The following is a 57,671-nucleotide window of genomic DNA, read 5'->3' on the forward strand; positions in this document are numbered from 1 at the left end:
GACAACGTTTTTAATTGGAGGGCCACGGTAATGAAGAACATACTGACCATTGCGATGCCCAAGGGGCGAATTTTTGAAGAAGCTTTGAAATTACTCAAAAAAGCAGGCTACCGTTTACCGCCAGAATTTGATGATTCACGAAAACTAATACTGGATGTTCCAGAAGAAGGGTTAAGGTTTATTTTAGCCAAACCAATGGATGTGGCAACCTATGTGGAGCATGGCGTGGCTGATGTCGGGATTGCCGGGAAGGATGTCCTGTTGGAGGAAGAGCGCGATGTATATGAGCTGCTTGATCTGAAAATCAGTTATTGCTATTTAGCAGTTGCTGGTCTGCCCAATACCAAAATGAATGATGTGGCACCACGTATCGCAACGAAATATCCAAACGTGGCGGAAGCTTATTTTCGCGAACAGGGTGAACAAGTGGAAATTATTAAATTAAATGGCTCTATCGAGTTGGCTCCGTTAATCGGTCTGTCTGATCGAATCGTCGATATCGTCTCAACTGGAAGAACTCTGAAAGAAAACGGACTTGTTGAATATGAACAGATCGCTGATGTGACGTCGCGGCTGATTGTCAATCCAGTCAGCTACCGGATGAAGGATACATTGATCGATGAACTGGTGGCCCGGCTCCATGAAGTGGTTTTTAGCGGAGGTGTGTAATATGAAGATACAAAAAGTGACCAATCTAGTTTCACTTAAACGCTCCATTGAAGCGGGGACTGCCGAGCAGGAGTTGATTGTAAAAAACATTATCACAGAGGTTCGCAAACGTGGCGATGAGGCCGTCAGATTGTTTACGGAAAAATTTGACCGTGTTCGGCTTGAGTCTTTTTCCGTCACAGAAAATGAGCTTGCAGAGGCCTATGAGCAAGTAGATGATGAATTTCTGACCGTTGTTCGTGAAGCGGCTCAAAACATTCGCGTATATCATGAAAAACAACTTCGGCCATCATGGATGATCACTGAAGAAAACGGGACGATTCTTGGGCAGAAAATCACCCCATTGGACTCAGTTGGAGTTTACGTTCCCGGCGGAACTGCAGCCTATCCTTCCTCCGTGCTAATGAATGTCGTTCCTGCAAAAGTGGCTGGCGTGAACCGGATCGTTATGGTGTCGCCGCCTGATGAGGACGGAAAATTACCTCCGGCCGTCCTCGTAGCTGCGAAGGAAGCGGGGGTAGAGGAAATCTATAAGGTCGGTGGTGCCCAAGCAATTGCAGCACTTGCCTATGGAACGGAGTCCATCACTGCTGTAGATAAGATCACCGGGCCGGGAAATATTTTTGTGGCACTTGCCAAACGTGAGGTATTCGGTGATGTGGATATCGACATGATCGCCGGCCCTAGCGAGATTGCTGTTTTAGCGGATGACACAGCACGTGCGGAGGAAATCGCCGCTGACCTGTTATCACAGGCCGAACACGATCCAAGAGCATGCAGTGTTCTCGTTACACCGTCGGAGAAATTGGCTGAAGAGGTTGCAGCAGAAGTGGAAAAGCAATTGGCATTACTACCTCGAAAGAAAATTGCCAGTCAGTCGATTCGAGATTATGGTGCAATTTACATTACAGCTGATATGGAAGAAGCAGTAGAGGTCGTGAATCAGTTAGCTCCAGAGCATCTTGAGGTAGTGACAGAAAACCCAATGGAGTTGCTTGGAAAGATTCGTCACGCAGGTGCAATTTTCCTGGGCCGTTATAGTTCTGAGCCTGTTGGCGATTATTTTGCCGGTCCAAACCATGTTCTGCCAACAAATGGGACGGCTCGGTTCTCAAGTCCGCTAAATGTGGATGATTTTCAGAAGAAATCCAGCGTGATTATATACAGTAAACAGGCGTTACATGAAAATGGAGCAAAGATCGCCGCCTTTGCCCGTATGGAAGGGCTTGAAGCCCATGCCCGTGCGGTTGAAATTAGATTAGAAAACGATAAAAAATAGGGTACTTGCGAAAAACGGCATTTACTTGCGTTATAAATTAGTTTACTTGCGAAACTTAGCCTGTTACTTGCAAACCGAACCAAATTCAATATGCAAAAATCAAGGAGGATACCCTCATGGAACGAGTTGCTCGAATACAAAGAAATACAAATGAAACCAAAATTCAGCTGGCATTTGATGTTGATGGAGAGGGGCGCTCCGAACTCGACACAGGCGTACCCTTTCTCACTCATATGCTCGATTTGTTCACGAAGCATGGCCAATTTAATTTATCTGTTGATGCTAAAGGGGACATTGAGGTGGATGACCACCATACTACTGAGGACATCGGGATTTGTTTAGGTCAGGCCATAAGAGAAGCACTCGGTGACAAAAGAGGGATCAAACGCTATGGAAATGCTTTTGTTCCGATGGATGAGGCCTTAGCTCAGGTGGTTGTTGACCTCAGTAATCGACCGCACCTCGAAATGCGTGCTGAATTTCCTGCGCAAAAAGTTGGTACCTTTGATACTGAACTGGTACACGAATTTCTTTGGAAATTGGCGCTCGAAGCCCGAATGAACTTGCACGTGATTGTTCATTACGGAAAAAATACCCACCACATCATTGAAGCGATTTTTAAAGCATTAGCCCGTGCACTTGACGAAGCAACTACGATTGATCCTCGGATCAAAGGTGTCCCGTCCACAAAGGGGATGTTGTAATGGCGACAAGCACCAAGATTGGGATCGTTGATTATGGCATGGGGAATTTATTTAGTGTAAGCAAGGCGCTCGAACGTTTGGGTGCGAACTATTTTATCTCGGCTGACCAGAAGGAGCTGCTTGCAGCAGATGCCCTGATTCTTCCGGGGGTTGGAGCCTTTCGTGACGCGATGGAACGGCTGCCTGTGGACATGGTAAAAGAATTTGCCTCTTCAGGGAAACCGTTGCTGGGAATTTGCTTGGGCATGCAGCTGCTGTTTGAAAGCAGTGATGAGAACGGATTGACAAAGGGATTGGGCCTTCTCCCAGGTCATGTTCGCCGTTTTTCTGGAAAAACCGAAGCAGGCGAGCTTTACAAAGTTCCGCATATGGGCTGGAATAAGCTTGAATTTGTGAAGTCCTCTCCACTTCTAGAAGATCTTGAAGAAGATTATGTGTATTTTGTTCATTCGTATTTTGTAGATGCGGCTGAATCTGATGTTCTTCTTGCTAGAGCCGATTATCATGAACAAGTGTCAGCGGTTGTCGGGAAAGACAATGTTTACGGCATGCAATTTCATCCGGAAAAAAGTAGCCGGCTTGGGATGGCACTATTACACCATTTTTTAAAAATTGTAGAAAAGGAGGCGGTAAAATGAGTTTCACTTTATATCCGGCGATTGATATGCGCGGTGGAAAATGTGTCCGCCTTCTCCAAGGAGATTATGGGAAGGAAACGGTTTACGGGGATTCGCCCTATGATATGGCAAAAAACTTCGCGACAGCAGGAGCAGCTTGGATTCATATGGTTGATCTTGACGGGGCAAAGGATGGAAAGCGAGTCAATGATCGATTCGTTATTGAAGCTGCGTCCAAATTGACCAATGTGAAAGTACAAATTGGCGGTGGCATTCGCACAGAGGAGGATATCCTTCATTATTTGGAAAATGGGGTAGACCGGGTTATCATTGGCAGCATCGCGGTGTCACAACCGGAGTTTGCGATTGAGATGATAAAAAAATACGGCGAAAAAATTGCCGTTGGGATTGATGCAAAGGACGGCTATGTAGCTACACACGGTTGGCTGGATACCAGCAAAGTCAAAGCAGTGGATCTTGGTAAACGTTTCGCTGATGCCGGAGCGGAGACATTTATTTTTACCGATATTGCAACAGACGGCATGCTGTCGGGGCCAAATATTGCCGCGGTAAGTGAATTGGCAATAGTAACAGGGAAAAATGTGATTGCATCTGGTGGGGTTAGTAGTTTAGAGGATCTCAAGAATCTGTCTGCAGAAAAGGGAATTAGCGGTGCTATTGTTGGCAAGGCCCTATACGAACAGCGTTTTACTTTAAAAGAAGCATTAACACTGGTTGGCAATCAGACAGAGGTGAGATAAATGACATTAACGAAACGAATTATCCCCTGCCTTGATGTAAAAGAAGGGCGAGTAGTCAAGGGGATTCAATTTGTTCAGCTTCGCGATGCTGGGGATCCGGTGGAGCTGGCGCGGTTTTACGACGAGCAAGGGGCTGATGAGCTGGTGTTCTTGGACATCTCGGCATCAGTAGAGGGCAGAAAGACGATGGTTGAGGTCGTTAAATCTGTTGCCTCGGAGCTGGCGATTCCCTTTACGGTCGGGGGCGGCATCAATTCTCTTGAGGATATGAAAAAGATCCTCCGTGCTGGGGCGGACAAGGTCTCTCTTAATACAGCGGCTGTGTTGAATCCGGAGGTAATCCGAGAAGGTGCGGGTTATTTTGGCTCGCAATGTATCGTGGTAGCAATTGATGCCAAATATGATGAGACAGTCGGCACGTGGCGTGTTTATACCCATGGCGGACGCACACCGACAGATAAACTAGTGATTGAGTGGGCACGTGAAGCTGCTGAACTCGGAGCCGGTGAAATTTTACTAACCAGTATGGATAGTGACGGGGAGAAAAACGGCTTTGATTTATCTCTGACTCGTTCTGTCAGTGAGGCAGTTTCGATTCCAGTCATTGCTTCAGGCGGGGCAGGAAATGCGGAACATTTTGCGGAAGCATTTTTAGAAGGAAAAGCAGACGCCGCTCTTGCTGCCTCCATTTTTCATTATAAAGAAACCTCGGTATATGAAGTGAAAAGCTTTTTGCGGGAAAGAGGAGTGATGGTACGATGAATCTAGAAGAAGTAAAATTTGATGAGAAGGGCCTTGTCCCGGCAATCATTCAGGATGCTGAGACATTGGAAGTTTTGACCCTGGCCTATATGAACAAGGAATCACTGGGAAAATCACTAGAAACCGGTGAAACTTGGTTTTACAGCCGTTCCCGCCAGAAGCTGTGGCACAAAGGCGCGACAAGCGGCAATACACAAGCAGTGGTTAGCATCAAATATGATTGTGATCAGGATGCGCTTTTGGTGTTAGTTAGTCCTAAAGGACCGGCTTGCCACACAGGTGCCGTCAGCTGTTTCTCTGAAGGAGTGTCAGGACGGATTGAGTCCTTAGCAGACTATCGAATTTTACAGACACTTGAAAAAGTGATCCTGCAACGCGAGCAGGAACGTCCTGAGGGTGCCTATACTACCTATCTTTTTGAAAAAGGCGTCGACAAGATCTTGAAAAAAGTTGGCGAGGAAGCTGCAGAGGTAATCATCGCTGCTAAAAATCGCAATGAGGAAGAACTGAAGTGGGAGGCAGCCGATCTGCTTTACCACCTACAAGTGCTGTTGGTTGAACAAGGTCTTCCGTTTAAAGAGGTATTGCAAACATTAGAAGAAAGACATAAAGACCGGTCCTAAGAGGATCGGTTTTTTCTATAGTTGAAAAAGATTTGTAGAAATATAGGGCATTTATTCTCTTTTATTGTTGAATTGCGCTATCTTATTCGTAGAAATCCCTCCGTTTCACAACGAATCCCTCACCGATAAATTTTGCCATCGGCTAAAGAGCCCAAATTCCTTCTCGTACAAGTCCCTGATGTGTTATACTACATTAGTTATTAATGTGTGATGGAGGACTTCATGGGTAGAAATGCAAAAGCAAGAATGCAAAAAGGAAAATTACTTTCATTCGTTCCGACGGGGGAATATTATTTCAAGAAGGGGATTAAGGCATACCATCGACGTGATTTTTTGAAAGCAAAAAAATATCTTGGGCGGGCGCTGCAGCTTGAGCCGGGCGAGCCGATGATTGCATGCCAGTTGGCCATTGTGTCAACAGAACTGGGCGAATTTGAAGATTCCAACCGACTCTTGCACCTCATCCTTGAAGATCTTGATGCTGAAATGGCAGAATGCCACTACTTCTTAGCAAATAATTATGCCCATTTGGGATTTTTTAAAGATGCTTACCACCATGCCAAGCTTTACATGAAGCTGGATCCGGATGGTGATTTTACAGAAGATGCTGAAGAGTTGCTTGAGCTCTTGACGTTTGAGTCTGATGACTTAGAAGAAGAACTTTATCAACAAGATGATCTGATTGTGAAGCAGGAGCAGGCACGTGAGTTGTTAGAGTCAGGTTATTTTCCGAAGGCGATTGAATTGTTGAACGAGGTCGTCGAAGAGTATCCTGAATATTGGTCGGCCTATAATAACTTGGCGCTTGCCTATTTTTATTTAGGGAAAAGTGAAAAGGCAGAGGACATCTTAAACGAAGTGTTAGAACGAAATCCGGGAAATCTTCATGCCTTATGCAACAAGCTGGTATTTGCGCAATATCAAGGTCGCTATAAATATGTTTCCGAGCTGGTTGATTCGCTGAAAAAGATTAAGCCGATTCTTAGTGAGCATCAGTATAAGCTGGGAACCTCTTTCGCGTTAGTCGGTGAATACGAGCATGCTTATTTTTGGCTGAAAAAATTATATAAAAATGGCTTTGACGGGGATGGGCCTTTTTACTATTGGCTGTCCTATGCGGCACACCACATCGGTCTGGAGAATTTTGCAAGAGCCGTTTGGAAGAAACTGCTGGAGATTAATCCCGATAAGGAAGGCAACGAGCCATGGAATCTTGATGAAACAAGAGAGAACGGTTTTGAAGACCAAATTGGATCCATTTTTCAAAAGCTAGACAGTGATTATGTAGAGGAGAGATTATTTGCCATCTTTTTAGCAACTGTCTCTAATAAAAAGGAAGAAATTATGAATTCTAAGCGGTTGTTCCAGAACCAGAGGTTTACCGCTGTGGAGAAGGAATATATTTCACTGATTCGTTCAGGAAAACCATCACTGACTGCCGATGCTCAGGAAGTAGCTGAGATATTTTACGAAAGTTATCAACCTATTGGAGCCATCGAATCTGGACTCTATTTAATGTGGTTCTCGGTGTTTGTCGAATTATTTAAAGCAAATATCAGTTTGAAAAATAAACAGGCGTGGGCTGGTGCAGTGGAATATGTATGGCACCGACTTCGCAGTGAAAAGGTGTCTCAGCAGGAAATGGCCAGCCGCTATGGCGTGTCTTCGGCGACCATTGGCAAATATGTCAAGATCGTTAATGAACTGTTGGATTAATCCGACACATTTTTGTCAAAATAGGTGCATGATTTGAGCAGATTTTTGGACTATAAATAGATTGTTTAATACGATTAAGTAGTAGGGAAGACTATACTTAATCGTTTTTTTTATAAGGAGTGAAATATACGATGACTGAGGAAAAAATGTACGATGTCATTATTGCTGGCGCAGGTCCTGCAGGAATGACAGCTGCAGTATATACATCGCGTGCAAATCTTGCGACGCTCATGATTGAAAGAGGAATTCCGGGCGGGCAAATGGCTAATACCGAGGATGTGGAAAACTACCCTGGTTTTGAAAGTATACTAGGACCGGATTTATCGACAAAAATGTTTGAGCATGCCAAGAAGTTTGGCGCTGAATATGCTTATGGTGATATTAAAGAAATTGTCGATCACGGTGACTATAAAACAGTGGTAGCTGGTGCTAAGGAGTATAAGGCCCGTGCAGTGATCATCTCTACCGGTGCTGAATATAAGAAAATTGGTGTTCCTGGTGAAAAGGACCTGGGTGGCCGCGGTGTTTCCTATTGTGCCGTGTGTGACGGAGCCTTTTTTAAGGGTAAAGAGTTGTTTGTCATTGGAGGAGGAGACTCTGCCGTAGAAGAGGGTGTGTATCTAACCCGCTTTGCTTCTAAAGTCACGATTGTGCACCGCCGTGATCAGCTTCGTGCGCAAAAGATTCTTCAGGACAGAGCGTTTGCGAATGAGAAAGTGGACTTCATTTGGAATCACACCGTTAAATCCATCAATGACAAGGATGGCAAGGTTGGAAGTATTACGCTTGTGTCCACCGTTGATGGAACAGAGCAGGAACTTCCGGCAGATGGCGTGTTCATTTATATCGGAATGGTGCCGCTGTCTAAACCATTTGAAAGCTTGGGCATTACCAATGAAAATGGCTATATCGAAACAAATGATCAAATGGAAACCAAAATTCCAGGAATCTTCGCCGCAGGAGATATCCGCGAAAAAACATTACGTCAAATCGTTACAGCAACTGGTGACGGCAGCATTGCCGCTCAAGCCGTACAGCACTTTGTGGAAGAACTAGCAGAAGAAATGAAACTAAAAAAATAAAACCGGTGTAGTCAGCTCTTGTCTTGCAATCAGCCTGTGACCAATTGAAATAAATGTAACTTTTTACACCAAAAAAGTAACCCATTTATCACCCAACTGTAACAGCTCTGAAACAAAAATAAGGTATGATAAGAGAAATTGACCCCCTTTAAAATATACACCTTTTCCCGCACAGGACCAGCAGCCTGTGCTGTTTTTTTGTCTGTTAAAAATACCTAAAATGTCCATCTGGGGCGGACAAAATACCCTATTTGTCCACGGATGGTGCCTGTCACCCTACTGTTCACCCCCCACTGTCACCGCCACTTTACCGCCGTCCCCAATTCCTCTTACATTATTCAAATGAAACAATTTTGTATTCATTGTGGGGGATTTGTAAAAATAGTATAATGAAAAGAATGAATTAGTTGTTCAGTGATGCTTTCGATGTTTGCCTTGGATTGTGAGTGTTGTCACGTGTTCGAGGATTTAAGTAATGTTTATGTTAATGGTGGAGAAGGTGAGGACATGCAGCGGGTTACGAATTGTGTGCTGATTAGGGATGAAAAGGTGTTGTTGCTGCAGAAGCCGCGACGCGGGTGGTGGGTTGCTCCCGGCGGGAAGATGGAGCCCGGCGAATCGGTTCGGGATTCTTGTATTAGAGAGTTCCGGGAAGAAACGGGTGTATATTTGAAGAATCCACAATTAAAAGGGATTTTTACCATGATTATAAAGGAAGGAGATCAACTTCTTTCTGAATGGATGATGTTCACCTTTTTAGCAACTGATTCGGATGGATCAGGACTTGACGAGTCAGAAGAAGGCAAGCTGGAATGGCAGCCGTTACATAAAATTAAGGATTTGCCGATGGCCGCTGGTGATCACCATATCATTGACTACATGATCCACGGCAAAGGAATTATCTACGGTACCTTTACTTATACAAAAGATTTTAAACTTATTAGTTATCGATTAGATCCAAGCTAAGAAGGAAAAGGGGGAATGGAAATGAGTACCGGTTCGACAAGTGATATCCAAATGGTCATCATTACAGGAATGTCCGGAGCAGGAAAAACAGTCGCAATCCAAAGTTTTGAGGATTTGGGGTTCTTCTGTGTCGATAATTTGCCTCCTACATTACTACCGAAATTTCTAGAACTAATGAAGGATTCCGGGAATAAAATGAATAAAGTTGCCCTTGTTATGGATTTGCGAGGCAGGGAATTTTTTGATCACTTATTTAAAGCACTAGATGAGTTAGCAGAAACCTCCTGGGTGACTCCACAGATTTTATATTTAGATGCGGATGATGCAACATTAGTACGCCGATACAAAGAAACAAGACGCTCTCATCCACTGGCTAAATCAGGGTCACCTCTCGAAGGAATTACTCTAGAACGTGAGCTTTTGGAAGAACTAAAGGGGCGTGCCCAGCTAATTTACAACACTTCCCAGATGAAACCACGTGAATTACGTGAGAAAATATTAACGGAATTTACCGCGAATAATCAATTAATCTTCACCGTCAATGTCATGTCATTTGGATTTAAACATGGAATTCCCATTGATGCTGATCTTGTTTTTGATGTGCGTTTTTTACCAAATCCACATTATATTGAATCAATGCGGCCGAAAACAGGGTTGGATGATGAAGTCTCAGGCTATGTTTTAAAATGGAATGAAACGCAGAAATTTTTGGAAAAAGTAACCGATTTATTAGGGTTTATGCTTCCTCATTATAAAAGGGAAGGTAAAGCCCAACTTGTTATTGCCATTGGCTGTACCGGCGGTCAGCACCGGTCTGTTGCCTTAGCGGAATATATCGGTCATTATTTCCAAAATGATTATAAAACGAAGATCTCACACCGTGACATTGAGAGGAGAAAGGATAAAACAACATGAGAGAATTTGGCCAGCCCAGAATTGTCGTCATAGGTGGCGGCACCGGGTTACCTGTACTATTGAGGGGTCTGAAACAATATCCGGTTGATATTACGGCCATTGTGACGGTTGCGGATGACGGCGGCAGTTCGGGCAGAATCCGCGAGGACCTGCATATTCCTCCTCCAGGTGATGTTCGAAACGTTTTGGCAGCATTATCAGATGTTGAGCCTCTCGTAGAGGAAATGTTTCAACATCGCTTTAAAACGTCAAATGAACTTTCCGGGCACTCCCTAGGTAATTTGATTTTAGCTGCCATGACTTCCATCACAGGAAATTTCGTTCATGCCATCCAGGAAATGAGTAAAGTTCTGAATGTAAGGGGAAAAGTACTGCCTGCTGCCAACCAAAGTGTTGTCCTGCATGCAGAAATGGAAGATGGTTCAACCGTATCGGGTGAATCGAAAATACCATATTCGGGAAAAAAAATAAAAAAGGTGTTCCTCACGCCAAAAAATATTCGTCCGCTGCCTGAAACGATTCAAGCCATTCGGCAGGCAGATCTAATCATAATTGGTCCGGGAAGTCTATATACTAGTATTCTTCCGAATCTACTCGTTCCACGATTAGGGGATGAAGTTTGTCGCTCCCAAGCTAAAAAGGTGTATATCTGCAATTTAATGACCCAAGCAGGTGAAACCCACGGCTATGCAGCCAGTGATCATGTAAAATCCATCTATAATCATATGAGCTGTGCCTTCATTAATACCATTTTGGTTAATAACGAGGAAATTCCCCAGGATGTTCAGCTGCGATATAATGAAGAATTGGCCCACCCTGTTCAATATGATGTGAATGAATTGTCTGAACTGGGCCTTGAAGTGGTACACGCAGATATCGCCAACTTGGAAAACGGTGCACTACGGCATGATCCGAAGAAAGTAGCCCAAATTTTATATAATATCCTCATTACTGAAACCAAAAAGCGATATGAAGCGTAAATAAGTTGTGCCTGTTTTTTACCGTAAAAATTTACAAAAAATTCATTTGAATTTTCCGAAAAAATAACCTATTGTTTTTAAAAAAGGGGGTGAAGGGATGTCTTTCGCTTCGGAAACGAAAAAAGAATTAACGAACTTAGAAGTGAAGCCCTGTTGTATTCGTTCTGAACTGTCAGCTTTAATCCGAATGAATGGTTCCCTTTCCTTCTCCAATCGTAAATTAGTCGTTGATATTCAAACCGAAAATGCCGCGATTGCACGAAGAATTTATACATTATTAAAAAAGAGCTACGATATCCAAGTAGAACTGCTTGTTCGTAAAAAAATGCGCTTAAAGAAGAATAATGTGTATATTGTCCGCTTAATGGAGCAGGCAAAGGATATTCTTGAAGACTTGAAAATCCTGGGTGAAGGATTTACCTTCGTCCATGATATTTCAGCTGAACTAATCAAAAAGAAGTGTTGTAAGCGTTCTTATCTGCGAGGAGCCTTTTTAGCAGGTGGCTCCGTCAATAATCCAGAAACATCATCATATCACTTAGAAATTGCTTCACTTTATAAGGAACATAATGATTCCTTATGTGAATTAATGAATACATTTGGCTTAAACAGTAAAACGTTAGAGCGGAAAAAAGGATATATCACATACTTAAAAGAGGCTGAAAAAATTACCGAATTCCTAAATATCATCGGTGCCCACAATGCTCTGCTTCGCTTTGAGGATGTCAGAATCGTCCGCGACATGCGAAATTCCGTCAATCGTTTAGTAAATTGCGAAACGGCAAATCTAAACAAAACGATTGGTGCTTCGATCAGGCAGGTAGAAAACATCCGTTACATTGATCAATCTGTCGGACTGCAAATTTTACCAGTAAAGCTTAGGGAAATTGCCGAGCTTCGCGTAAATTATCCCGATGTCACCTTAAAAGAGCTTGGGGAAATGGTAACCGGCGGCACGATAAGCAAGTCTGGAATAAACCACCGCTTGAGAAAAATTGATGAGATAGCCGAAAAGCTTCGTGCAGGGGAAACACCAGTAATTTAATAAAATAATGGAAAAGTAGAGAGAATTTGAGGAGGAATTATATTATGTTGGTAAAACAAGTCGAAGTGAAATTAAAAACTGGTTTGCAAGCGCGGCCAGCTGCACTATTTGTTCAGGAGGCCAATCGGTTTTCAGCAGATATCTTCTTAGAAAAAGACGGCAAAAAAGTAAATGCCAAAAGTATCATGGGCTTGATGAGCTTAGCTGTAGGATCTGGAGTCGTCATTAATATCATAGCTGATGGTAACGACGAAGAAACGGCAATCCACGCTTTAGCTGATTTTATTGAAAAAGATCATTAAAAAATGGAACTGCCGGGCTGATTTGCCCGGTTTTCATTTTTTAATAAGATTCTTGTAATCTTGCCTGTTGATTCCCGCTTCAATCAACGGTATGCAATAAAAAACAACCGACCCCTTAAGGCCGGTTGCTTTTGCTTCATTACATATCTTTTTTAGTTTCAAGTACATTTCGAGTAATGATGTTGTCGATTAACCCGTATTCTTTTGCTCTTTCAGCTGTCATAAAGTTATCGCGGTCTGTATCTCTGCCAATAACCTCGATTGGTTGGCCAGTACGCTCAGCAAGAATGCCGTTTAATTTTTCACGAAGGAACAGAATGCGTTTAGCAGCAATTTCAATTTCAGTAGCTTGACCTTGAGCCCCACCAAGTGGTTGATGGATCATGACTTCTGCATTTGGTAACGCATAGCGCTTGCCTTTTTCACCAGCAGCCAAAAGGAACGCACCCATGGATGCAGCCATACCAATACAAACTGTAGATACTGCCGGCTTGATATATTGCATGGTATCATAAATGGCCATACCAGCTGTTATACTTCCGCCTGGGCTGTTAATATATAGGGTGATATCTTTTTCTGGGTTTTCAGCTTCTAAAAAGAGTAACTGTGCTACAATACTGTTAGAAACATTATCATCGATTGCGCTGCCAAGCATGATAATCCGATCTTTTAAAAGACGGGAATAAATGTCATATGCTCGCTCGCCGCGATTCGTCTGTTCAATAACTGTAGGAATCAAATTCATTTTTCTTCCTCCTTTAAATAGAAAAGGTAAAATCTTATGTACTGTTATCATACACTGATGGTCAATTAAGGTCAAACAATTCGCTCGTAAATTGTTCGACAATATTCACTTTACAAGGATAACCAGCCTCCACATTTTTAAACCCCAGTGCCACTTGCAAATCGATGATAAATATCATATAATAGTAAAGTCGCTTCATACATTTGCCCTCGTAGTGCAACGGATAGCACGCAAGATTCCGGTTCTTGAAATTCGGGTTCGAGTCCTGACGAGGGCGTCACTAAGCCACCTGTTTTATTTAAAAAACAGGTGGCTTTTTTATATAGTATTAAAAAATCATGCACATTTCTGGGCGCTCTTCATATATTAACTTCTGTGTGATATTGAAGAAAGAAGGATGATGAAATGAACAAAAATCAAGTAACAATTATTAGAAAAGACATAGACAGTGGAAATGAAATTAAAATCATTGAATGGAATGTAACGGATCCGGCGGAAAGCGTGTTTGCCGTTGTATCACCTGTAAAATTAAAATAATAAGAAGCTACTTATAACCATCTTATATGTAAAACTACATAATCAAAGATGGTTTAACGATCGGGTGGTGCCTGGCACCATTCGATTTATTTATATATTGACAAAATATGGATATAAAAATAGGCAATTTTTAAAGAAACAAATGAGAAAAGGGGTGGACACTTGGATCACATAATTTTTGTGAAGATTTTTAAAAGAGAATGATGTCATAAGGAGAAGTTTCAATCAATTAGCCATGGAAACATTCGGTATCGAGTTTGAGGACTGGTATGTAAAAGGGTACTGACTAAAAAGTATATCCCTTACTCGTTGGTTAAAGATAACCAAATCATTGCTACTGTATCTGTCAATATCCTAACCATTCTAATAAATGGCGATGAGGTACCTGCCATCCAAATTGGAACGGTTATGAGGGATGAAGGTTACCAAAATAAAGGTTACTCACGTTTATTAATGGAAAAAGTGTTAGAAGATTATTCTCATATACCTTTTATGTACTTATTTGCTAATGATACCGTTCTTGACTTTTATCCGAAATTTGGGTTTCGTCACATGGAGGAAACAATCTTTAGCTGTAACTATATGGTAGCGAATGGATGTCCTGCTAGTTTTGGTAAGCTAGATGGAACAAAACAGGAAGATTTAGAGTTTATTTATAAAAAAGCATTAACTAGGAAGCCGAATTCAGCATTATTTAGCACAACAGGAACGGAAGAACTGGTTATGTTCTATGCTATAAAGATCTTTCCCCAGAACTGCTATTGGATTGATGAGGAACAAGCGATTGTCATGTGTCAGCACCAAGGAAGCACATTACATATATACGACATCATCAGTAAAAGGGAAGTTAATATTACTACTATCCTAGAAACAATGACCACAGAAGAAACAAGGAAAATCACCTTTCACTTTACACCAACCTTTGAAAATCTAACCTATACAAAGAAAGAGTTTAGTGATCATTCAACCTTTTTTATAAGAATTACGCAAGAGTTAAACATGCCTCTCCACTTTAAGCATCCCAATACCTCCCAAGCCTAAATGATAAATTTTCCGATGGTGAGCAAAATAACAGGATAAAAACAGGAGTGGAGATGAATAACTTGACTGATTTTTGCCCTGCTTTGTGGACTGAGGAGCGGACACCGGATTCCTATTTGAACTGTAAAGAATGCGGATTATATAAACATGGATCACGAATCGTTTGGGGGGAAGGAAACCCTCACGCCCCTATTATGATTATTCTTGACAATCCGGGACTGCGGGAGGACCGAGAGGGTAACTCATTTGTTTGCGGAACAAGGCAGACTTTGCAAGAAGCTGCTAAGGAGTCTGGATTTTCCAATGCGGATTTATATGTAACGTATATTTTAAAAAGAAGACCGATGCGAGCGTATGAGAAGGAACGTACGAGGGAGATTTGTATGAATCACCTAAAGGAACAGTTGGATATAAAGCAGCCTTCCTTCGTGTTTTGTCTTGGAAACGTAGCGGTTCAATCTTTTTTTCAACAAACGGAAGCAGATGTAAAAGGTATGCGAGGAAAGTTGCATCAGGTCCAAGGGTTTCGGACAGCTGTGGCTTACCATCCGTTGGCTGTAAGGCGCCGTCCTAATCTTTGGAATCTATTTTTAGATGATTGGAAATTTCTTGCGGGACTGTATTTGAATAATAAGTCAGACTAATTTTCATTTTCTGATACACGAAAACCCTACTTTCATGTAAAATACATGGTAGGGGGGATTAGGATGAATTTAAAAGCGGGTTTATGGCAACAACAAACATTAAAATTGACGATGACCCAGGAGCTGTCTCAGGCTATTGCGTTATTGCAATATTCGGCGCTAGAGCTGACGGCCTTTTTGGAAAATAAAGCACTGGAAAATCCCCTGATGCAAATTGAGAATGCGAACGAGCAGCCAATGAATCCACTGATTGACCGGCATCGCCGGAAGCATCAAAAGGTGGAAAAGGATTGGATTGAACAAATTGCCGATAAACCAGTATCAATCGAGGATCAATTACTTTCGCAATTAAATTTAAAGAAGGTAACGGCTGAAGAGCTAAAGGTTCTTCGCTATCTTATCCAACATCTTGATGAAAACGGTTACTTCACTGACGATTTAGGGGAAATTGCGAAAAAGCTAAAGGTATCGGATGAGCTTGCTGAGGATTGCCTAGTAGTGATTCAAACCCTTGATCCAGCTGGTTTGGGGGCTAGAAATCTGCAGGAATGTCTCTTATTGCAGTTAGAACAGGTAAATCCCAACAATGAATTGGCCAAAAAGATTATTTCTGATTATTTTATCCCTTTTGCTGAAAAAAAGTGGAAGCAAATCGCAAAAGAGTTGCAGGTTAGTTTAAAGGAAATTCAAGATGTGTTTGATGAAATTCAATTATTAAATCCCAAACCAGGTGCTATTTTAGGAAAAGAATCTGCCAGCTATATTATTCCGGATGTTATTGTAGAACAAACACCAGCAGGCTTAACAGTCCGTATGTTTGACGATCCCATTCCGAAGATTAGCTTTAATGACCAATATTATAAAAAATTTAAAGATCAGGACCAGCAGGTAAATCGTTTTTTACAAGACAAGGTGCAGGATTATCAGTGGATATTAAAAAGTATTGAACAGCGAAAAGAGACACTTTCGAAGGTGGTCACAGCAATTGTTGAAAGGCAGCCGGCTTTTTTCCAAAAGGGGCCGCAATACTTGGTGCCGATGACGATGAAGGAAATTGCGACAGAGCTCGAAATTCATGAATCAACCGTAAGCCGTGCTGTCCGTGAAAAATACGTGCAGACCCCGGTCGGAACCTTCACCTTAAAATCATTTTTCACCAGCACAATCCAAACCGTGTCTGATGACGAAAACACCTCATCTACACAGGTGAAAAATGCGATCAGTAAACTCATTCAACAAGAAAATAAACAAAAACCACTATCCGACCAAGAAATCGTCGAACAACTAAAAACAACCGAAGGCATCATCGTATCAAGACGAACCATCGCAAAATATCGCGACCAACTTGGAATCCCCTCCTCCTCCAAACGGAAGAGATTTGACTAGGTGCCTGGCACCTTTTTTTGTTTTTTTAAAAGACTGGTGTGTCATTTGGGAATAAAGTCCAAATTGTCCACCTCACAAGGACAAAATATCCCATTTTGTCCACGAGCGGTGCCTGTCACCATTAACTAGTGAAAGGAATTAATAATTATGTCCAAAAAAACAATACTTACTTTATACACAAGAAATGGCTGCCATTTGTGTGAGGATGCGATGGATGTCCTGAGGGAATTGGAGCAGGAGTTTGCCTCATTAGTTGATCTGCAGGAAATTGATATTTCGACGAGTGATGAGTTGACGGAGCGGTATGGATTGATGATTCCGGTGGTGCTGATGGATGGGGAGGAGGTTGCTTATGGGCATGTTAACAAGTTTGACATAAGTAACCGTTTACAAGTCAAAAAAGGTGATAATAGGTGATTATATTTGTTGAAATAACATTTCACTCCTGATACAATTAAAAACGTAGTCAGGGTGATTTTTTTTGGATGAGGTGGGACATAATATGTCTATGGTGGACATTTTTAGACCAGCGGCATATTATAAAAGGAGAATGTAAGAAATGCAATCATTCATCGATATCGCAAAAAGATTATTACCTGATTTCCTTCAAGTCCTGCAGAAGAGATATTCAATCCTCAGATACATAGCAATGATGCAGCCGGTAGGAAGAAGGAGTCTAGCTACAAGCTTAGGTTTAACCGAAAGAGTCCTCCGTAGTGAAGTAGACTTCCTCAAAGTGCAAGATCTTATTACCAGCAATAATGTTGGTATGAGTTTGACCTTTGAAGGAAAAAATTTACTTGAGGATTTAGAAGGCTTAATGCGCGAGTTAATAGGGATTGATGTCATGGAGCTGGAGTTAAAACACCGTCTGGGCATCAAAAAGGTTGTCATCGTCCCTGGAGACAGCGATCAACAGCCTCTGGTAAAAGGCGAACTTGGAAAAGCATGTGCCATTAGTATGAAAAAGCTTTTTACTGGGAAAAATATCATCGCTGTGACTGGCGGATCAACTATGGCAGCTGTCGCAGAAAGGCTTTCGCCTGAATCAAGCGATAAAGATTTACTGTTTGTGCCTGCACGCGGAGGAGTGGGAGAAGATGTCCATAATCAAGCAAATGTGATTTGCTCGAATATGGCAAAAAACACTCATTCCAAACATCGGGTCCTTTATGTTCCAGACCAGGTGAGCATGGAAATTTATGAATCACTAGTAAAAGAGCCTGAAATCAATGAAGTTTTAAAATTAATTCGCTCGGCTAACATGGTTCTCCATGGAATTGGGGAAGCTATTACTATGGCCGAACGGAGAAAAAGTAGTTCTGAGATTTTGCAAAAGCTCGAAGACAGCAAAGCTGTTGGGGAATCGTTTGGTTATTATTTCAATGAGGCTGGCGAGATTGTCTATAAAGTGTCCACGATTGGACTTCAGCTCGAAGATCTCAATGATATTCCAAATGTCATTGCGGTTGCTGGAGGCTCATCGAAGGCAAAGGCCATTAAAGCCTATATGAAGCAAGCACCGGCATCCACAATCTTGATTACAGATGAAGGTGCAGCAAGTAAGTTATTAAAAGGGTAAAACCTTTTTAAAAAAATAAAATCCCTACCCAATTTAAAGGAGGAACTTTATCATGGCAGTAAAAGTTGGTATTAATGGATTTGGACGTATTGGTCGTAACGTATTCCGTGCGGCTCTAAGAAATAGCGAAGTGGAAATCGTAGCAATTAATGACTTAACAGATGCAAAAATGCTTGCTCATCTTTTAAAATATGATTCCGTACACGGAACACTTGCAGAAGACGTAACAGTTGATGGCGAATATTTAGTAGTTGGCGGCCATAAAGTAAAAGTTATCGCTGAGCGCGATCCTGCTCAACTTGGCTGGGGCGACCTTGGAGTAGATGTAGTTGTTGAATCTACTGGACGTTTCACAAAGCGTGAAGACGCAGCGAAACACCTTGAAGCTGGCGCGAAAAAAGTAATCATCTCTGCTCCTGCTTCTAACGAAGACATCACTATCGTTATGGGTGTTAACGAAGATAAATACGATGCAGCTAACCACCACGTATTATCAAATGCATCTTGTACAACTAACTGCTTGGCTCCATTTGCAAAAGTATTAAACGACAAATTCGGCATCAAGCGTGGTATGATGACAACTGTTCACTCTTACACAAATGACCAACAAATTCTTGACTTGCCACACAAAGATTATCGTCGTGCTCGTGCAGCTGCAGAAAACATGATCCCTACATCTACTGGTGCTGCAAAAGCAGTTGCATTAGTTTTACCAGAACTTAAAGGTAAATTAAACGGTATGGCTATGCGTGTACCAACTCCAAACGTTTCTGTAGTAGACTTAGTTGCTGAGTTGGAAAAAGATGTTACAGCTGAAGAAGTAAATGCAGCATTAAAAGAAGCTGCTGAAGGTCCATTAAAAGGAATCTTAGTATACAGTGATCTTCCATTAGTTTCTCGTGACTATAACGGAAGCCCAGCATCTTCATCTGTTGATGGATTATCTACAATGGTTCTTGAAGGAAACATGGTTAAAGTATTATCTTGGTATGACAACGAAGTAGGTTACTCTAACCGCGTTGTAGACCTTGTTGATTATATTGCTAAAAAAGGACTATAATTTTTTGGCTGGGATTGGAAATTATCCCAACAACTAGTTATAATGAAAAATGGTATGTCCAACGGGGAGTGGGGTGGATTCCCTCTCCCTTTTTCTGTGCAGATTTGCCCGAAGTTAAAGATTGCTCATACATAAGGAGGTCCCTTAATGAACAAGAAATCAGTTAAAGATGTAGATTTAAAAGGTAAACGCGTATTTTGCCGGGTAGACTTTAATGTCCCGATGCAAGAAGGAAAAATTACCGATGAAACGCGGATTCGTGCCGCATTGCCGACCATTCAGTATTTAATCGAACAAGGTGCTAAAGTGATTTTAGCGAGCCACCTTGGCCGTCCTAAGGGAAAAGTAGTAGAAGAAATGCGCTTAACTCCAGTTGCAGGAAGACTTTCCGAACTGCTTGGCAAAGAGGTTAAAAAAGCTGATGAAGCTTATGGTGAGTCTGTAAAAGCTCTAATTGACACCATGAATGAAGGCGATGTACTTCTTCTTGAAAACGTACGTTTCTATGCAGGCGAAGAAAAGAACGATCCAGAGCTTGCCAAAGCATTTGCTGAACTTGCAGATCTATATGTAAATGACGCGTTTGGTGCTGCTCACCGTGCACATGCTTCTACTGAAGGAATTGCACATCATCTTCCAGCTGTTTCCGGTTTCTTAATGGAAAAAGAGCTTGATGTATTGGGTAAGGCTCTTTCTAATCCAGAGCGTCCATTCACAGCAATCATCGGCGGTGCAAAAGTAAAGGACAAGATCGGTGTTATTGAAAATCTACTTGAATTAGTGGACAACCTCATCATTGGTGGAGGATTAGCTTATACATTCGTAAAAGCACAAGGTCATGAAATCGGCAAATCCTTGCTTGAAGAAGACAAAATTGATTTAGCGAAATCCTTTATCGAAAAAGCCAAGCAAAAAGGTGTAAATTTCTATATGCCAGTTGATGCGGTAGTGGCAGATGAATTCTCTGCTGATGCCAATACAAAAGAAGTAGGCATTGAAGAAATTCCAGCTGATTGGCAAGCTCTTGATATCGGACCAAAAACAGCTGAGATTTACCGTGAAGTGATTCAAAAATCTAAGCTAGTTATTTGGAACGGACCAATGGGTGTGTTCGAAATGGATAAATTCGCCAATGGCACGAAGGCAGTTGCCGAAGCTCTTGCTGAAGCAACGGATACTTATTCCGTAATTGGCGGCGGTGACTCAGCGGCAGCGGCTGAAAAGTTTGGCCTTGCAGACAAAATGAGCCACATTTCAACTGGCGGCGGTGCTTCACTTGAATTTATTGAAGGTAAAGCATTACCTGGCGTTGTTGCCCTAAACGATAAATAACTTTTAAATATATGTGAATAGTTCTACAAAAATCACCCTTGAAAGGATGTGCCACCATGCGTAAACCAATCATTGCAGGTAACTGGAAAATGAACAAGACCCTTTCGGAAGCAAAAAGCTTTGCGGAGGAAGTAAAAGGGCTTGTACCTGCTTCGGAACAAATGGAATCAGTTATTTGTGCACCAGCCTTATTTTTACAAAGCCTCGTGGAAACTACTAAAGGCACAAATGTAAAAATCGGCGCTCAAAACATGCATTTTGAAGAAAGCGGAGCATTTACTGGCGAAATCAGCCCTAAAGCTCTTGCAGACCTTGGCGTACAATATGTTATCATCGGACACTCTGAGCGTCGTGAAATGTTCAATGAAACAGATGAAACAGTAAACAAAAAAGCACTTGCTGCTTTTAAATACAACCTCACTCCAATCGTTTGCTGTGGTGAAACACTTGAGCAGCGCGAAAACGGAGAGACAATGAACCTAGTGGGCTCACAAATTGAGAAGGCATTAGCGGGTATGACAGACGATCAAGTTAAACAAACGGTTATTGCCTATGAACCAATTTGGGCAATTGGCACTGGTAAATCTTCTACTTCTGCGGATGCTAATGAAGTTTGTGCTCATATCCGTCAAGTGATTGCTAAGCAATTTTCACAGGATATTGCCAACGAAGTAAGAGTTCAATACGGTGGCAGCGTGAAGCCTGAAAATATTAAAGAATATATGGCACAATCTGATATCGATGGTGCTTTAGTAGGCGGCGCAAGCCTTGAGCCTCAATCATTCTTACAATTATTGGAGGGCGGCAAAAATGAGTAAAGCTCCAGTAGCCCTCATTATTTTAGATGGCTTCGGCTGTAGAGACGAAGTAAAGGGAAATGCAGTTGCACAGGCGAAAAAGCCAAACTTTGATCGCCTTTGGAAAACCTTCCCGCACTCCCATTTAATTGCTAGCGGTGAGGCTGTTGGCCTTCCAGAAGGACAAATGGGGAACTCTGAAGTCGGCCATATGAATATCGGCGCCGGACGCGTCGTATATCAAAGTTTAACACGTGTAAACATTGCAATTCGTGAAGGTGAATTTGAAAAAAATGAAACCTTCGTTGGTGCGATGGAGCATGTGAAGAAAAACGGTACAGCCCTTCATTTATTTGGCTTACTATCAGACGGTGGCGTTCACAGCCATATCAACCATATGTTTGCCCTTTTGAAACTAGCTAAAGAGGAAGGCGTCGAAAAGGTCTATATTCATGGATTCCTTGATGGCCGTGATGTTGGACCTCAAACAGCCAAAACATATATTCAAGAAACATTGGACAAAATGAAGGAGTATGGTGTTGGGGAATTTGCATCCATCTCTGGTCGCTATTATTCCATGGACCGTGACAAGCGCTGGGAGCGTGTAGAAAAGTCTTACCGTGCAATGGTATACGGTGATGGCCCTACTTACACCGATCCAATTGAACTTGTTGACGATTCCTATTCTCATGGAATCTTTGATGAATTCGTTCTGCCTTCTGTTATAGTCAAAGAAGACGGACAGCCGGTTGCAACGATTCAAGAGAACGATGCTGTGATTTTTTACAATTTCCGTCCTGACCGGGCCATTCAAATTTCTAACACATTCACAAACGAAGATTTCCGTTCATTTGACCGTGGGCCAAAGCATCCAAAGAACCTTTACTTTGTCTGCTTAACTCACTTCAGTGAAACAGTTGATGGCTATGTTGCCTTCAAACCAACGAATTTGGATAACACTTTAGGTGAAGTTTTATCCCAAAATAACCTTAAGCAGCTTAGAATTGCCGAAACTGAAAAGTATCCGCATGTTACCTTCTTTATGAGTGGTGGCCGTGAAGCGAAGTTTCCTGGTGAAGAGCGAATCTTGATCAATTCGCCAAAAGTGCCAACCTATGATCTTAAGCCTGAAATGAGCGCTTATGAGGTAACGGATGCCTTGTTAAATGAAATAAAGGCTGATAAATTTGACGCCATTATTTTAAACTTTGCTAACCCAGACATGGTAGGCCATTCCGGTATGCTTGAACCAACAATTAAAGCAGTGGAAACGGTTGATGAATGCCTTGGAAAAGTGGTAGACTTAATCCTTGAAAAAGGTGGATATGCTATCATTACGGCAGACCATGGTAATGCTGATGAAGTCATTACCCTTGAAGGCAATCCAATGACTGCACATACAACTAACCCAGTTCCGGTTATTGTAACAAAGCAAGATATTGAGCTTCGTGATGGCGTATTGGGCGATTTAGCACCAACCATGCTGCAATTGTTAAACGTTGAACAGCCAAAAGAAATGACTGGAAAATCTATTATTAAATAATTTTTTAAAAATAAAGGAGAGACTATCATGCCTTATATTATTGATGTTTATGCACGTGAAGTATTAGATTCCCGCGGTAACCCAACTGTTGAAGTGGAAGTATTCACTGAATCCGGCGCATTCGGCCGTGCTTTAGTGCCAAGCGGCGCTTCTACTGGTGAATACGAAGCAGTAGAACTTCGTGATGGCGACAAAGATCGTTACCTAGGAAAAGGCGTATTAAACGCAGTTAAAAACGTAAATGAAATTATCGCTCCATTCTTAATCAGCGAAGGCTACAGCGTTCTTGACCAAGTCTCTATCGACAAAGCGATGATCGAGCTTGACGGAACAGATAACAAAGGAAAATTAGGTGCAAACGCAATCCTTGGTGTTTCCATGGCTGTTGCACGTGCAGCTGCAGAATATTTAGATGTTCCATTATACCAATACCTTGGCGGTTTCAATGCGAAACAACTTCCAGTGCCAATGATGAACATCGTGAACGGCGGCGAGCATGCTGACAATAACGTTGACATCCAAGAATTCATGATTATGCCAGTGGGTGCTCCAAGCTTTAAAGAAGCACTTCGTATGGGTGCTGAAATCTTCCATACATTAAAATCAGTTCTTAAGTCTAAAGGACTTAACACTTCAGTTGGTGACGAAGGCGGATTTGCTCCAAACCTTGGTTCTAACGAAGAAGCTCTTCAAACAATTGTTGAAGCAATTGAAAAAGCTGGTTACAAGCCAGGAGAAGAAGTTATGCTTGCTATGGATGCAGCATCATCTGAGTTCTATAACAAAGAAGACGGTAAGTATCATCTTTCTGGGGAAGGCGTTGTGAAGACTTCTGCAGAAATGGTTGATTGGTACGAAGAGCTTGCTTCTAAATATCCAATCATCTCAATCGAAGACGGATTAGATGAAAACGACTGGGAAGGTCACAAATTATTAACTGAGCGCATCGGTCATAAAGTTCAGTTAGTAGGTGACGACTTGTTCGTAACCAACACTAAGAAACTTGCTGAAGGTATTGAAAAAGGCATCGCAAATTCAATCCTAATCAAAGTTAACCAAATCGGTACATTAACTGAAACATTCGATGCAATCGAAATGGCAAAACGCGCTGGCTACACTGCAGTTATCTCTCACCGCTCTGGTGAAACAGAAGACAGCACAATCGCTGACATCGCTGTTGCGACTAATGCTGGACAGATCAAAACTGGTGCTCCATCTCGTACAGACCGTGTTGCGAAATACAACCAATTGCTTCGTATCGAAGACCAATTGAGCGAAACTTCTCAATACAACGGCATCAAATCTTTCTATAACTTGAAAAAATAATCATGATATGATGAGGCATCCACGTAAAAGTGGGTGCCTTTTTAGTTGAAAAATGTAAAAATGCGCAGTCCAATTATGTAAGAAAAGCGTGATTAAAAGTGGTATTAATTCCCTTGTAAACCTACTAAGATAAGTCTTGTGGATATGTTACATATCTCTTTTTCAAAAACATGTTTAGGGGGGAAATAAATGGAAAAGAAGAGAAGATTTATTGGGCTGATTGCAGGGTTAGGATTATTACTATCAACGACAACTGTGTTTGCTGAACCGGAGGACTCAATTATTCAAATTGAGGAACAATCAACGCAGCAGCAGCTTTCTAAAGCCCCCTTATTTAAAAGTTCCCCGACTAATCTTAGAAAGATAACTCTAGTTGACCTCAATCGCGGTCGTAAAGAAGGGCAAGTCATTGTAAAATTTAAGCAAGGTAAATCGCTCGATGTGATCGGGGAACAGGCAAAGGCTAGAGGTATGAAAGTAGGAAAGGTCCTGGATCCCGAATTAGGTTTACAACTTTTGGAGTTTGATGCGAATGTTGACTCTGTAGAAAATGTCATTCAATTTTTAGATGATTCAAGAATAGTGGAATATGCAGAACCAAACTATATTTTACAACCCGATGCAGTAACGGACCCTTACTATGGATTACAATGGGGGTTGAAGAATACGGGACAGCCAATTATGGGAGTTGCAGGAAAAGCGGGGATCGATATTAAAGCAGAAACTGCATGGCTGAAAACAAAGGGAAACACCTCTACAGTAATTGCCGTTATTGATACGGGAACAGATATAGCCCATCCCGACTTAAAGGATAATATTTGGAAAAATCCAGGTGAGATTCCAAATGATAAAATCGATAACGATAAAAACGGTTATATTGATGATGTAAATGGCTGGAATTTCTATGATAATAATAATAATGTATTTTATTCACCAGACGAAGATGATCATGGTACCCATGTTTCAGGCACTATTGCCGCAAAGGCAAACAATATTGGAGTCATCGGAGTGGCTCCCAATGTAAAAATTATGCCATTAAAGTACCTTGGTCCGGGAGGCGGCTATACTTCAGATGCCATACTAGCCATTAATTACGCAAAAGCTAAAGGAGTTAAGATCACGAATAACTCTTGGGGCGGGGATGCCTACAGTCAGGCTTTATACGACACCATTAAAAGCTCAAACTCTTTATTTATTGCAGCGGCAGGCAATGACGGGGTCAATAATGATGCCAAACCACACTACCCATCTTCCTTTAATCTTTCCAACATTCTCTCAGTAGCCGCCATCACCAATACCGGCAGTCTTGCTTCATTTTCTAACTATGGCGCCACAAGTGTTGACGTTGCAGCACCTGGGCAGGCTATCGCAAGTACATTCCCTTCTAATCAGTATTATTATTTAAGCGGTACTTCTATGGCTACCCCACATGTTACCGGAGTTGCAGCTCTTGTTATGGCTGTTAAACCGGCATTAACTCCACTACAAATAAAAGATACGATTATGAAGTCAGTAACAAAATTATCCTCTTTAACCGGAAAGATCGTAACAGGCGGGCTCATCAATGCAGGCACTGCAGTAGCTGCAGGAGCAGCGGATGATGATATTCCGGGAGTTCCTTTTACTGGCACAAGTAAAAGTGGAACCTTAAATGTCTCCGGTGATCAAGACGACGTATATTCCATTAGACTTTATAAGGGGGAAAAAGTAACGGTCTCCTTAACGGGCGCAGTCGGAACCGATTTTAACCTTTTCCTTTATAAGCAGACCACTAAAACAGTTAAAACAAGAACAGGGTTTGTAGCAAATTCACAAAAAGCAGACACCTCAACTGAGACTTTTTCGTATATTGCACCTACTGATGGCACCTATTATATAGATGCATATGCTTTGAAAGGTTCCGGGAGCTATACCCTTACAGTTAAGAATCGGATCTTGGCTGGAGCAGGTGTCTACCAAGATAGTAATGCCTATTTAATTTTTGGTGGCACCTGGTCAAAAGTGTCGAGCACAAGTGCTTCCGGTGGATCGTATAAATGGGCAAATGGAGCTGGTGCGAATGCTCAACTCGTATTCAATGGCACTTCGGTATCGATCAATGCTCTCAGAAATAGCTCGCAAGGAATCGCCAAGGTAACTCTGGACGGAGTCGCCTATAATGTAAATTTATACTCGGCAACGACAAAATATAATCAGACCGTATTCACTAAAACAGGACTCACTGCAGGACGTCACGTGCTAAAAATCGAATGGACCGGAAAAACAGCTGCAGGAGCACCGACAGGATCAACAAGGATTAACGTGGACGCAATCACAGTTAAATAGATAAGTTTACGCCGTTTAGGCCCTGCAGATAAATATACTAGCAGGGCCTATTTGCATACATAGAAATAAGTCGAATAATCCCAAAAGGTGTCACATAACTACTATTGTTAAAAAGGGTAGAATATGGTACATTAAAACTACTGTGAAATGCTCGTCTACAGGAGGTGGCCTTTTATGCATACATTAGTCGTAGTATTATTAATAATCGTCAGCATCGCACTTATTGCTGTTGTCTTACTTCAATCAGGTAAAAGCGCTGGTTTATCCGGTGCCATTTCCGGTGGTGCAGAATCACTGTTCGGAAAGCAAAAAGCACGAGGAATCGACTTAGTCCTCCACCGTATCACAATCGTTCTGTCAGTCCTATTCTTCCTACTCGCACTGGCAGTAACCTACTTCAAAATCTAAATAATACCCCAAACCCGGCTAATCAGCCGGGTTTTTTAGTCGACAAAAAAGGCTGCTAACCTCAAGTGTCCACCCTAGATGGACAAATTGCACTTTTGTCCACGAGCGGTGCCTGTCACCATCACTGTCACCATCACGACCCCCACCAAGTCGTTTTAATGGAATGTTAGGCCTAGCATTGCTTAAACTAAGGGATAGTGAGATATTTGTAGTTAGGGGAGTTATATTGTATGAGGATTGCATTGCCGAAACCATTTACTTTTGAGGGAGGGAAGCGGGCGGTTCTTCTGTTGCATGGGTTTACGGGAAATTCGTCGGATGTGCGGATGCTTGGGCGTTATTTGGAGAAGTACGGTTATACGTGCCATGCGCCTCATTATAAGGGGCATGGAGTTCCTCCTGAGGAATTGGTACATACAGGTCCTAAAGATTGGTGGCAGGATGTCTTAAATGGTTATCAATGGCTAAAAGATCGGGGACATGAGGAAATTGCGGTGGCGGGTCTTTCCCTTGGAGGGGTATTTTCCCTGAAATTAGGTTACACTGTACCTATAAAAGGAATTGTGCCGATGTGTGCTCCGATGCATATAAAAAGTGAAGAAGTTATGTATGAAGGTGTTCTAGAATATGCCCGCGAATTTAAAAATCGGGAAGGAAAATCAGCCGAACAAATAGAAATGGAAATGGATGAGTTTAAAAAAACACCGATGAATACACTCAAAGCATTGCAGCAATTAATTGCAGATGTTCGAGAACATATAGATATGATATATGCCCCAACCTTCGTGGTACAGGCACGTCATGATCATATGATCAACACCGAGAGCGCCGATATTATCTACAATGAAATTGAATCACCAAAAAAACAAATTAAATGGTACGAAGAATCAGGCCATGTCATTACTCTTGATAAAGAAAAAGAGCAGCTACATCAAGATGTTCATGCATTTTTAGAAAGTCTTGACTGGCACGATTAAATAAACCCTTAAAGGAGGGGTAATATGGAAAACATTCAAAAGCACATCGACAAGCTTTTGCAATATATGAAGGATGAGGCCTACAAGCCACTTACCGTTCAAGAGCTAGAAGCCGCATTCGGCATCGAAGACTCAGGAGATTTTAAAGAGTTTGTTAAAGCACTCGTTCAAATGGAGGAAAAGGGATTAGTGGTCCGCACCAGAGCGAACCGCTACGGTCTTCCGGAAAAAATGAACCTTATCCGCGGTAAGTTGACCGGTCATGCGAAAGGCTTTGCCTTTGTCATACCTGACGAGCCGGGAATGGACGATATTTTTATTCCGCCGAACGAAACCAATCACGCCATGCATGGAGACATCGTGTTAGTTCGTGTGTCTTCAGAGAGCTCTGGACAGCGCCGTGAAGGTACGGTTATTCGAATTGTGGAAAGAGGCATCCAGCAAATCGTCGGAACTTATGTTGAAAGTAAGAATTTTGGCTTTGTTATACCGGATGATAAAAAGTTTGCCAGTGATATTTTCATTCCAAAAGCAGCTTCCAAAGGGGCTGTCGAGGGTCATAAAGTAGTTGTAAAACTTACTTCATATCCAGAAGGCCGCAAAAGCGCAGAGGGCGAGGTAACAACGATCCTTGGCCATAAAAATGACCCGGGTGTCGATATTCTATCCATCATACATAAGCTTGGCCTTCCAATGGCCTTCCCTGATGAAGTGCTGCAGCAGGCCAACGAGGTTCCGGACACCATTGATGAGAGTGAACTGGCGAACCGCCGTGACCTGCGTAATGAGGTCATCGTTACAATTGACGGCGCTGATGCCAAAGACCTTGATGATGCCGTAACAGTATCAAAACTGGAGAATGGAAATTTTAAGCTGGGCGTCCATATCGCTGACGTTAGCTATTATGTTAAAGAAGGCTCCCCAATTGACCGGGAAGCAGCAGATCGAGCCACCAGTGTTTATTTAGTAGATCGAGTCATTCCTATGATTCCACATCGACTTTCAAATGGAATTTGCTCATTGAATCCAAAAGTGGATAGACTGACCCTTTCATGTGAGATGGAGATTAACGACGAAGGTCAGGTCGTTTCCCATGAAATTTTCCAAAGTGTCATTAAAACAACTGAGAGAATGACCTATTCCGATGTTAACCGGATTCTCGTCGATCAGGATGAAGAAACACGGAACCGCTATGATTCACTCGTTCCAATGTTCGAATTAATGGAGGAGCTAGCGGCCATACTCCGCAACAAACGGATGACCCGTGGAGCGATCGATTTTGATTTTAAAGAATCAAAGGTTCTCGTGGATGAAGACAGTAAGCCCAAAGATGTTGTGCTCCGGGAGCGTTCCGTGGCGGAGCGGTTGATTGAAGAGTTCATGCTGGCTGCCAATGAAACCGTTGCAGAACATTTCCACTGGATGGAGGTTCCGTTTATTTACCGGATTCACGAGGATCCGAAGGAAGATAAACTCCGTAAGTTTTTCGAGTTTATCACCAACTTCGGCTATATCGTAAAAGGAACAGCCAATAATGTTCACCCTCGGGCTCTGCAGGAAATCATTGAGGAAGTACAGGGCAAACCGGAAGAAATGGTGATTTCAACAGTCATGTTGCGCTCCATGCAGCAGGCGAAATACTATCCGGAAAGCTTGGGGCACTTCGGGTTATCCACGGAATTCTATACGCATTTCACATCACCTATCCGGCGTTATCCGGATACGATTGTTCATCGCTTGATCCGTACCTATCTGGTGGAAGGCAAGCTAGATGAGGCAACAAGGGAAAAATGGAATGCCGAATTACCGGACATAGCAGAGCATTCTTCCAAAATGGAGCGCCGTGCCGTGGAGGCAGAGCGGGAAACCGATGAATTGAAGAAAGCAGAATATATGGAGGATAAAATCGGTGAAGAGTTTGACGGCATTATCAGCTCCGTCACAAACTTTGGGATGTTTGTTGAGCTGCCGAATACCATTGAAGGTCTTGTCCATGTCAGCTATTTGACCGATGATTATTATCGCTATGATGAGCGTCACTACGCCATGATCGGTGAAAGGACGGGCAATGTCTTCCGGATTGGCGATCAAATCACCGTTCGCGTCGTAAACGTAAATAAAGATGAACGGTCCATTGATTTTGAAGTCGTCGGCATGAAGGGTACTCGCCGTAGAGAACGTTCTGATACACCAAAGGTCTTTAAAACGGGCAGTGATTCCCATAAACCGCGCCGCAATAAACAAGGTGACCGTAATGCTAAAAGCGAAGCAGGCGGGGGTCAAGGAGAGAAAAAGAAAAAGAAGCGGAAGTTCTATGAAAATGTTCCGGTTTCCAAAAGCATCAAAAAGAAGCATAAGAAACGAAAATAAACGAGGAGAGCCAGTATAAAGGCTCTTCTTTACTTTTCTATAAATGGTTATTCTGTTAAAATAAAAGCCAGAGATCGAGGTGAAAATAATGCCAAAAGGTGAAGGAAAAGTAGTTGCCCAGAATAAAAAGGCTACCCATGATTATTTTATCGAAGAAACATATGAAGCCGGGATTGTGCTTCAAGGGACCGAAATAAAGTCGATCCGTGCCGGACGTGTGAATTTAAAAGACTCTTATGTCCGTATTCAAAATGGCGAAGCTGTCTTGTTTGGAATGCATGTCAGCCCATATGAACAAGGCAATCGCTATAACCACGACCCATTGCGGACGAGAACACTGCTGCTTCACAAAAAGGAAATTAATAAGCTATTTGGTGAGGTAAAAGAAGCCGGATATGCGTTAATTCCATTGAAGCTATATTTGAAAAATGGTTTTTGTAAGGTGTTAATCGGTCTGGCAAAAGGTAAAAAGAACTATGATAAACGCGAAGACTTGAAGAAAAAAGAAGCCAAGCGTGAAATCGAACGTGCCTTCCGTGAACGTCAGAAAATGTAGCTTACAAAAAATTACAATTGAAAATTCCTTTGAGTGTGTTATAATAAGTTTGTCGCTAAGATGCGACACAAACTGAAGGCTCAACAACTTGCCAGTTTCCAAAACGTCTTGCTGAAGTTTCAGCACATTTTATAATGGGGACGCTACGGATTCGACAGGGGTAGTTCGAGCTTAGGTTGCGAGTCGAGGGGATCGGCCTCGTTAAAACGTCAAAGCCATTAACTGGCAAAACTAACAACAACTTAGCTTTCGCAGCTTAATACTGCATAGCTGTTCGCCCCTCCATCGCCTATGTGGTAGGGTAGCGGACTCACTCTTAGTAGGCTACGCCGGATTCCACCGCCTGAGGATGAAGGAAGAGAACAACCAGGCTAGCTGACCGGACGCCGGTCGATAGGCAAATGGCTCAGCGAAACCCTAATATATCGACTACACTCGTAGAAGCTTAAGTGCCGATATCTTTGGACGTGGGTTCGACTCCCACCGTCTCCACCAAATACATACTTTGGTGGATTTTTTATTTTTGTGACGTAAAGCATAAAATTTCCGTTTGGAAACTTTATGCTTTATTTTTTTTCAGAAAACGCTAAAAGAACAAGAAAGTCCTTCAACTCTTGAAAGAAAAAACTATACAAAGACATATGAATATCCCTCATCCATCCATACAAGCCTTGAATCAGAAACTAGCCGATTTAATGATCATCTCTGAATCGGATTCAATTACCGAATTCGAATCACTTATTTTAGACCGCAGTGCAACAGCGCTGGCACAAAACATTTTACGTGCATTATATGTTGAGGAGCGAAGAAAAACTGAAGAAGAACAAATATACAGACACCTCCCGGATTTGGAATCAGCTCTTAAATCAAATGGATGTGTCGTTTTACTCTCTAAAACCGATCAATTAGATGAGAAGGATTCAGATATTACCCATTTGAAAATCTTTTTTTGTTCTATTTTCCAATCCCAGGGCTTCTTTCTTTTATCGACTATCAGGAAAAACCAACTCATTTCTATCTTATTGAATAAACGAAAAAGCGAGGATTGGAAATCCAGAATCGAAGCAGGAATCCATCAAGCAATAGAATTTGCTGTTACTGCTTATGATTATTTTAATTACTTCTAAAACATGATAGAGTATGCTGAAACCCTCCATCATGTTATTTTTATATTACAATAGGTCAATATTTATAATGGAAATTGTTAAAATGTTGTGAAATTTGTGTAAATAAGTTTACATACTGTCTATCGGATACGCATTCTTTTCCGGATATAATTAACTCATAGGACAGCTACCTCAAAATAGGAGGTTTCACTAGGGTAGTAACCAAAAATGTACTAACGTTGAAAAACTATATTGGTGGACAATAGATAGAATCCATATATAAATACTTAGACATGGACAAAGACTTCGTGTCTAAGTATTATCCAGCTAAGGAGGGGTAAAAATGCCAGACATCGTGTTTCTTCATGGGGAAGTGATTACGGTTGATGAACAGGATCAAATATTGGAAGCGGTCGCAATAAAGGGAAACCGGATTATCGCTACTGGTACATCTGCGGAGATTGAGCGTCTTATCAGTTCGAAAACGACGGTGATTGACTTGAAAGGAAAAAGCTTGCTGCCGGGATTCATTGATTCTCATTTGCATCTTTCCGCATACGGTATTGACAAGTTGGGAGTAAGTTGTAAAGCTCCCCACATTCATTCGCTACAGGATATTTTTCAAGATTTACGAAAAAAAGTATCTAGGCTTCCAGCTGGAAAATGGGTGCGGGCTTGGGGTTTCAATGAAACTAAGATCGCGGAACAGCGGTATCCGACTCGAGAAGAATTAGATCAGATTTCAACAGAGCACCCGATTATCATTATACGCGCGTGTAATCACATCTCGATGGTAAATTCAAAGGCCTTAGAGATGTTTGGGATTCACAAGGATACACCCGATCCTAAAGGAGGGATGATTGGCCATAGTGCTGAGGGTGAGCTTACAGGGCGTTTAATTGAAACGGCCCATTTCCAAATTGCCAAGAAAGTAACCTATTCCCAAGAAGAAATAGCCCAAGCCTTGGCACTTGCGTCTGCCGATTTTGTTTCGGCTGGAATTACTAGTATCCATGATGCTGGTTGCAATGACTCCGATGGTTTTCGAGCGATGTATCATGCAGTTCAGCACAACTTGGTCAAAGTGCGCATTTATGCGATGGTTTGCGCAATGGACAATCCCGAATTATTTTTGGAAAGCATGATTAACTCTGGAATGGTGACAGGCATGGGGAATGACCGGTTTAAAATCGGACCGGCAAAGTTGTTTACGGATGGCAGTAGCAGCGGTCCGACCATTGCTACCCGTAAGCCGTATACAAGTAACCCAGAAGATTACGGTATTTTGTACTATACACAGGAAGAACTAAACCGAAGATTGATAGAGGCGCATAAGAAAGGATTTCAGATTACAGCCCATGCACAGGGAGATCGAGCAATTGAAATGGTATTGAATTGTATAGAGGCCGCCCTGAAGGAATATCCTCGTCCGGATGCCCGACCGCGCATTGAACATGCAGGGATTTCAGAACCGGATCTGATTGAGCGAATGAAGCAACTTGGTGTCATCCCGATCCCCAATCCTGCTTTTTTCTACGAGTATGGCGAAGGCTACCGTCATAACTACGGAGTGAGGGTAAATCATATGTATCCACTACGAGACTTCTTTGACAACCACATCGTTGCAGCAGCCGGATCCGATAGTCCGGTGACCGATTATCGTCCACTGTTCGGTATTCAGGCAGCACTGAACCGACAGAGCAAACAGGGACAAACAATTGGAAGCAACCAAACTATTTCTTTACTGGAGGCGATCCGAACCTATACGTGGAACGGGGCCTATGCGAGCTTTGATGAACAACATAAAGGGAGCATTGAAGTTGGAAAATTAGCCGATCTGGTGATTCTAGAAGGAAGCATTTTACATACGGATCTTGCCGATATCGCCGACATTCCTATCCACATGACGATCATTGATGGGGAGATCGTCTATCAAGATGAATAATGTCAAGGAAATTAAGCATTAGAATAAAAATAAATGGTTATCTTGTTCGATCCATAAGTGGTCGGACAAGGTAACCATTTTTTTCTGTCTCTGGTGAACCAAGTACTCTTATACTGTGCCCATCGAAAGCCTTTTCGGACAGTGAGTTATGTTGTATGATGGAAGATATATACCTTTCTGTTTGTAGTTGGGAGTTAGATTGAGTTCACTCTGCCAACAAGGGAATGGTCCATAAGGTAATGATCAATGATCCTTAAAGAGAATGTGTTGTAAATAAGGGGATAAAAATTATTTGTCAGAGTGCTTAAGGTAAGTAACTTCGTTGAGATAATATTTTTCATAAATTTCTAATTTTAAGGAGTACTGGGCATGAGAGAACGTATTATAAAAGCCTTTATTGAAGAGATTCATGATAAAGGCATGAAGTTCACAATGGATGATTTAGCAATACGCATTGGTGTAAACAAACGATACATTTATCAACATTTTTCTTCGAAAGTTGAAATTCTAGAGTTAATCATTGACCAAACATTACATGAATCAAATGCAAAAACAGAGCAAATTATGGCAGATACATCTTTAAGCCTTATTGAGAAAATCAGAGGGGTTTGTACTGTAATGCCAACCTATTTTGAATTTTACGACTTCAAAATATTAGAACAAATGAAACGATATTATCCTGAACAATGGGCAAAAGTGAATGCTGCTTTGAGTGAGTGGGAAGCTCTGCGCTTATTAATCGAAGAAGGTATTCAACAAGGAGAGCTTATTGAAATTAATACATCTCTCGCAATAAAACTGATCATAGATGCGACAAACTCAATTTTTGATCAACGTTTTTATATGGAAAATAATATTACTTTACCAGAAGCTCTATCTTCCATTGTAGACGTAATATTGTTTGGTCTAGTCAAAAAGTAAATTAAATAATAATCGAACAAAAAAGGGAGGGAACATTTATTCTACTTGTTTTTTGTCTTTCAGCTATCCCATATGATGCAAGGTCGGAAAATGGTGTTGTGTCCCATAAACCACAAATATTTAGGTGAAGTATAGGAATGTGATGATTGGATTCCACTTCTCATTTAACATTATTTTAAATGGATCTTATGATTCATTTTATAATTCTTTTTCAAAAATGCTGGGCAATCCCATTCACAGACAAGGTCTTTAGCCAAGGTAACGACCCAGCCCTTTGTAATATGATATTTTTCCCCATCAACAGTAATAAACACTTCACCATCTGTCACATAGAAAACTTCCTGTTCTTCTACATGCCAAGTTCCTTTATTGGCTTCCCCTACCCATGATTCCCAAGTGTCAACACCTAATTGTTTCCCTTCTACAGTTGTCAGTTTTTTCGCAAAAAACATGATCATCATCTCTCTTTCTGTCAGTAAATCGTGCGCTTACGCTAGTTTGGTTGAGTTCAAATTCTTAAATTCTTTCCTCATAAAATATATGGCGATGAGAATGCCTGGAATTTCTGAAGCAGGAAGTGAGTACCATACCCCTTCTACACCCCAGTATTTCGGGAAAATAAACATGAACGGGAATAGAAAAAACAACATTTTGCTAATATTAATAAACGTTGCGATCCAGTTTCTCTCTTGAGATTCAAAATAGCCGGAGATAAGCAACCCAACTGCATTAAGCATAAACAAAGAATTAAATACCATTGTCGTCCAAACGCCCAATCGATGCAATTCTGGGTTACCGCCAGCGAAAAATGTCATTATTGGATCTGCAAAAATAAACAAGATGGCTGTCATAATCAAAAAGAAGGAAACCGTAAAAATGAGTCCTATCTTGATAGACTGTTTTACACGATCAAAATTTCCTGCACCGTAGTTGTAACTAATGAGTGGCTGAAGCCCTGTCATTCCCCCAAGTGCTGCTAAAGCGAGTAGATTGGTAATGTAGCCATTTTGAATGGTGAAAGCAGCGACATGTAATCCTCCACCGTAGCTTTGCAGTAAGTTGTTGGTGAAAATAATGGCCAAAAACATCATGAACTGGCTCGAGAAAGAAGCAAATCCTGTCCAGGCCACTTCCCCCATCTTCTTTAGACTAATCATCATATCTTTCATTTTTGGCTTAAGCTTTGTTTTGCCGAACCAAAAATAAAAAATCAATAAAACAGGAATCGACTGTGCAATCGTATTGGCCCATGAGGATCCCATCATTCCCATGTTATACTTTGTGATCATAATCCATTCTGTAATCCCCGCAACACCTGCAGCTACTAGCCAACTGCTCATGGATAATATAGGTTTTTCATCAATGTTCGTTAAAATACTTAGTACAACAGCCAATATGGTTAAGGGCAAGGAAATCCACAATAAACGGCTGTATTGTACCGCGTACGGAAGCGATTCATTACTTGCTCCGAAAAAGATCATAATTTTATTCTCGAAAATTAATCCAAATACGGCGATCAAACTAGAGATGAATAGAGTAAACCACAAAGTTTGCCCCATAATGCTTCTAGCTTCTACAATCATTCCTTTTCCGAGCCGAAGGGAAATAACCGCGCCTGCTCCAATTCCAAAAAGAACCCCCAGCATTCGAGTAATAACCATGACCGTAAATCCAATTCCGATCCCTTCCAATTCCAATGCCTGAAATCCACTGACGAAATAGCCATCGACAACCGCTACAATTCCTAAAATCGCATTGGCCATAATGCCTGCTAAAGCAAACCTTAAATATAATAGAGGAATGCTTTTAGTTCCTAGCATTGAATCAGATGCTGGTATATTCACCAATCCTTCTTGTTCTATATTCAGTGATTGACGGTTTCCTTCTATTCCCATGAGCCCATCCCCCTGTACATAATTTATCTAGCAAGTTAAGCCAAATTAATTCGCATACCAACCCACAGGCTTGGCGTGCTGGTGGACATTGATTTGCTTCGTTTCCATGAAATGCTCCAGCCCAGTAGTACCTAATGCTCTTCCAATCCCGCTTTGCTTATACCCTCCCCAAGGGGCTTCCACATAAGCAAGATGATAACTATTAATCCAAGTAATACCTGCCCGCAATTTACGAATGACACGTTTTGCGCGGCCCATATCCTCAGTAAATACAGCGCCAGCTAATCCATAAATAGAATCATTCGCTTTTTGGATGGCATCTTCTTCATCTTTAAATTTCTGTACAACAAGGACTGGACCAAATATCTCTTCCTTCACAATACGCATATCCTTGTTTACATCTGCAAAAATTGTTGGTGCAATAAAATAACCTCGATCCAGTCCATGATCTGTTAAACGCTTACCACCGCACACTAATCTGGCACCCTCTTCGATTCCGCTCTTGATGTAAAGTAAAACTTCATTCATATGAGACTCGTTTGTAAGGGGCCCCATTTCAATGCTCTCACTTTCACCGTTTCCAACTGCAATCTTGCTTGCACGCTCAGCAAGTCTTTCAACAAACCTATCATAAATGTTCTCTTGTACCAACAAACGGGATGCAGCTGAACAAACTTGCCCGGCATTGTGGAAGATACCGAACATCGCATTGTCGACTGCTGTTTCAAAATCCACATCGTCAAAGACAATTAGTGGAGATTTGCCGCCCAGTTCAAGTGTAATCTTTTTCATAGTATTCGCAGCTACACGCATAATGTTTTGACCTGTTGTTGTTCCGCCGGTAAAGGCAATCTTGTCAACATCATGGCTCTCGACTAATTCATTTCCAACTTTTGATCCAGGCCCCAATACTAAATTAGCAACCCCGGCTGGCAGCCCGACTTCCTCCATAATTTCAAATAGTTTGAATACGCTTAAAGGAGTAAACTCAGCAGGCTTAATGACAATGGTATTCCCTGCAGCAAGGGCAGGAGCAATTTGCCAAACAGCTAACATTAGCGGGAAATTCCAAGGGACAATCAATCCGCAAACACCAATTGGTTCACGAATAATAATGGTTTCCGAAGAATCAGCGCGGGTATAAGACTCCTTTTTCATGCCTTTGATCAAATCAGCGTAATAGCGGAAACATTGAATCGACACAGGAATATCCACATAGGTGGTTGCACGAATAACCTTACCGTTATTGGCCGTTTCCAAGCGGGCAATTTCAGTGGCTTTCTCTTCAAGACGGTCTGCAATCTTATAGAGATAGTCAGCCCTTTCATCAGCCGATAAATCCGACCAAATCCCGCTGTCAAACGTCCTGCGAGCCGCCTCAATTGCCATCTTTGCATCATTTGTCGATCCAACCGGAGACGTTGCAATCACCTCTCCGGTTGCAGGATTGATAATGTATCTTCTGTCACCGGATAACGCTTCTACCCATTTCCCATCAATGAACATGTTAATTTTCAAAATCAACTCTCCTTTATGCAATAATATCAAGTAATTTGAAACTAATATGTGCAAGATTTACCAGCATGGTTTTCTGATTATAGAACGGAAATGATTTGAGTTGTTCCTTTTCAAATCGATATCCACCTGCACTTCCCGTAACGATCCATTGTGCCAATAAATTACCTAACAATGTCGAGAGAGAAGCACCGTGGCCCGTATAACCCGTTGCGAAATATGCGCCTTCTTTTGATCTGCCGATAACCGGGAACGTATCAATTGTAACCCCAATAAATCCACCCCAACGGTATTCAATCTTGCTTCCTGCTAGTTTTGGCATTATTTTAATCATGGCATCGTAAACACTTTGATAAACGGCATCACTTAAATTTGGACGAATATCGCCACCGCCAAATACAATGCGATGATCTGGGGTACGTCTGAAATAGTAGAGGAAATTGCTTGTATCAAAAACCATGCGATCTCTAGGGATGACAGCATTCAACAGTGATTCTGGAAGCTGTTCAGTCGCAATTATACGTGCAGAAATTGGCAGTACGCCTTTGTTCAGTTCATCCATGATTTTTCCTGAGTAACCATCTGTCGCCACAATTATGTCTTTTGCCGTAACAACCCCTTTTTCTGTTACAACCTTCACACTGTTTCGACCGTACTCAATAGATAATGCTTTGGAATGCTCAAAGATTTTTGCCCCGATCGATCTAGCTGCTTCTCCCAAACCAATCGCATAGTTAAGAGGATGGAACGAGTAACTAGAGTTGTCGACTAAGCAGCCATAATAAAGTGGAGAATCAATCTCTTGATGCAATTGGCTTCGATCAAGGACACTTGATTCATATCCGAAATTTTTGTTTAAGTAATCGCTTTCACGTTTCAGACCTTCAAAATGTTTGGCTTTGTAAGCCGCGACAATGTGACCTGTGTTTCTAAAGGCACACTTGATTTGATGCTCCTCAATAATGTTTTTAACCAGTTCAACACTAAGCAGGGAGAGGTTATTAAGCTGTCTCGCCTCGTCGACACCATATTTTTTAGCAAGTTCTTGCATCGTTGGCTTATAGCCCGGCAATACCATTCCGCCGTTACGACCACTGGCGCCATATCCAATTGTTTCTTGCTCAAGTACAATGACGCTCCTTCCTAATTTTTGTAAATGATAAGCAGAAGAAAGCCCTGTGAAACCTGCACCAATAATGACAACATCCGCCTCTTCATTACCTTCAAGAGGCTTTCGTTTTTCATAGCTGTTTGCAGTCGCTGTCCATAGAGAGAGAGTATCCATTCGATCCATCTTATCCATTCCTTCTTTCTGTTTATTTAAAAAACGTTTTAGGGATACCGAATACACGGGTGTACAAAAAATTGCTACTACTTGATTTTCAGAAAATCTTCTGTCTGAAATAAAGCGGTAAAACTGAAGTAACTAAATGTGTTATTATAGTTACATCCTAATTATACTTAATATTTCGAATTATTCAATATTTTTTACGCAAGATATTTTTCAACTGCATGTAAATGTAAATCAAAGTTCGCACACTTTAATTGAAAAGGACTATAGAGATGATCAACTTGTTTATAAAAGATTGATCTGATTGAATAAAGAAAGAGCGTGTTTTAATCAAAGATTCTTTTGAAAACACGCTCTTTCTTTATTAGGTTATTAGGATCAATTTGATTAAACATTATTCTGAAGCAATATCAGTGATGGATTGGTTGATGAGGTTTGTTAAGGTTTCAACCCCTTTTGGCAACAAATGGACACCGTCTGCTGTAAAATATTCAGGATGGTCAATAGCTTTGGAATGCCAATCAACCAATTTAACATTCTCATACTCTTGAGATTTTTTATATAATGCTTGATTTACTTTTCCTTCCCATGAGCGCGGTACACGTGTATTGACTAAATAAATATGAGCCCGTGAGAAAGCGCTGAGTAATGAGTCTATTTGATCATTAGTAAAATAACCATTTGTTCCCAGTTGAATAATGACTGATTTACTCGGTTGATTAAAATCTGCATAACCAGGCGCTAATTTGATAGCTTGTGAAACTTGCCTTCCAATTTTTGCATCAATCGTTATATCAGGAAATATATTTTGCAAGCTTGGAGCGATATCTATCATAACCGAATCTCCAATGGCTAGTATTCCCGTATAAGGTTGAGTGTGAGCCGCATCTTTTTTTCCGTTTTGGGTTGTTTCTTTGTTCTGTTCGTTTCCTAGTGTAAAATCTTCTCTATGATCTGGATCGGAAGGATTTTTCTCGGATGCAGTGCTTTCCTGATTCGTATCAGTATCTTTACTGCCGGAAAATACTTCACCATTTATTTTTACATTAGCTGGATACGACTCCATTGCATCCTTATGTTCTTCACCTTTTACCACACCCGTGATTCCGGTAATAAACACCAGAAGGACTATAGGGATGAGCGTCGTTAATATTTTTCTGCCAAACGAAAAGTCTTTCCACTTTATCCTATTAATGGTAAAGTACCTCAGAAAAAATGAACGGAATCCATGTCTTCGAATCGGCATTTCAACAAATCGATAAGACAGTTCCGCAATGATGAATATAAAGGCTAGTTGCAAACAGACACGCCAGTATGTATGATTTCCTATTTCATAAACGGGAGTGCTTATCATAATCACTGGGTAATGCCATAGGTAGATTCCGTAAGATCTTGTACCTATCCAGCGTAGAGGTTTCCAGGAGAGTAATTTCCCTAAAAAGCTTGCGGGATGACAAACACATGCAATCAAGACCGCAGCATTTGTACAAATCAGTAGCATGCCTCCTCTGTACAAAAAAGTCTGATATTCATCTACAAACAATACGAAAAAAATGAAGATGGCCAATGAAATGATACTTGTTATATTCAGTGTTTTGTGCAGCTTGACAGAAAGCTTTTTGGATGAGAGTCTCTTCATTGGCCAAACAAGAGCCAACCAACTGCCAATCAACAGTTCAAATGAACGGGTATCGGTCCCATAGTAAACACGACTGGGATCTGCCCCAGGTTCATAGAGCAGACCCATTAATAGGGCAGAACAGATTGCTCCGCTAAAGACATAAATCGCAAACTTGCTTTGCTTATTAAATATGTTTAGACCAATTGCCAACACAATCGGCCAAATGATATAAAATTGCTCTTCTATTGCTAATGACCATAAATTCTTCAATGGTGAAGGGGAGCCAAAACTATCAAAATATGAAACTTTATGAAAGATAAACCACCAATTGCTTAAATAAAAAATAGAAGATATTGCATCTCCTCTTACTGTATGAAGAAGTTCTCTGTTAAATAACGTCACCCAAACGATAGTTGCCAAAATCATGACATAGGCTGCCGGAAGTAGACGCTGTATCCGACCAATCCAAAAATCACGCAAATTAATTGTAAATCGCTGTCCTTGCGCCGGCAACATGATCGAGGTGATTAAGTATCCTGATAAAACAAAAAAGATATTTACTCCGAGGAACCCTCCTCTAGCCCAACTGAAATTTAAATGGTAAGCAATGACAAATAGTACTGCTAAAGCTCTAAGTCCATCCAATCCATGGATATAACGGTGATTTTGTGTTTTGCTTAACATAAACTATTCCTCCAAATCTGTTTCTGCTCCTCATATGTCTCAGGTCATTCTTATTTAAGGGAGAGAAGCAGAAATCATTCCCTAAAAAGACGTGATTACCCCCTCATTTAGTTTCATAAAAAAGATAAAAAAATAATAACTTAGATTATTTTTTTGGAGGGAAATTTTATTGCAAAATAGTTTGATAAAAAGAAAGAATAGGGCAACTAATGGTTAAACCCATAATTTAATGGTTTAAGGTGGACCGAATTTTGGGATATGCGAATGAAACTTTTTAATAATGTTTCTTCGTCTAGACTTCGAACAACTTTTAAAAATAAAATGTATTTTTGCAAAAAGGGGCTCTTTCAACTTATGGAGAAAAAAGATGTGAATGAATTATTCATCACTTGTATGAATGATCATAAAGAAGATTTTTATCGTTTAGCGTTCAGTTATGTAAAAAATCAAGAGGATGCTTTGGATATTATCCAGGAATCAATAAAAAAAGCACTTATCTCAATCAAAGCGATTCAAAAATCTGAATCGATCAAAAGTTGGTTTTATAAAATTGTCGTTCGTACATCAATCGATTTTTTAAGAAAGCAAAAGAAAATCACTCTTGTGGATGAACAAACGATTGACTTTTTAAGTCATGGAAAAGAAGATGCATACAATGACATTGATCTTAACAATGCTTTAGAAGAATTGCCCATTCATTACAAAACCGTTATTATTCTGCGCTTTTTTGAAGATTTAAAATTGGAGGAAATCGCAGAAATTATAGATGAAAATATTAATACAGTGAAAACACGGCTTTACAGAGGATTAAAATTATTACGCATTATCATTGCTGAGGAGGAGTTATAAAATGGATAAGAAATTGGAAGCTTTAAGAATAGAATATAAAAATACACCTATCCCTGATAATTTGGATTTTATCGTGAAAAAAGCTCTCCAGCAAAAAAAGAAAAGAAATGTGAACTACATGAAGCGGTTTATTGGAATCGGAGCAGCAGCGCTGATATTCATAACTGGGATCAATGCGAGTCCAAGCCTTGCAAATGCCTTATCAGAAGTGCCATTTGTTGGCCCGCTTATCAAGGTGTTGACTTTTACAGAATTTAAAGTAGATAAGGGAACGACTAAAATGGAAATAAAAGTACCTGCCATTACAAACATGAAAAATAAAACATTAGAATCCACCTTGAACGAAAAGTACCTGGCAGAAAGTAAAGAACTGTACAATGATTTCATGGCAGAAATAGAGGAAGTTAAGAAAATGGGCGGAGGTCATTTGGGTGTAGAAAGCGGTTATGATGTCAAAACCGACAATGATCAAATTCTTGCTGTGGGCAGGTATGTTGTTAGCACGACGAATTCTTACTCAGAATATAAGTTTGATACGATCGACAAGAAAAATGAACTTTTGATAACCTTACCTAGTCTATTTAAAGATGATAGCTATATGGATCTGATAAACGAAAATATTAAGGAACAGATGAAGCATCAAATGGAAAGTGACCCTGACAAGTTTTATTGGTTGGATAATGAAATGGGCTTTAAAACTATTGCCAAAGACCAAAGTTTTTATATTAACGATAAAGGAAAACTAGTTATCGTGTTTAATAAATACGAAGTCGCGCCTGGGTATATGGGTGTTTGTGAATTTATCATTCCGACCGATGTAATTGCGAATGCATTAGCCAGTAAAGAATATATTAAATAGCAAAACCGACAGATGCCTTTCTGCGTCAGATTAATGGTGCTGTTAAAAAAATGGCTGAATCCACAATAGAACTTAACGAAACGGTGTGGTGACGATTCCAAAGTCTACAAAAGAACATCGAATCATTGAAAATGCAAATGTATTTGCTTTTGAGTTAACCAAAGAAGATATGAAACATATTGATGATTTAAATCAAAATCACCGAGTGGGTCCAGATCCTGATAATTTTGATTTCTAATCAACCTATGTTAACCTTTAAACAATAAACGAGCAAGTGATAGTATTTTAATAGAGAAAGTCACCTTTTAAAGGTGACTTTCTCTATAGGTGGGGAGAATCGTAATATGATTTCTCCCAAAAGCATTTATTCTTACATCTTAAATTTGAAGGATTATAGTATGACGGTAATAAAATAATTTTTACAAGGAATGTTCCTGAAAGGTCTATTTTTTTTAGTTAAGTTTTTTGATGATTTACAAGATTTTATTAATCAGCTACAAGAATATTTATTAATAAGTAAGTCATCCAGTGATTTTTCAAAACCCTTTAGTTATAAAGAAGTTTTGGATTTGATAAGCGTTTTAACGATTTTTTTGCAGAAAACAAAAGAACAGTCGTATTTCTGAATAGGGCCTTCTTATTTAGCAAACGGGTACGTTGATCCAGCAGGATTAACCCTCTTTTTATTGAAGCTATTGATTTAATGGTCAGGTTTATTAAACAAAGAAAGTGACATAATTGTGAGTTTTTGTTATACGAGATCTAAGTCCCCAAGAGCAGTTACGTTCTACCCTGGCTACTGATATAATAAGACCATATAAAAAATGGTCAACCAGAAATAATTAGCATTCCGGCTAACCTTATAATACGAACGGAGTAGGTAAGAAAAGAAGGAAAAGTGCTGGAGGGATTAAATTGAATAGCAATATTTTAAATCGTATTACCAATATACAAGAAAAGGTTAAATTTTCTGGAAGTATTCTCGTTAAGGAAAATAACAAAATATTAACAGAGTTAAGCTACGGTTTTGCTAACCGTTCTGAGCAAATAAAAAATAGTCCCTATACAAGATATGGCATTGCTTCTGGCTGCAAACTTTTTACTTCAATTGCAATCTGTCAACTTGTAGAAGGTGGGAAACTTTCTTTTGAAACGAAATTAGAAGATTGCCTAAATGTTCGTTTCCCTAATTTTGATAAAGATATAACCATTCATCATCTTTTAACACATACAGCTGGAATACCTGATTACTTTGATGAAGAAGTTATGGATAATTTTGAGGAATTGTGGGTTAAGAACCCGATGTATTTGATGAGAAACTTAGAAGACTTTTTACCCTTATTTCAGAACCAACCAATGAAATTAAAAGTAGGAGAAAGATTTCATTACAACAATGCTGGATATATTTTACTTGGTCTGATTGTAGAGCAAGCAAGTCAACACAAATTCACCGAATATATAGAAGAAAACATCTTTAAAAAAGCGGATATGTCCAGCTCAGGTTATTTCGAATTTGATTCTCTCCCCAAACATACAGCATGTGGTTACATTGATTTACCAAATGGTAAGTGGAAAACCAATATTTTTTCATTACCAGTAAAAGGTGGTTCAGATGGAGGAGCATTTATAACTGTCAACGATATGGTAAATTTATGGGATTCACTTCAAAATAACCAACTTCTAACTGAAGAATTTACAAATAAGTTACTTACCCCATATGTTAGAACAAATGACAAAAATAGTTTCTACGGTTATGGAGTATGGATTGAGAAAAATGATGATGAGGTTTTCAAATATCATGTGATGGGTTATGACCCTGGTGTAAGTTTCCATTCAGCATATTATCCCAAAACTTCAATTAAATCTGTAATTTGTTCTAACAAATCTGAGGGAGCATACGATGTTATGAAAGAAATTGAGGATGAAATAGTAAAACAGTCCTTTTGAGTTTGTGAACTATTACACTTAAACTAAAGGGGCAGCATTCCTGTAAAGAAGAAAAATGAGGTTTGAACATAATAAAGCCCCTTTTTCGGTATCCTTTTATTTTCAAAATACATATTCTAGCTTTAATTATTTCATAGGTTGGCTTAAAAAATTATGGATTAAAACAAAATGGAAAAAGTTATCGCAAGGATGGAGCCTACAGGTCATTATTGGCCAAACTTAGTCCATATCTGAAGGGAAATGAGATTAAGTTTATGAGTATTCAGACCTAAGCTTAACATTAAAGAATGATAAAAAAAGAAGTTTTCTGTAAAAACGCCAAAGAATAAAAGGTAAATTGGAAATGCTCTTAAATCTACTTAATAGATATATATGAATGGATTCGATTGATAAGATGAATTTATATTAATATTTCACTTCTTTATAATCAAATTGAACCTATTAACAATTTGATAATATAAGGTATTTGAAAAAATGGGAGTAGTTGTATGAAAGCAAAGAAAGATTTCTTCAAAGTCCTTATTTCTTTTTTTGCTTTAATCTTTGTATTTTTCTTATTAAGGCACGAAGGATTAGAAGATTCCATTTATGAATCAATAAAATACTTAAAGGATGGCGATGTAGAAGAGTTCAGGGATTATTTACTAACCTTTGGACCTTTTGCGGCGGTTGTCTCTGGATTACTAATGGTTTTTCAATCGATCATCGCACCCCTTCCTGCATTTGTCATCACGTTTGCAAATGGTCTACTGTTCGGTTGGGGGCTGGGGGCCATTCTTTCATGGAGCAGTGCCATGCTTGGCGCCATTCTTTGTTTTTACTTGGCAAAATGGATGGGAAGACCCGTTGTTGAGAAAATAGTGACGAAAAAGGCTTTGCAATGGTGGGATGTCTTCTTTGCTAAATATGGGAAACAAGCTGTTTTTATAGCAAGGATTGTCCCCATTGTTTCATTTGATTTAGTAAGCTACGCTGCAGGCTTAACCTCTATCTCATTTTGGCCATTTTTCTGGGCCACCGGATTAGGGCAATTGCCTGCGACAATCCTTTATTCTTATCTTGGTCAAAGTGCTACCAGTACTGTGAAAATTATATTCTTCCTGTTTACCATTGCCATCGCACTGGCGGTAATTGGGATAATTCTCCGTCCGAAGTGGAAGGAATGGGGAAATAGAAAGCAAGGCGTTAAAGGTTGATGAAAGCTAATAAAGAGAAAAAAAGAAGTTCGTTTATTTCGATGTCCATACGGATCATTGGAAGTACAAGTTTACTATTCTGGCTTATTCATATGATTGAATGGAACCGCATTTTGGAAGTGGGTAAAAATGCTTCTCTAATCTATTTAATTAGTGCTTTCATAGCAATCCAATTAACGGTATTTTCAAGCGTCTGGAAATGGAAAATGATTGTTAAATCTTCATTAAATGAAACAGAGAGAGGAAATGCCTCAGTTATGAAATTGGGGCGTTTCTATTATATTGGATTATTTTTTAATAATTTTTTACCTGGCAGTGTTGGTGGAGATGTTATTCGAGTTTTCTATTTAGGGAGAATAACAGGAATTCCAATTGCCACTGCCTCGGTTGCATTTGAGCGTTTGACAAGTGGTTTCGCTCTCATAGTCATTTCAATCATTTCAGTGTTATCCATTAGAATCGCTAGACCATTCCTATATTCCATTCTGCTTGTAATAGGAATAATAATGTTTCTGCTTCTTATCGTTGGTTTGTTCATGAAAAAAGGAAATTTTAGAATAGCTGATACGAACACCAAGATTGGTGGATTGTTAGAAAAAGTCTGGAATGGTCTTTCGAAAATAATCTCCGTTGCCAAGGATTACCGGAAACAAAATTTTAAATGGTGGATTTTGATTATCATGCTTTCCTTAGCTTTTCAGGCGGGGCTTGCATGGATTAATCAATTATTATTCTTATCATTAAACATACATTTACCTTGGATGCATCTCCTTATGGCCATAACGTTAATTTCTGTTATTACCATGCTGCCTGTTAGTGTGAATGGGATCGGTGTTCGTGAGGGCTGCTATGTTTTTTTCTTTAAAGGGCTAGGGGTCCCAGATGAAATAGCGGTATCTGTATCATTCCTATTTTTATTCCTTGTAACATTAACAAGTGTAATCGGTGGAGTATTTTGGATTTTGGGGAGGGGGAAACAAAATGAAGCTGTCCGGGAATCGATTCATTGAATCCCTTGTTAGCCAAAAGGCAAAATATATGGTCCAACCCATCAATGGGGAAATCCCATTCACTCCTTTTTTAAAGCCGGCAAACGAGGCTGTTTTTGCCATCATTTCTACTGCGGGAGTGCATTTAAAGGCAGATCCTGAATTTGATGTAGAAGCTGGTGATTCAACTGTTCGATTTATTCCTTCAAATTGTGAAGAGAACGAATTAATGATCAGCCATACTCATTTTGATCGAAGTGATGCCGATCTGGATATAAATTGTGTTTTTCCGCTTTTTCGTCTAAAGGAATTGGCAGATGAAGGTGTAATCGGCGGAGTCGCTAATACACATTATGGCTTAATGGGTTATATTCCTAACACAACCCCTCTAATGGAAGAAACTGTCCCATTCATTCTTAAACGATTAAGAGAAGAACAGGTTGATGCGGTTATTTTAAATCCCGGCTGATATATATGCCATCAATCCGTGGGATTGATTCAATATGCAATCGAACAATCAGGGATCCCTACGATTTCCATCTCTCATTTGGCAGAATTAACGCGAAAAGTACGGGTATCAAGGTCTCTGCATTTACGTTTTCCTATGGGGCGAAGCTTTGGAAAAGCAAATAACACGGATATGCAAAAACAAATACTAAAAGATGCTATCCATTATTTAGCTGAAATAGATAAGCCGGAAACGATGGTTAAACTTCCTTATAAATGGAAACGGAGAATGGAGTCATGAAGGTCGAACACTTTATAAAAATGCAGAAAATCCTTTGGCATTCCCGATGGATTTTACTGCTGATCACAATGTTCTATAATATTTATTGTTTTAGCGTTTCATTTCACATGTCTTCTTTTCTCATTTTTCATGGATTTGTTTTTTCAATGTATTGTTTCCTTGGAATGTGGGAGGGATATTTTAGATGCAAATCAACTTGCGAGTGTGGCAACAGAAAGGGTCAATTATGAATAGAAAAAAGTTAGTGATTACGATTTTATCAATCTTCCTTTTGATTTTGTCTGGATGTACAGAAAAAAACAATTCGGAGGCAAATAAGGAATCTACCCAAACTTTAGGGAGCAATTGGGGAGATATCGTTGCAAAGGCAAAAGGTACTAAGGTTAATTTCTTTATGTGGGGCGGCGACGAGGGAATCAATCGGTACATCGATGAATGGGTTACTCCTAAATTGAAGAAACAATATGATATTGAACTTAAGCGCTACCCCATGGATGCAAGGGAATTTATTAATAAATTGATGGCCGAAAAAAAAGCAGGGAAAAAATCAGGACAAATGGACGTATTGTGGGTCAATGGTGAAAATTTTAAAACCGCCAAAGAGAATGAGTTGTTATTAGGACCATTTACGAGTAAACTGCCAAACTTTAATCAATATGTCGATGTGAAAAGCAGCGATATCGCTAATGATTTTGGTTATCCGACCGAGGGCTACGAAGCACCTTGGGGCAAGGTCCAATTTGTCTTTGCTTATGACTCAAGTAAAATGGCGAATCCTCCCAAATCGATTGAAGAATTAAAAGAATGGGTGAAACAACATCCGGGTAAATTTACTTATCCGGCTCCACCTGATTTTACAGGAAGCGCTTTTGTCCGACAGGTTTTACATGAAACGAGCAAAAACTATGACGCCTATTTGAATCCATATAATGAATCCCTCATAAAAGGGGAAGCCAATCAAGTTTGGAATGTATTAAATGATATGGAGCCTTATTTGTGGAATAAGGGAAAGTCATACCCACAATCCCTTGCACAATTAGAACAATTATATAAGAATGGTGAAGTGTGGATGACTATGGGGTATGATGAAGCAAATGCCTCCAATTTAATCAAGAGCGGGGAGTTTCCTGATACGACTAAAACCTTTGTCCTTGACAAGGGAACCCTGTCTAACACTCATTTTCTTGCTGTTCCTTATAATGCCCCAAATTCAAATGGAGCTATGGTATTAATTAATTTCCTTCTTTCTCCCTCTGCTCAATTAAAGAAAATGGATTTGGAGTATTGGGGAGAAAATATGTCACTGGATGTTGAACGGTTATCAGTGAAGGATCAAGCCAAGATGAATGCGATTGATCGTGGACCAGCGACCTTATCACAGGATACATTATCGAAACATCGTGTACCGGAAATAGGGGCAGAATATGTTCAATGGCTGGAACGAGGATGGATTGACAATGTGGCAAATCACTAAAATGATAAAAAAGGTGAATAAATCTAAAAGGCTGTTGGGAGTAATCCCGGCCTTTTTGTTTATTTTATTCTTTTTTATCGGAGGAACGGTGCAGGCTATCCTTATGAGCATTGGAATGCTGCGAGGAGCGTTAATTCTCCCTAAAGGGGAACGTTTTGCCGTATATAAGGAGTTAATAAATGAAAGATTTTTTCATTCAGTCGGAGTTACGGTTGGAATGGCTGCTGTCGTTGCCATATTATCTGGTGTTTTGGGTTTGCTTGCTGCCATATATCTGGCGGAAAAATCCTACAAGTGGAAATGGACACAACTTATTTTTCATCTTCCAATCGGAATCCCACACTTATTAGCTGCTTATATGTTTATGCAGGTTTTTATGCAAAGTGGTTGGATTTCAAGACTATTATTCCATTTAGGCTTGATTGATTCAATGGAGAGATTCCCTATGCTTATACACGATGAATGGGGAGTTGGAGTGATTCTAGCCTATTTGTGGAAAGAAATTCCCTTTATGATTCTGCTCATCTATCCTTTTATTGTAAAGCTTATTTCAGAATGGAGGGATCAAGCAGGTTTATTGGGTGCTACATTTCCACAGCAGGTCCGATGGATCTTCATCCCACTTTTGGTCCCTCTTTGGGTAGGGGGAATGTGGGTGGTTTTTGCTTTTGTCTTAGCTGGCTATGAAATACCGGCTCTACTGGCACGCACCGCTTTTGGTTCAATCCCTGTCATAGCATGGCAGGAATATACAGAATTTGGCTTGGACCGCCAGCCGATTGCCATTGCCATGAATGTGATTCTGGCGGTTATTTCACTCATAGTTGGCTTCCTGTTAATTTATTTTCAAATGAAATGGTATAAACAAGGGAGAAGATTATGGTAAAAAGAAAAACTCAACAAAGCATGCTGATGATTCTGCTTGCATTATTTTTCTTAATTCCGTTTATTCCATTATTGATTTGGAGTTTCACGAAACAATGGCCTTGGCCACACGTTTTTCCAGAAAAATGGAGTCTGGGGACTTGGAAGTATGTACTTTCCGCTTCCGGGAGTGCAAAAGAGGGGGGAATCAATAGTTTGATTGTTGCTTTTCTTACCCTTTTCGGAAATCTAGTGTTGGGGATTCCTGCTGCAAGGGTACTTGCACAGAATGAATTTATTGGAAAAAAGCTAGTGTTTATTTTCATTCTCACACCACTTTTCATCCCCTTTACTGTTTCTATTTTTGGTTTGCATCAAATGGCATTACAGGCTGATTTTTTAAATGAGTATATAAAGGTTTCAATCGCTCATATTTTAGTAACCATGCCGTATTTCATTGCTGCGGTATGGTATCAATTTCGCTTAATGGGAACGAAACTTCAAGAGGCTGCCAAAAGTCTTGGTGCGAGTGAATGGCTTATTATTCGAAGGATCGAAATGCCATTACTTTTACCTTCTATCTATATGGGCAGTTTAATGGTAATCATTATTTCCTTTAGTCAATACTTGCCTACATGGATTATGAGTGGTGGGACATTACTGACGTTGCCCTTGGTTATTTTTCCTTATGCCGACAGCGGGAATTCATCTATTGTTTCTGCCTATAGTATCGTTTTCTTTATCCCTATTTTCATCCTATTGATTGTTTATTCGATTCTTATTTATTTAAATAAAAGAAGATTCGTAAAAGGAAAGGAGGGAGAACATGCTTCTGAAGGATATCAGTATTAAACACCAAAAAACGGATGTCATTCAGTCTATTGATCTATCCATTGATTCCGGTGAGGTTTTTGTATTGATGGGACCTTCTGGAAGTGGAAAATCAACGCTGTTAAAAGGCATAGCGGGGTTATTGCCATTATCCTCCGGACTCATCACTTGGGAAAAAGACAAAGGAACAGTGGGTCTGGTATTCCAAGAACCAAGACTGTTTCCTCACCTGACCGTTTTAGAGAATATCACATTTGGATTGCGTACGAAAAGGATTCCAGTTAAGGAGAGAAGGGCAAAAGGAAAACAATTTTTAAAAATTTTACGATTGGAAAATTTAGAGAATCATTACCCCCATCAGTTGTCAGGGGGGCAACAGCAGCGAGTTTCTTTGGGGCGCTCCCTTATGTTAAAACCTAATCTGCTTTTGTTGGATGAACCGTTTTCCTCATTGGATACCACTCTTCGATTAGAGTTAATAGATTGGTTATTGCAACTTCAAAAGGAACTTGGTTTCTCCGTGATCTGGGTAACGCATTATTTGGATGAAGCTTTCTCTGTTGCAGATCGAATTGGAATTCTTATGGGTGGAAAGCTTCTGCAGGTTGCAGTGCCAGAAGTACTTTTTCAAAGCCCTGCTTCTGAAAGGGTAGCTTCCTTCCTATCATTGCCAAACCGTTTTCCAAGGGAACAATGGCAAAAATGGTTTCAAATAGATGGAATGACCTCTGAAATAAACGATATGGGATGGATTCCCGCTACTAAATTGCAGATTGTGGATGAAGCTGCAACTAATTTGGAAAAAGACAAAGTTGCTTATATTTCCGGAGAAGTGGTAAGAAAGGTACCCGGAAAAGATGGTTATTCTCTATTCCTTCAATCAGGAGAGGTTATTTTAGAGGTAATCATTGCGGGATGGGAAAATGTCCCGAACCTGCACTCAAAAGTCAAAGTCAGGGTTTCTTTTGATCAAATTCATTGGTATTCAAAATAAAGAAAAGGAGTGGGGGAATTGCTTGATACCCATGGGCGTGCAGCAGTACAGCCATTTATTTCAAAAACTTCACATTACCTGTTAAGAATAGGATTAAAAGCTACACACATTACCATCATTGCATTCTTAATTGGGATAATGGCAAGTGTTTTTATTTATCTTGAACATCCCATCATTGGTGTTGTTGTTCTTTGGATTTCAGGGTTTTTAGATGCGGTTGATGGCAGTATGGCAAGAATCAGTAAAACTTCCTCATCATGGGGAACAGTGTTGGATGTATCATTTGACCGGGTAGTAGAAGGTGGAATATTAATCGCGCTAGCCCTCCATCATCAAGACCCAAAAATACTATTCTTATTTTTACTATTGGCTCTTTCAATCGTATTTACAATGACTGTCTTTTTGACGGTGGGGGCTGTTTCACAAAAGGAAAGCTATAAATCTTTTTATTATCAGCCTGGATTGGCTGAAAGAACAGAAGGGTTTATCTTATTTTCTTTAATGGTGCTGTTTCAATCAAATTTAACATTTTGGACAATTATTTTCTTAATTGTAGAATTAGTAACAGGTCTCCAAAGATTGCTGGAAGCACGCAGAATTTTGAAATAAACGAATGATGTATTGTAAAAATCTATACATATTAAGCGATTCTATCGATACATTGAATTTATTTAGAGGAATCAGTTACCTATAATGGTAATGTGTTTAAATATCTATAGGGGGCTACACAGAATGAGTTTTAAAAAAGTTTGGCCATTTGTCATTCTTTTGATAAGCAGCTTTTTAGTATTAGGTGCATGTTCGAATTCAAAAGAAACAAATAAAACAGCCAAGGCAACAAAAAAAGGAACAACAGTTGAAGTTCAAGACATGAGTACAAAAGAAGTAAAAGAGAAAATGGGTAATGAGGATTGGGTAATCGTTGATACTCGTTCAAATGATGCCTTTAATGGTTGGGCATTAGATGGAGTTAAAAGAGGCGGCCATGTTAAAGGGGCTGTCGATTTTTCGGCAAACTGGTTAAAAGTTGAAAAGAAAAATAAAGAAAAACTACTAAAAGAACTTTTAAAAAATAAAGGAATCACATCCAGCAAAAACGTGATTCTTTATGATGCCAACGGGAAGGATGCAAGTGAAGTTGCGGAATATCTAAATAAGGAAGGATTCCAAAACCTTTTTACTTTTAATGTAAAAGAATGGGCTGCAGATGAAAGCCTTCCAATGGAAAAGTTTGCGAATTATCAAATGGTCGTACCGGCTAGTTGGATTAAGGATTTAAATAGTAATAAAAATGAGGGTAAACCTTATAAAATTTTTGAAGTAAGCTGGGGAGATGAGGCCAAGGATTATAAAGCTGGTCATATTCCCGGTGCAGTTCATATAAATACCGATGAAGTGGAAGAAGGACCGGTTTGGAATCGTTTGAAAGATAAAGAACTTGAAAAATTCTCCTTAAAAAATGGAATTACTACAGACACAACAGTTGTCCTATATGGATCCGATCCAATGCCTGCTTATCGCGTTGCGGTCATTCTTAAATATATGGGTGTTAAGGATGTTCGTGTGTTAAATGGAGGATATGCAGCATGGACTGCTGCAGGCTACGAATCAGAAACAAAGGTAAATGCAAAAAAATCTGTTGCTTCTTTTGGTACGACTGTGCCGGCGAATCCGAATTACATTATTGACTTACCAGAAGCAAAACAAATTCTTGCTGATAAAAATAAGGGTACACTTGTTGATATTAGAAGCTGGGATGAATTTATTGGAAAAACATCAGGTTATGATTATATTAAGCCAAAAGGACGTCCAGCAGGGTCCGTTTGGGGACATGCTGGTTCAGATTCTAGTAATCTAGAGGATTTCCGAAGCTTTGATAATACCATGCGTAATGGCAATGAAATAGTAGCAATGTGGAAAAAGGATGGAATTAATCTCGATAATAAGCTTGCCTTTTATTGCGGAACAGGTTGGAGAGCTGCAGAAGTCCTATTCTATGCTGATGTAATAGGATTGAAAGATATTACGTTATATGATGGTGGTTGGAATGAATGGAGCATGGATCCTTCCAATCCGATTGAAACTGGAGAACCGAAATAAATCATTACCTGCAAGGAGGGAAATCAATGAGGAATAACAAATGGGCATTTTTATTTACCTGTATTTTTTCTATCATTCAATATTCAGGTATCCTCCTTGCTGTCATTCTTGAATATCTTTCAACGAGAAAAATGGGCGTTGCCCGATATTTGCTATATAAAAAACAAGAATTTGCTACCACCTACTTCACCGATACATCTATACATGTTTTATATATTTTATTTTTTGTCGGTGCAATTGGCTGCATGCTCTTTCTAATAAGAGGAAAAAGGAAGATCCCTTTCATTATTGCTGTGCTAGCCAATTTGTTAGGTGTTGTTTTCCTTCAGTTAAAATCACAGCTGTATGCCTATCATTTTTTTCTGATTGGTATGATCGTTGTTGTAGTACTTCAATATTTTTTTATTCTTTTAAAGAAAATAAAGAAGCAGAGATAGCCTGTTTCTTTAAAAATCCCTTCTATGTTTGAGTAAGACATGGAAGGGATTTTTTATGTCAATGATAGTTTGCATGTATTAAGTATTTTTTCGGTCCCTGTTGAAACTTTCTGCGGAAGGTGGGATTCAAAGTAAAAGTAAAATTTATCCATTAAAAAAAGGTTACTCAGCTGGCAACCTTTTTTCATTATACTATTTTTTTATGATCGTCCGTATCTAATTATTCATTAAGATAACTATGTTTCTGTGAATAACTAATATACACAAATGTCCCAATGGTAATCCAAATCAAGAAGCAAATCCACGTGATCGACGGCAAGCTCAAGGATAAATAGATACATAAAAGAGCACTGATGATCGGAAAAACTGGTACAAATGGCACCCGGAACGACGCTTTTAAATCTGGCTGTTTTTTGCGTAAAACGATAACAGCAAGTGAAATTAGGGTGAAAGCTGCCAGTGTTCCCATGTTAACAAGATGTGCAAGCGTCGTTAAGTCTACGAAACCGGCAATTCCAGCCGCAATAAAACCAGTCATCCAAGTGTTTTTAAACGGTGTTTGGAATTTCGGGTGGACCTTGGCAAACACTTTTGGCAATAAACCATCGCGGCTCATGGCATAGGTTAAACGGATTTGCGAATACAATAAAGCCAGCAAAACGGTAGTAATCCCGACAATGGCTCCCACAGAAATGATCCCGGCGATACTATCTTGTCCAACAAATTTAAGCGCAAATGAAACCGGGTCTCCAACATTCAACTTTGTATATGGAACCATTCCTGTCAACACTAATGAAACAACAACATACAAAAGCGTACAAATTGCCAGTGATGCCACAATCCCAATCGGCATATTGCGTTGCGGATTCTTTACTTCTTCCGAGGCATTGGCAATAACATCGAAGCCGATGTAAGCAAAGAAAACTGTAGCGGCACTTGTCACTACTCCACTGAAGCCGTACGGCATAAAAGGAGTCCAGTTGTCAGGCTTCACATATTTAATTCCTGCAAAAACAAACAACAAAACAATCGCAATTTTTATTAGAACAATAATATTGTTAAAACGAGTACTTTCTTTTACACCCTTACTGACAAGGGCAGTAATTAACAAAATAATAATGATAGCGGGCAGGTTCACTACGCCGCCTTGACCGCTGCCCGGGGCTGACGCAAGAATCTTTGGAATATGAAGATCGAATCCGGCAATTAGTGATTGAAAATAAGCGGACCAGCCTGTTGCTACAGCAGCTAAGGCAATGACATACTCCAGCATTAAGTCCCAGCCAATTAAAAAGGCGACTAGTTCTCCCAACGTTGCGTATGAGTAAGTATAAACACTTCCTGATACCGGTATGGAAGAAGAAAATTCAGCATAACAGAAAGCAGCCAATGCACAGGCAACACCTGCAAGTATAAATGATAGAATAATAGCAGGACCTGCACTTTGTGCGGCGATAACTCCTGTTATAACGAAAATTCCGGTTCCTATGATACAGCCTATCCCAAGCAGAATTAAGTCCATTAAGCCAAGCACACGTTTAAGATCTTTATTTTGGCTTTGGGCCATTAAATCGGCAATAGGTTTTTTTCTAAATATCTTGTTCATTTTGTCCTCCAGTTTCTGTGATGAATCTACATTTTGAAATAATAAAGAATGTTACTTTTTTCACATAGTAGCCAGTCTTATTTGGTGAATTTTCCGACTATTTAAATGTTAGTTTTATTCCGAAAGTGATTATAGCATGTTGGAATAAATTAAAAAAGGGGAAAATTCATGTTTTCAGAGTAAAAAAAAAATTTCCAGTCACATTAAGTCAAATATCGATCATTTGTATACAAATATATACAATAATGAAATAATTTGTATTTTAAAATAGGTTTTTTTACAATGAGAGACAGCGATTTAAAAGGGCATTTAATAGAAGGACACCATCACGGCGGCTCACTCAACCGAAAAGATCTGTGGTTTTTCTTTTTATAAAATGAAACAAGGCCTTTACCAGAACAATCCTATTTAACATTTATTAAAATTAACCGATAATAATAGTAAATACCTTGGGGACAATCCCAAAAAGGTGGTTATGATGGCCGAAATAATCTCCAAAATTTATAAAACAAAAATGGGCATGAAACTCTTAATAAGAACGGGCGTCATTGCCGCTGCATACCTCTTGTTTTTAATCATATCGTCAATGGTAATAAACAATACTATCCAAAAAGTACATCAAGATCTTGATTTAATAGCCAAAATCAATGAAGAGGCACATGAGTTGACTGAAAGCTTATTAAATCAAGAAACAGGACAAAGAGGATATAATTTAACAGGAGAAGAGAAGTTTCTTGAACCCTATTTTT

The 57,671-nt window shown here is 40.1% G+C and carries 56 protein-coding genes, 1 tRNA gene, 1 other RNA gene and 1 pseudogene (2 of these 59 running past the window's edge); 51 read left to right on the forward strand and 8 right to left on the reverse strand.

The features are described 5' to 3' along the window. The 15 genes from ACI3K6_RS09785 to ACI3K6_RS09855 all read left to right on the forward strand — a co-directional run. Positions 1-31, forward strand: the end of a protein-coding gene (locus ACI3K6_RS09785) for an ATP phosphoribosyltransferase regulatory subunit (protein ID WP_435554670.1). 1,136 nt of this gene lie to the left of the window's left edge; the window shows 31 of its 1,167 coding nt (coding positions 1,137-1,167); its start codon lies off the left edge, out of view; its stop codon occupies positions 29-31. Next, a complete protein-coding gene (gene hisG, locus ACI3K6_RS09790; protein ID WP_435554671.1) occupies positions 31-669 on the forward strand; it encodes an ATP phosphoribosyltransferase in 639 nt (212 codons plus the stop codon). The genes ACI3K6_RS09785 and hisG overlap by 1 nt, the downstream gene beginning before the upstream one ends. Position 670: 1 nt before the next feature. Further along, on the forward strand, positions 671-1,948 hold the full coding sequence (gene hisD / locus ACI3K6_RS09795; protein ID WP_435554672.1) for a histidinol dehydrogenase: 1,278 nt from the start codon (positions 671-673) through the stop codon (positions 1,946-1,948). A 116-nt stretch (positions 1,949-2,064) separates the two neighbouring features. Next, the gene (gene hisB, locus ACI3K6_RS09800) at positions 2,065-2,652 is read left to right on the forward strand and encodes an imidazoleglycerol-phosphate dehydratase HisB (protein ID WP_435554673.1); all 588 of its coding nucleotides are present in this window, start codon (positions 2,065-2,067) and stop codon (positions 2,650-2,652) included. After that, positions 2,652-3,290, forward strand: a complete 639-nt coding sequence (hisH, locus tag ACI3K6_RS09805; protein ID WP_435554674.1) for an imidazole glycerol phosphate synthase subunit HisH — start codon at positions 2,652-2,654, stop codon at positions 3,288-3,290. The genes hisB and hisH overlap by 1 nt, the downstream gene beginning before the upstream one ends. Beyond that, complete coding sequence (gene hisA, locus ACI3K6_RS09810) at positions 3,287-4,030, forward strand: 1-(5-phosphoribosyl)-5-[(5-phosphoribosylamino)methylideneamino]imidazole-4-carboxamide isomerase (RefSeq protein ID WP_335477011.1); 744 nt, start codon at positions 3,287-3,289, stop codon at positions 4,028-4,030. The genes hisH and hisA overlap by 4 nt, the downstream gene beginning before the upstream one ends. Continuing rightward, positions 4,031-4,792 carry an imidazole glycerol phosphate synthase subunit HisF gene (hisF, locus tag ACI3K6_RS09815; protein ID WP_435554675.1) on the forward strand — a complete coding sequence of 254 codons (762 nt, stop codon included), beginning with the start codon at positions 4,031-4,033 and terminating at the stop codon, positions 4,790-4,792. It abuts the gene before it with no gap. Beyond that, complete coding sequence (hisIE, locus tag ACI3K6_RS09820) at positions 4,789-5,415, forward strand: bifunctional phosphoribosyl-AMP cyclohydrolase/phosphoribosyl-ATP diphosphatase HisIE (RefSeq protein WP_435554676.1); 627 nt, start codon at positions 4,789-4,791, stop codon at positions 5,413-5,415. The genes hisF and hisIE overlap by 4 nt, the downstream gene beginning before the upstream one ends. 222 nt (positions 5,416-5,637) lie before the next feature. Then, positions 5,638-7,131: a tetratricopeptide repeat protein gene (locus tag ACI3K6_RS09825; protein WP_335477017.1), complete on the forward strand. Its 1,494-nt coding sequence runs from the start codon at positions 5,638-5,640 to the stop codon at positions 7,129-7,131. A gap of 131 nt (positions 7,132-7,262) precedes the next feature. Then, positions 7,263-8,213 (forward strand): thioredoxin-disulfide reductase, encoded by a 951-nt coding sequence (gene trxB / locus ACI3K6_RS09830; RefSeq protein WP_435554677.1) that lies wholly within the window; start codon positions 7,263-7,265, stop codon positions 8,211-8,213. Positions 8,214-8,720: 507 nt separating this feature from the next. Then, positions 8,721-9,179, forward strand: coding sequence for an 8-oxo-dGTP diphosphatase (locus ACI3K6_RS09835; protein WP_335477072.1), 459 nt, complete (start codon positions 8,721-8,723; stop codon positions 9,177-9,179). Positions 9,180-9,200: 21 nt separating this feature from the next. Next, a complete protein-coding gene (gene rapZ, locus ACI3K6_RS09840) occupies positions 9,201-10,094 on the forward strand; it encodes an RNase adapter RapZ (RefSeq protein WP_335477021.1) in 894 nt (297 codons plus the stop codon). After that, positions 10,091-11,074: a gluconeogenesis factor YvcK family protein gene (locus ACI3K6_RS09845; RefSeq protein WP_335477023.1), complete on the forward strand. Its 984-nt coding sequence runs from the start codon at positions 10,091-10,093 to the stop codon at positions 11,072-11,074. Before rapZ ends, ACI3K6_RS09845 begins: the two co-directional genes overlap by 4 nt. A 97-nt stretch (positions 11,075-11,171) precedes the next feature. Then, on the forward strand, positions 11,172-12,119 hold the full coding sequence (whiA, locus tag ACI3K6_RS09850) for a DNA-binding protein WhiA (protein WP_435554678.1): 948 nt from the start codon (positions 11,172-11,174) through the stop codon (positions 12,117-12,119). 44 nt (positions 12,120-12,163) lie between these two features. After that, positions 12,164-12,421 carry an HPr family phosphocarrier protein gene (locus ACI3K6_RS09855; RefSeq protein ID WP_435554679.1) on the forward strand — a complete coding sequence of 86 codons (258 nt, stop codon included), beginning with the start codon at positions 12,164-12,166 and terminating at the stop codon, positions 12,419-12,421. Positions 12,422-12,560: 139 nt separating this feature from the next. Here the strand turns inward: ACI3K6_RS09855 and clpP are convergent, their stop codons facing one another. Then, positions 12,561-13,166, reverse strand: coding sequence for an ATP-dependent Clp endopeptidase proteolytic subunit ClpP (gene clpP, locus ACI3K6_RS09860; RefSeq protein WP_335477031.1), 606 nt, complete (start codon positions 13,164-13,166; stop codon positions 12,561-12,563). Positions 13,167-13,227: 61 nt separating this feature from the next. Next, positions 13,228-13,365 carry a hypothetical protein gene (locus ACI3K6_RS09865; RefSeq protein WP_435554680.1) on the reverse strand — a complete coding sequence of 46 codons (138 nt, stop codon included), beginning with the start codon at positions 13,363-13,365 and terminating at the stop codon, positions 13,228-13,230. Positions 13,366-13,371: 6 nt separating this feature from the next. Here ACI3K6_RS09865 and ACI3K6_RS09870 point away from each other — a divergent pair. The 21 genes from ACI3K6_RS09870 (at position 13,372) to ACI3K6_RS09970 (ending at position 35,022) form a co-directional block, all read left to right on the forward strand. Continuing rightward, a tRNA-Arg gene (locus tag ACI3K6_RS09870) sits at positions 13,372-13,443 on the forward strand. A gap of 128 nt (positions 13,444-13,571) precedes the next feature. Then, positions 13,572-13,703 (forward strand): hypothetical protein, encoded by a 132-nt coding sequence (locus tag ACI3K6_RS09875; protein ID WP_335477033.1) that lies wholly within the window; start codon positions 13,572-13,574, stop codon positions 13,701-13,703. A gap of 309 nt (positions 13,704-14,012) precedes the next feature. Further along, entirely contained in the window at positions 14,013-14,744 is a 732-nt protein-coding gene (locus ACI3K6_RS09880) for a GNAT family N-acetyltransferase (RefSeq protein WP_435554682.1), read from the forward strand. Between the two features lie 53 nt (positions 14,745-14,797). Then, on the forward strand, positions 14,798-15,388 hold the full coding sequence (locus ACI3K6_RS09885; protein WP_435554683.1) for a uracil-DNA glycosylase: 591 nt from the start codon (positions 14,798-14,800) through the stop codon (positions 15,386-15,388). Positions 15,389-15,451: 63 nt separating this feature from the next. Beyond that, positions 15,452-16,774, forward strand: a complete 1,323-nt coding sequence (gene rpoN, locus ACI3K6_RS09890) for an RNA polymerase factor sigma-54 (RefSeq protein ID WP_435554684.1) — start codon at positions 15,452-15,454, stop codon at positions 16,772-16,774. Positions 16,775-16,921: 147 nt separating this feature from the next. After that, positions 16,922-17,191, forward strand: a complete 270-nt coding sequence (locus tag ACI3K6_RS09895) for a glutaredoxin family protein (RefSeq protein ID WP_335477041.1) — start codon at positions 16,922-16,924, stop codon at positions 17,189-17,191. Between the two features lie 142 nt (positions 17,192-17,333). Then, on the forward strand, positions 17,334-18,356 hold the full coding sequence (locus ACI3K6_RS09900) for a sugar-binding transcriptional regulator (protein WP_435554685.1): 1,023 nt from the start codon (positions 17,334-17,336) through the stop codon (positions 18,354-18,356). A gap of 52 nt (positions 18,357-18,408) precedes the next feature. After that, positions 18,409-19,416 carry a type I glyceraldehyde-3-phosphate dehydrogenase gene (gap, locus tag ACI3K6_RS09905; protein WP_335477045.1) on the forward strand — a complete coding sequence of 336 codons (1,008 nt, stop codon included), beginning with the start codon at positions 18,409-18,411 and terminating at the stop codon, positions 19,414-19,416. A gap of 147 nt (positions 19,417-19,563) precedes the next feature. Continuing rightward, positions 19,564-20,748, forward strand: a complete 1,185-nt coding sequence (locus ACI3K6_RS09910; protein WP_435554686.1) for a phosphoglycerate kinase — start codon at positions 19,564-19,566, stop codon at positions 20,746-20,748. A gap of 56 nt (positions 20,749-20,804) precedes the next feature. After that, a complete protein-coding gene (gene tpiA / locus ACI3K6_RS09915) occupies positions 20,805-21,566 on the forward strand; it encodes a triose-phosphate isomerase (protein WP_435554687.1) in 762 nt (253 codons plus the stop codon). After that, a complete protein-coding gene (gene gpmI, locus ACI3K6_RS09920) occupies positions 21,559-23,088 on the forward strand; it encodes a 2,3-bisphosphoglycerate-independent phosphoglycerate mutase (RefSeq protein WP_435554688.1) in 1,530 nt (509 codons plus the stop codon). The genes tpiA and gpmI overlap by 8 nt, the downstream gene beginning before the upstream one ends. A 27-nt stretch (positions 23,089-23,115) precedes the next feature. Continuing rightward, a complete protein-coding gene (gene eno / locus ACI3K6_RS09925) occupies positions 23,116-24,414 on the forward strand; it encodes a phosphopyruvate hydratase (RefSeq protein ID WP_435554689.1) in 1,299 nt (432 codons plus the stop codon). Between the two features lie 189 nt (positions 24,415-24,603). Next, complete coding sequence (locus tag ACI3K6_RS09930; protein ID WP_435554690.1) at positions 24,604-26,739, forward strand: S8 family serine peptidase; 2,136 nt, start codon at positions 24,604-24,606, stop codon at positions 26,737-26,739. A 174-nt stretch (positions 26,740-26,913) separates the two neighbouring features. Beyond that, on the forward strand, positions 26,914-27,147 hold the full coding sequence (gene secG / locus ACI3K6_RS09935; protein WP_335477061.1) for a preprotein translocase subunit SecG: 234 nt from the start codon (positions 26,914-26,916) through the stop codon (positions 27,145-27,147). A gap of 230 nt (positions 27,148-27,377) precedes the next feature. Then, the gene (locus tag ACI3K6_RS09940; protein WP_435554691.1) at positions 27,378-28,124 is read left to right on the forward strand and encodes an alpha/beta hydrolase; all 747 of its coding nucleotides are present in this window, start codon (positions 27,378-27,380) and stop codon (positions 28,122-28,124) included. 24 nt (positions 28,125-28,148) lie between these two features. Beyond that, entirely contained in the window at positions 28,149-30,494 is a 2,346-nt protein-coding gene (gene rnr / locus ACI3K6_RS09945; protein ID WP_435554692.1) for a ribonuclease R, read from the forward strand. Positions 30,495-30,582: 88 nt separating this feature from the next. Beyond that, a complete protein-coding gene (smpB, locus tag ACI3K6_RS09950; RefSeq protein ID WP_435554693.1) occupies positions 30,583-31,050 on the forward strand; it encodes an SsrA-binding protein SmpB in 468 nt (155 codons plus the stop codon). 136 nt (positions 31,051-31,186) lie between these two features. Then, positions 31,187-31,545, forward strand: a transfer-messenger RNA (tmRNA) gene (ssrA, locus tag ACI3K6_RS09955). Between the two features lie 119 nt (positions 31,546-31,664). Then, positions 31,665-32,177 (forward strand): hypothetical protein, encoded by a 513-nt coding sequence (locus tag ACI3K6_RS09960; RefSeq protein WP_435554694.1) that lies wholly within the window; start codon positions 31,665-31,667, stop codon positions 32,175-32,177. Between the two features lie 322 nt (positions 32,178-32,499). Further along, a complete protein-coding gene (locus ACI3K6_RS09965; protein WP_435554695.1) occupies positions 32,500-34,101 on the forward strand; it encodes an amidohydrolase in 1,602 nt (533 codons plus the stop codon). A gap of 369 nt (positions 34,102-34,470) precedes the next feature. Next, positions 34,471-35,022, forward strand: coding sequence for a TetR/AcrR family transcriptional regulator (locus tag ACI3K6_RS09970; RefSeq protein ID WP_435554696.1), 552 nt, complete (start codon positions 34,471-34,473; stop codon positions 35,020-35,022). Between the two features lie 170 nt (positions 35,023-35,192). Here ACI3K6_RS09970 and ACI3K6_RS09975 read toward each other — a convergent pair whose 3' ends face one another. The 5 genes from ACI3K6_RS09975 to ACI3K6_RS09995 form a co-directional block, all read right to left on the reverse strand. Beyond that, complete coding sequence (locus tag ACI3K6_RS09975) at positions 35,193-35,474, reverse strand: cupin domain-containing protein (protein WP_435554697.1); 282 nt, start codon at positions 35,472-35,474, stop codon at positions 35,193-35,195. 36 nt (positions 35,475-35,510) lie between these two features. Next, on the reverse strand, positions 35,511-36,917 hold the full coding sequence (locus tag ACI3K6_RS09980) for an MATE family efflux transporter (protein WP_435554698.1): 1,407 nt from the start codon (positions 36,915-36,917) through the stop codon (positions 35,511-35,513). 45 nt (positions 36,918-36,962) lie between these two features. Then, on the reverse strand, positions 36,963-38,435 hold the full coding sequence (locus ACI3K6_RS09985; protein WP_435554699.1) for an aldehyde dehydrogenase family protein: 1,473 nt from the start codon (positions 38,433-38,435) through the stop codon (positions 36,963-36,965). Between the two features lie 13 nt (positions 38,436-38,448). Further along, positions 38,449-39,735: an NAD(P)/FAD-dependent oxidoreductase gene (locus ACI3K6_RS09990; RefSeq protein ID WP_435554700.1), complete on the reverse strand. Its 1,287-nt coding sequence runs from the start codon at positions 39,733-39,735 to the stop codon at positions 38,449-38,451. Positions 39,736-40,117: 382 nt separating this feature from the next. After that, positions 40,118-42,028, reverse strand: coding sequence for an acyltransferase family protein (locus ACI3K6_RS09995; protein WP_435554701.1), 1,911 nt, complete (start codon positions 42,026-42,028; stop codon positions 40,118-40,120). A gap of 354 nt (positions 42,029-42,382) precedes the next feature. Between ACI3K6_RS09995 and ACI3K6_RS10000 the strand changes: the two genes are divergently transcribed. From ACI3K6_RS10000 to ACI3K6_RS10065, 14 genes and pseudogenes are all read left to right on the forward strand, one after another. Continuing rightward, positions 42,383-42,877: an RNA polymerase sigma factor gene (locus tag ACI3K6_RS10000; RefSeq protein WP_335476435.1), complete on the forward strand. Its 495-nt coding sequence runs from the start codon at positions 42,383-42,385 to the stop codon at positions 42,875-42,877. Position 42,878: 1 nt separating this feature from the next. After that, entirely contained in the window at positions 42,879-43,736 is an 858-nt protein-coding gene (gene rsiV / locus ACI3K6_RS10005; RefSeq protein WP_435554702.1) for an anti-sigma-V factor RsiV, read from the forward strand. Between the two features lie 76 nt (positions 43,737-43,812). Then, positions 43,813-43,974 (forward strand): annotated as a pseudogene (locus ACI3K6_RS10010) (aldo/keto reductase); the annotation flags it as partial. A 677-nt stretch (positions 43,975-44,651) separates the two neighbouring features. Then, positions 44,652-45,683 carry a serine hydrolase domain-containing protein gene (locus tag ACI3K6_RS10015; protein WP_435554703.1) on the forward strand — a complete coding sequence of 344 codons (1,032 nt, stop codon included), beginning with the start codon at positions 44,652-44,654 and terminating at the stop codon, positions 45,681-45,683. Between the two features lie 488 nt (positions 45,684-46,171). Further along, the gene (locus tag ACI3K6_RS10020) at positions 46,172-46,879 is read left to right on the forward strand and encodes a TVP38/TMEM64 family protein (protein ID WP_335476441.1); all 708 of its coding nucleotides are present in this window, start codon (positions 46,172-46,174) and stop codon (positions 46,877-46,879) included. After that, positions 46,879-47,889, forward strand: coding sequence for a lysylphosphatidylglycerol synthase transmembrane domain-containing protein (locus tag ACI3K6_RS10025; protein ID WP_435554704.1), 1,011 nt, complete (start codon positions 46,879-46,881; stop codon positions 47,887-47,889). Before ACI3K6_RS10020 ends, ACI3K6_RS10025 begins: the two co-directional genes overlap by 1 nt. Further along, positions 47,861-48,616, forward strand: a complete 756-nt coding sequence (locus tag ACI3K6_RS10030) for a glycine/sarcosine/betaine reductase selenoprotein B family protein (RefSeq protein WP_435554705.1) — start codon at positions 47,861-47,863, stop codon at positions 48,614-48,616. Before ACI3K6_RS10025 ends, ACI3K6_RS10030 begins: the two co-directional genes overlap by 29 nt. Positions 48,617-48,800: 184 nt before the next feature. Further along, a complete protein-coding gene (locus ACI3K6_RS10035) occupies positions 48,801-50,090 on the forward strand; it encodes an ABC transporter substrate-binding protein (RefSeq protein ID WP_435554706.1) in 1,290 nt (429 codons plus the stop codon). Further along, positions 50,074-50,976 (forward strand): ABC transporter permease, encoded by a 903-nt coding sequence (locus tag ACI3K6_RS10040; protein WP_435554707.1) that lies wholly within the window; start codon positions 50,074-50,076, stop codon positions 50,974-50,976. Before ACI3K6_RS10035 ends, ACI3K6_RS10040 begins: the two co-directional genes overlap by 17 nt. Further along, positions 50,970-51,806, forward strand: coding sequence for an ABC transporter permease (locus ACI3K6_RS10045; RefSeq protein WP_435554708.1), 837 nt, complete (start codon positions 50,970-50,972; stop codon positions 51,804-51,806). Before ACI3K6_RS10040 ends, ACI3K6_RS10045 begins: the two co-directional genes overlap by 7 nt. Next, on the forward strand, positions 51,781-52,779 hold the full coding sequence (locus tag ACI3K6_RS10050) for an ABC transporter ATP-binding protein (protein WP_435554709.1): 999 nt from the start codon (positions 51,781-51,783) through the stop codon (positions 52,777-52,779). The genes ACI3K6_RS10045 and ACI3K6_RS10050 overlap by 26 nt, the downstream gene beginning before the upstream one ends. 18 nt (positions 52,780-52,797) lie before the next feature. Next, positions 52,798-53,388 carry a CDP-alcohol phosphatidyltransferase family protein gene (locus ACI3K6_RS10055; protein ID WP_435554710.1) on the forward strand — a complete coding sequence of 197 codons (591 nt, stop codon included), beginning with the start codon at positions 52,798-52,800 and terminating at the stop codon, positions 53,386-53,388. 123 nt (positions 53,389-53,511) lie between these two features. After that, positions 53,512-54,879 carry a rhodanese-like domain-containing protein gene (locus tag ACI3K6_RS10060; protein WP_435554711.1) on the forward strand — a complete coding sequence of 456 codons (1,368 nt, stop codon included), beginning with the start codon at positions 53,512-53,514 and terminating at the stop codon, positions 54,877-54,879. A 26-nt stretch (positions 54,880-54,905) separates the two neighbouring features. Beyond that, positions 54,906-55,316 (forward strand): hypothetical protein, encoded by a 411-nt coding sequence (locus tag ACI3K6_RS10065; protein ID WP_435554712.1) that lies wholly within the window; start codon positions 54,906-54,908, stop codon positions 55,314-55,316. Between the two features lie 220 nt (positions 55,317-55,536). Here ACI3K6_RS10065 and ACI3K6_RS10070 read toward each other — a convergent pair whose 3' ends face one another. Next, positions 55,537-56,922: an amino acid permease gene (locus ACI3K6_RS10070; protein ID WP_435554713.1), complete on the reverse strand. Its 1,386-nt coding sequence runs from the start codon at positions 56,920-56,922 to the stop codon at positions 55,537-55,539. Positions 56,923-57,400: 478 nt separating this feature from the next. On the opposite strand from ACI3K6_RS10070, the gene ACI3K6_RS10075 reads away from it, so the two are divergent. Then, positions 57,401-57,671, forward strand: partial view of a diguanylate cyclase gene (locus ACI3K6_RS10075; RefSeq protein WP_435554714.1) — the 5' end (the start) only. 1,013 nt of this gene lie beyond the right edge of the window; the window shows 271 of its 1,284 coding nt (coding positions 1-271); its start codon is at positions 57,401-57,403; the stop codon falls past the right edge of the window.

It is taken from the genome of Neobacillus solisequens, assembly GCF_051233465.1.
Classification (GTDB): domain Bacteria; phylum Bacillota; class Bacilli; order Bacillales; family Cytobacillaceae; genus Neobacillus.

Bases quoted from the DNA above. Each gene is read 5' to 3' on its own strand.
- hisG (WP_435554671.1), top strand. From the start codon at position 31: ATGAAGAACATACTGACCATTGCGATGCCCAAGGGGCGAATTTTTGAA.
- hisD (WP_435554672.1), top strand. From the start codon at position 671: ATGAAGATACAAAAAGTGACCAATCTAGTTTCACTTAAACGCTCCATT.
- hisB (WP_435554673.1), top strand. From the start codon at position 2,065: ATGGAACGAGTTGCTCGAATACAAAGAAATACAAATGAAACCAAAATT.
- hisH (WP_435554674.1), top strand. From the start codon at position 2,652: ATGGCGACAAGCACCAAGATTGGGATCGTTGATTATGGCATGGGGAAT.
- hisA (WP_335477011.1), top strand. From the start codon at position 3,287: ATGAGTTTCACTTTATATCCGGCGATTGATATGCGCGGTGGAAAATGT.
- hisF (WP_435554675.1), top strand. From the start codon at position 4,031: ATGACATTAACGAAACGAATTATCCCCTGCCTTGATGTAAAAGAAGGG.
- hisIE (WP_435554676.1), top strand. From the start codon at position 4,789: ATGAATCTAGAAGAAGTAAAATTTGATGAGAAGGGCCTTGTCCCGGCA.
- ACI3K6_RS09825 (WP_335477017.1), top strand. From the start codon at position 5,638: ATGGGTAGAAATGCAAAAGCAAGAATGCAAAAAGGAAAATTACTTTCA.
- trxB (WP_435554677.1), top strand. From the start codon at position 7,263: ATGACTGAGGAAAAAATGTACGATGTCATTATTGCTGGCGCAGGTCCT.
- ACI3K6_RS09835 (WP_335477072.1), top strand. From the start codon at position 8,721: ATGCAGCGGGTTACGAATTGTGTGCTGATTAGGGATGAAAAGGTGTTG.
- rapZ (WP_335477021.1), top strand. From the start codon at position 9,201: ATGAGTACCGGTTCGACAAGTGATATCCAAATGGTCATCATTACAGGA.
- ACI3K6_RS09845 (WP_335477023.1), top strand. From the start codon at position 10,091: ATGAGAGAATTTGGCCAGCCCAGAATTGTCGTCATAGGTGGCGGCACC.
- whiA (WP_435554678.1), top strand. From the start codon at position 11,172: ATGTCTTTCGCTTCGGAAACGAAAAAAGAATTAACGAACTTAGAAGTG.
- ACI3K6_RS09855 (WP_435554679.1), top strand. From the start codon at position 12,164: ATGTTGGTAAAACAAGTCGAAGTGAAATTAAAAACTGGTTTGCAAGCG.
- clpP (WP_335477031.1), bottom strand. From the start codon at position 13,166: ATGAATTTGATTCCTACAGTTATTGAACAGACGAATCGCGGCGAGCGA.
- ACI3K6_RS09865 (WP_435554680.1), bottom strand. From the start codon at position 13,365: ATGAAGCGACTTTACTATTATATGATATTTATCATCGATTTGCAAGTG.
- ACI3K6_RS09875 (WP_335477033.1), top strand. From the start codon at position 13,572: ATGAACAAAAATCAAGTAACAATTATTAGAAAAGACATAGACAGTGGA.
- ACI3K6_RS09885 (WP_435554683.1), top strand. From the start codon at position 14,798: ATGAATAACTTGACTGATTTTTGCCCTGCTTTGTGGACTGAGGAGCGG.
- rpoN (WP_435554684.1), top strand. From the start codon at position 15,452: ATGAATTTAAAAGCGGGTTTATGGCAACAACAAACATTAAAATTGACG.
- ACI3K6_RS09895 (WP_335477041.1), top strand. From the start codon at position 16,922: ATGTCCAAAAAAACAATACTTACTTTATACACAAGAAATGGCTGCCAT.
- ACI3K6_RS09900 (WP_435554685.1), top strand. From the start codon at position 17,334: ATGCAATCATTCATCGATATCGCAAAAAGATTATTACCTGATTTCCTT.
- gap (WP_335477045.1), top strand. From the start codon at position 18,409: ATGGCAGTAAAAGTTGGTATTAATGGATTTGGACGTATTGGTCGTAAC.
- ACI3K6_RS09910 (WP_435554686.1), top strand. From the start codon at position 19,564: ATGAACAAGAAATCAGTTAAAGATGTAGATTTAAAAGGTAAACGCGTA.
- tpiA (WP_435554687.1), top strand. From the start codon at position 20,805: ATGCGTAAACCAATCATTGCAGGTAACTGGAAAATGAACAAGACCCTT.
- gpmI (WP_435554688.1), top strand. From the start codon at position 21,559: ATGAGTAAAGCTCCAGTAGCCCTCATTATTTTAGATGGCTTCGGCTGT.
- eno (WP_435554689.1), top strand. From the start codon at position 23,116: ATGCCTTATATTATTGATGTTTATGCACGTGAAGTATTAGATTCCCGC.
- ACI3K6_RS09930 (WP_435554690.1), top strand. From the start codon at position 24,604: ATGGAAAAGAAGAGAAGATTTATTGGGCTGATTGCAGGGTTAGGATTA.
- secG (WP_335477061.1), top strand. From the start codon at position 26,914: ATGCATACATTAGTCGTAGTATTATTAATAATCGTCAGCATCGCACTT.
- ACI3K6_RS09940 (WP_435554691.1), top strand. From the start codon at position 27,378: ATGAGGATTGCATTGCCGAAACCATTTACTTTTGAGGGAGGGAAGCGG.
- rnr (WP_435554692.1), top strand. From the start codon at position 28,149: ATGGAAAACATTCAAAAGCACATCGACAAGCTTTTGCAATATATGAAG.
- smpB (WP_435554693.1), top strand. From the start codon at position 30,583: ATGCCAAAAGGTGAAGGAAAAGTAGTTGCCCAGAATAAAAAGGCTACC.
- ACI3K6_RS09965 (WP_435554695.1), top strand. From the start codon at position 32,500: ATGCCAGACATCGTGTTTCTTCATGGGGAAGTGATTACGGTTGATGAA.
- ACI3K6_RS09970 (WP_435554696.1), top strand. From the start codon at position 34,471: ATGAGAGAACGTATTATAAAAGCCTTTATTGAAGAGATTCATGATAAA.
- ACI3K6_RS09975 (WP_435554697.1), bottom strand. From the start codon at position 35,474: ATGTTTTTTGCGAAAAAACTGACAACTGTAGAAGGGAAACAATTAGGT.
- ACI3K6_RS09980 (WP_435554698.1), bottom strand. From the start codon at position 36,917: ATGGGAATAGAAGGAAACCGTCAATCACTGAATATAGAACAAGAAGGA.
- ACI3K6_RS09990 (WP_435554700.1), bottom strand. From the start codon at position 39,735: ATGGATAAGATGGATCGAATGGATACTCTCTCTCTATGGACAGCGACT.
- ACI3K6_RS09995 (WP_435554701.1), bottom strand. From the start codon at position 42,028: ATGTTAAGCAAAACACAAAATCACCGTTATATCCATGGATTGGATGGA.
- ACI3K6_RS10000 (WP_335476435.1), top strand. From the start codon at position 42,383: ATGGAGAAAAAAGATGTGAATGAATTATTCATCACTTGTATGAATGAT.
- rsiV (WP_435554702.1), top strand. From the start codon at position 42,879: ATGGATAAGAAATTGGAAGCTTTAAGAATAGAATATAAAAATACACCT.
- ACI3K6_RS10020 (WP_335476441.1), top strand. From the start codon at position 46,172: ATGAAAGCAAAGAAAGATTTCTTCAAAGTCCTTATTTCTTTTTTTGCT.
- ACI3K6_RS10025 (WP_435554704.1), top strand. From the start codon at position 46,879: ATGAAAGCTAATAAAGAGAAAAAAAGAAGTTCGTTTATTTCGATGTCC.
- ACI3K6_RS10035 (WP_435554706.1), top strand. From the start codon at position 48,801: ATGCAAATCAACTTGCGAGTGTGGCAACAGAAAGGGTCAATTATGAAT.
- ACI3K6_RS10040 (WP_435554707.1), top strand. From the start codon at position 50,074: ATGTGGCAAATCACTAAAATGATAAAAAAGGTGAATAAATCTAAAAGG.
- ACI3K6_RS10045 (WP_435554708.1), top strand. From the start codon at position 50,970: ATGGTAAAAAGAAAAACTCAACAAAGCATGCTGATGATTCTGCTTGCA.
- ACI3K6_RS10050 (WP_435554709.1), top strand. From the start codon at position 51,781: ATGCTTCTGAAGGATATCAGTATTAAACACCAAAAAACGGATGTCATT.
- ACI3K6_RS10060 (WP_435554711.1), top strand. From the start codon at position 53,512: ATGAGTTTTAAAAAAGTTTGGCCATTTGTCATTCTTTTGATAAGCAGC.
- ACI3K6_RS10065 (WP_435554712.1), top strand. From the start codon at position 54,906: ATGAGGAATAACAAATGGGCATTTTTATTTACCTGTATTTTTTCTATC.
- ACI3K6_RS10070 (WP_435554713.1), bottom strand. From the start codon at position 56,922: ATGAACAAGATATTTAGAAAAAAACCTATTGCCGATTTAATGGCCCAA.